A 57,263-nucleotide genomic window follows, 5' to 3' on the forward strand; every position below is an offset into this window, starting at 1 on the left:
GGTCGCTCCCCGCGTGGGCGGCTGTGGGTGTTTCCCCGAGGGGCCCCGCCCGCCCCCCCCCGGGCCCCCCCCACTGCGTTGGCTGATCGTGCTTACTGGGCGGCGAGAACCTTGCCCATGCCGCGCTCGACAGCGGAGACCAGACGCGGCCGCAGGTCCGCGGCGGCCACGATGTCGTGCACGGAGCCGACCTCGCGGGCGCGTTCGATGTTGTGGATGCCCTCGAACTCCGCGGCCACCTCGCCGAGCTTGGCGTTGCGGACGGCGACCCGCTCGGCGGCGAGCTCGACGCGCAGCGTGGCGCGCTCGGCGTCGTCGTCGCTGGCGGCGAGCCGGGCCTCGAGGTCGCGCACCGCCGGGTCGGCGTCGGTGCGGGCGTTGACCTCGCGGGTGAACACGACGGCCGCGGCAGGGGCGCCACCGAGCACCGAGGCGAACGAGCCCTCGACCGCGAGCACCTCCATGTTCTCGTTCAGGGCGCCGGAGAACACCACGAACGCGCCGCCGTGGTAGCGCGAGATCACGACGAACACGATCGGGCCGTCGAAGTTGACGATCGCGCGGCCGATCTCGGCGCCGTATTCGAGCTGCAGGTTCCTCAGCGACTCCGGGGAGCCGTCGAATCCGGACAGGTTCGCCAGCACCACGACCGGACGGTTTCCGGACGCCGCGTTGATCGCGCGAGCCGTCTTCTTCGACGAACGCGGGAACAGCGTGCCCGAGGTCCACTGGTCCGGGCCGTCGGTCGGGAACCAGCCCTTGCGGGCGATGGCCCGGGACTCGATGCCGACGACGGTGACGGCGTTGCCGCCGAGGTGCGCGTCGAACACCACCGACGTGTCGGCGTCGGCCATGTCGGCCCAGCGTTCGAGCACGGCGTGGTCCTGGTCGACCACGGCGTGCATCACCGTGCGGATGTCGAACGGCTTCTTGCGGTCCGGGTTCGTCTCGGCGGAGAAGATCTCACCGACCGTGGTGAACTCGCTCGACGGGTGCACGTGCGGGAACGAGCGCACGTCACGGTCGATCGGGTCCGACGACTCCGCCTTGCGCGGGAAACGTTCCCCGACAGCGAGGTACGCGTGCTCATAGTGCGCGAACAGGACGCCGATCGCGGCGGTCAGGTCCGGTGCCCAGTACTGCGCCTGGCCGTTCGGGCCCATCACTCGGTCGTAGCCGCCGATACCGAAGTTGTCCTCCGCCGAGACGCCACCGGAGTAGTCCAGGGACTGCTTGCCGGTGAGCACCATCGCCGACTCCGGGGTCATCACCAGGATGCCCTTGGTGTGCATCAGCATCGTGGCCTCGGCGTTCCAGTACGGCTGGGCGCCGACGTTGATGCCCGCGACGATGACGTTGATCTCGCCGCCGTTCTGGGTGAACGTGATGATCCGGCGCAGGCCGCGCGAGACCCAGTCCATGTTCTCGGTGCCGGACTCCATGGAGATGGTGGCGCCGGAGGAGAGCGCGAACCATTCCACCGGGGCGCCGAGCGACTCCGCGAGGTCGATGGCCGCGACGATGCGCGAGCACTCCGCCTCGGCGACGGTGCCGAGAGCCTTCGTCGGGTCGCCGAACAATGCGACCCGGGTCATGCCCTCGGGGTAGCGCTCGGTGGGCGTGGTGACCAGGCCGACGATGACACCGGCCTTGTTGCGGCCGTAGGGGCGGTCGACGGGCACCAGCGCGCCGGTGTCGTCGAGGTCGTACTCGACGAAGCTGCCGCCCGCGCTCAGCGCGGGGATCAGCTCGTACGGGTAGACGGTGCCGCGTGCCCGCGACCGCTGCACCTTCTGGGTGTACTCGTCGAGCGGCTTGAGCGGCTGGGTCGGCGGTTCGGTGACCGCGACCTGCAGGCCTGCGCCGGAGCGGTACGAGAACCGGATGGCGACCTGGCGCGGCTTCGCCGTCGGCGATTCCTGCATGCGGCAGATCAGGGTGATCTGCTCGATGCCCGCGCCGACGGTGAGCGGTGCGACGTGGCTGGCGATCGCGGACAACCGGTCGGCGGCGACGTCGAGCCGCGGCCACACGTAGAGCACGACGCGGTTGTTGTCGAGACGCTTGCGACCGCGCTCGGCCTGGGCGCTGCGGATGCCGGCGAGGCAGGACGCGAGGGCCCGCTCGATCGCCGGGGCGGCCTCGATCTCGCCGGCCTCGTCGAACTGCAGCGTGAGGTCGCGCACCTGAGCCATCGCGATCAGGCGCTGGTCGGCCGGGTTGTCCTTGGCCGCAAGGTGATACACGTAGGTGTCGGCCGGGGCGGGCAGGCGTGTGCCGTTGAAGTTCTTCAGGCGCCACATGTCCAGGCGCTGCGCGGTCAACGGGTGCATACCGCGGATGATGCGGTCCTCGTCCAGCCCGCCGGACTCGGCGGGACGGAAGGTGGCCTGACGCTGAGTCGTCATCGCGCCGGGCACGGTGACGGTCACGGTGACGCGTCGCCACGGCACGGAAGTGTTGTGCGACAACAGCTCCGACCGCAGCGACTCGGCGAGTGCGTCGTCGTCGGCGGGCGCGTCCGGCCACGTGACGTACAGGTCGGCGACCAGGTTCACGGGCGACGGGCCGGCGACCGCGTCCACGACGCGGAGCGCCTCGGTCAGCTGCCCCTGGTCCGCGGCGACCGACACCAGGCGCAGCTGCTCACCGGAGAGTTCGAAAGTGCCGGTGACGCAGGGCAGTCCGTGGCCGTCGATGGCCTTGACGTCGGAGAGTCCGCGGATCTTGTAGTACTGCCGGGTGACCACCTCGAGCAGGTCGGCGGGAGCGGACCACGGCTCGGCGAGAAGGCCGACGAGCGGCTCCGGGGTGTCGACCATCGCGTCGATGCGGGCGGCGCGATCGGTGGCGCCGGGCTGCTCCGCCAGGTACTGCAGGCTGCCGCGGACGCCGTCGTAGATCTGCTCGCGCGACTTGCGGACCACCGGCTCGTCGAAGATGCGGAAGTGCAGGCCGCGGGCCATGTCGCCGATCAGCGGGTAGCGCAGCTGGGTGGCGACGATCAGCCGGTTGAGGACCTCCTCGAACTCGCCGGCGAGCTCCTCGCCGATCGGGCACTCCCGCTGCCAGTGCGCGAGCAGGCCTGCGACGGTCGGGACCTGCGCCTCGAGCCGCTGCAGGGCGACGAACAGCCGGTGCACGGCCTCCTCGAGCTCCGGGGTGCGATCCAGCTCGGTCACGTCGTAGTGGCGCAGCGAGCGGGACAGCTTGGCGCGGAACGACTCCGGCAGGCCCTCCAGCTCGACGTCGAGCGAACGCAGGAAGGAATGGAAGTGCTCGCGGGGGGAGTGCACCCGCTCGTCGTTGTCGTCGCCGCCGGCGGGCCGGTTGCGCGACAGCTCGCACAGGTCGGCGAACGTGGTCAGCAGCGCCAGTTCCGCGCGAGCCAGGGTGGGGTCGGATTCGGGCAGCCGGTCGCGCAGGGTCGTGTACTCGGTGCGCAGTGCGGTGGCGCGGGTGTCGTCGACGTCGAATCCGGTGATCATCGCGGTCAGCGCGTCGAGCCGGGCGAGTGCCTCGGTCAGGTCGTCGCGGTCGCTGGTCTCGGGGGCCGTGAACTCGACCCGCGGGGCCTGGGTGGTGACGGTCTCCTCGGCCACCGGGTCCACCCGCAGCAGTGCGGCGCCGGCGTCGACTTGCGCATTGACGATGGCGAGGACTTCCCGGACGGTGCCCGCGTTCTGCGCGCGGATCGCGGTCTCCATCTTCATCGCCTCGAGCACCACGAGGGTGTCGCCGGCCTCGACCTCGTCGCCGACCGCGACGGGCAGCGCCACGACGACGGCGGGGGAGGGTGCGCGGACGACGCCGGCCTCGTCCTGGCTGATCTGGTGGCTGACCCCGTCGACCTCGACGAGGTGGTGGGCGGGGCCGGTGACGGAGACGACATGGTGGCGCCGTCCGCCGACGACGATCCGGCGCTCGTACTCGCTGAGCCGGTCCACGTCGACTTCGACCTCGCCGCTGTCGCCGTCGATGCGGTAGCGGTGCGGGCCGATCTGGCCGACCTCGAACTGGTACGCCTGCCCCTGGTAGCTCAGCTCGACGCCGCGCCCGACGGTGTTCTTGGTGCGGGGCCGTCCGCCGCGGGCGGCGGCGAGGAACGCGCTGCGCTCGTGCGCCTCCTCGGTCTCGTAGACCTCGATCGCGGTGGCGAGCAGGGCGACGGCCGCGGCGGGGGTGGGGCCGTTCGCGGTCCCGGCGCCGGTCCGGTCGAGCCATCCGGTGTCGGCGGAGGCGGTGATGACCTCCTCGCGGTCGAGCAGGTCGAGCAGGAACGACTTGGTGGTGGTGCCGCCGTCGAGGACGACGGTGGTCTCCCGCAGCGCGGTGCGCAGCCGGGCGAGGGCCTCGGAGCGGTCCCGGCCCCAGGCGATGACCTTCGCGACCATCGAGTCGTAGTCGGGCGGGATGACGTCGCCCTGGGCGATGCCGGTGTCGACGCGCAGGCCGGAGCCGAGCGGGAACTTCAGCAGCTGGACGGTGCCGGGGGCGGGCGCGAACCCGTTGTCGGCGTCCTCGGCGTTGAGGCGGGCCTCGACGGCGTGACCGAACTCGGTCGGGCACTCGCCGACCAGCGGCTCGCCGCTCGCGACGTGGATCTGCAGCTTGACCAGGTCGAGTCCGGTGGTGAACTCGGTGATCGGGTGCTCGACCTGCAGGCGGGTGTTGACTTCGAGGAAGGTGAACACCTGCTGCGACGGCTGGTAGAGGTACTCGACGGTGGCGGCGCCGCAGTACCCGGCGGCCTTGACCAGTTCCGCGGACACCTTCCGCAGCTGCGCGGACTGCTCGGCCGTCAGCAGCGGGGAAGCGGACTCCTCGATGACCTTCTGGTTCTTGCGCTGGATCGAGCAGTCGCGCACGCCGGGCGCCCACACGTTGCCGTGCGCGTCGGCGATGACCTGGACCTCGACGTGGCGGGCCTCGGTGACGAGGCGCTCGATGAACACGACGGGGTCGCCGAAGGAGCGCTCGGCCTCGCCCTGGGTGCGCTCGAGGGCGAGTTCGAGCTCGTCCTCGGAGTAGACCTTGCGGATGCCTCGGCCGCCGCCGCCGGAGCGCGCCTTGATGATGAGCGGGTAGCCGATGGCCTGGGCGTGCCTGCGGGCGTCGGCGCGGGTCTCGACGGGTCCGCCGGACCACGGGGCGACGGGGACACCGACCTTCTCGGCGAGCAGTTTCGCCTCGACCTTGTCGCCGAGCAGCCGCATCGCCTCGGCGGAGGGGCCGATGAAGGTGATGCCGAGGCGGGCGCAGACGTCGGCGAAGGCCGGGTCCTCGGCGACGAAGCCCCAGCCGACCCAGACGGCGTCGGCGCGCGCCTCGATCAGGGCGCGCTCGAGTTCGGCGTGGTCGAGGTAGGGCGTGGCCGCGGTGGTCGAGGGGCGCAGTGTGACGCCCTCGTCGGCCTGCCTGACGAACATGGCGCGGCGCTCGGCCTCGGTGTGCAGGGCGATGACGGTGAGGGGCTGGTCGCGTTCGGCGTTGAGTTCCCGGACGGCGCGGATCAGGCGGACCGCCGCCTCGCCCCGGTTGACGACTGCAATTCGTCTGAACATCTGGTTGGCCACCGTTCCTCGTACCTCGTTGTTCACAGTTGTCGTCCACACGTGTGCGCGGGCACCCGGTACGGACAGGCCGTGGCGCGTCGAGCCACTCGGGGCTGAGCGCGGGCCGCTCGACTGTCCGTGACAGGACGGACGGCCGCTTGATCACCGGAACACCGAGCGGTCGGAGGGTCGTCGCGAGGCGACTGTCGACCGGAGAATTCCGGTCTTCCTCCGGTGCGTTGATCGGCGCTACCGGTATGCCAGCATCCATTATTTCGGCGGCTCTGTCATGTCGTTACAGAGTCGCCCAACGTCGTTTTGCCGCAACGCGATTCGTGTAGGAATCGATCCTTTGTATCGTGTCGGCAGGCTACTTTCGAGTAGCTTTACGCGTACTGGTCAGTAGGCATTTGCCGGCCGATCGGATCCCGCTCCGTGGACTTGCTGTGACCGCGCGTAGCGAGGTGTGGCGAACGGCGTCGCGTCCGTGCAGGTGAGCGACGCGACCGGCCGGCGAGGCGGAATGGCCGGTCCGGACATTCGGGGCATCGGCCCGCGTGACGATCGATGCCTGGACGTTTGCCCAGGTGGTGACGCAACTCTCGATGGGGTAGAACATCTACATCCCGATTCGGTCGTGACCATTCTCACATCCGTTTGTGACCAAAGGTGACGCACATCACCCTTGCTCGATCCCGCGATCCGGTGCCCCGAGACTTGATAGGTCAGAACATGCTGCTTCCGATGTCGCCCACCGACTCGATGTTCCTGCTAGCCGAATCCCGCGAACACCCGATGCACGTCGGGGGGCTCGTGCTCCTCGAGCCTCCCGAGGGCGGTGATGCCGGGGACGTGCGCGCGATGCTCGACGCCGCCCTCGAACGCAACCTGGTCGCCCCGCGGCTGCGGCGCCGCCCCCGGCGCTCGGTGACCACTCTCGGGCAGTGGGGGTGGGAGACCGACGACGACCTCGACCTCGCGCACCACGTGCAACACGACGCGCTGCCGCGTCCGGGTGGCATGCGGGAGCTGATGGATCTGGTGTCTCGCCTGCATGCCGGCCTGCTGGACCGCAGTCGTCCGCTGTGGGAGATGCACCTGATCGAGGGGCTCGCCGACGGCAGGTTCGCCGTGTACATGAAGATCCACCACGCCCTGGCCGACGGTGTGTCCGCGATGCGCATGCTGCGACGGGCGCTCAGCGAGGATCCCGAGGCTCGGGAGATGTCCGCGCCGTGGGAGCCGGGTGCGCCGCGCCTCGGATCGGCAGAACCCGCGTCGACCGGCGGCGTGTCGGGCATCGCCGGTGCCGCGGTCCGGGCGGCGCGGGACGCGGTCGGGGAAGTGGCAGGACTGGTGCCTGCATTGGCCGACACGGTCGACCGCGCGCTGCACGGTCGCGGTGGCGCGTTGTCGTTGGCCGCGCCGTCGTCGCTGCTCAACGTGCCGATCGGGGGTGCGCGCCGCTTCGCGGCGGGCTCGTGGCAGCTCGAACGCCTCCGGCTGGTGGCCAAGTGCGCCGACGCGACGATCAACGACGTGGTGCTCGCCATGTGCTCGGGTGCGCTGCGCACGTTCCTCGCGGGGGTGGATGCCCTGCCCCTCGAGCCGCTGCTGGCGATGGTCCCGGTCTCGCTGCGCGATGAGCGGCGGACCGGCGGCGAGGGGAACGAAATCGGCCTGCTGACCTGCAATCTCGGCACGAACCTGTCCGACGCCGGCGACCGGCTCGACGCCGTGCGCACCTCGATGCGCGAGGGCAAGGAGACGATGCGGGCCCGGAGCGCCACCCAGATCCGTGCGATGAGTGCGCTGGGGGTTGCACCGCTGGCGATGGGGATCGTGCTCGGGCGGGGCCTTCCGATCCGGTCGGCGAACGTGATGATCTCCAACGTGCCGGGCCCGCGTGCGCCGCTGTACTGGAACGGGGCGCGGATGACCGCGCTCTTTCCGCTGTCCATCCCGGTGGACGGCCAGGCGCTGAACATCACCTGCACGAGTACGGACGAGGAGATCGCGTTCGGTCTCACCAGCTGCCGGCGCAGCCTGCCGGAGTTGGCGCCGATGCTCGGCCATCTCGACGACGAGCTCGCCTCGCTCGAGCGAGTGGTGGGTCTGTGAATCAGAAAGGGATTGCTGCACAGATGAATTCATCCGAGGTCGGCGCGGCCGACGAGCGAGTGGCGGGCCCGGGGATGCGGGCGGCGACACCTCTCGCGCACCGCTCGGCCATGAGCACCGCCGAGATCAAGGCCAGGATCGAGGCGATGTTCGAGGACCGCCCGCGCCGGTAGAGGCCGCCGGGTGCGCGTCCGGGAGTTCGCCACCCGTGGCGCCTCCACTAGGCTGATTCCCCGTGCTGTCCGTAGTTCCGCGCCCGGTGACCGTCCGGGCGCCGTCGAAGGTGAACCTCCACCTGGGAGTCGGTGACCTGCGCGAGGACGGCTATCACGAGCTGACCTCGGTGTTCCAGGCGCTGTCGCTCAGTGACGACGTCGTGCTCGCCGACGCCGACGGGCTGTCGGTGCAGGTGCGGGGCGAGGACGCCGCGTCGGTGCCGACCGATCGGACGAACCTCGTGTGGCGGGCGGCGGAACTGCTCGCCGAGCGTGCGGGCCGGGCCGCGGACGTCGCGATCACCATCGTCAAGGGTGTGCCGGTGGCCGGCGGCATGGCGGGCGGCAGTGCCGACGCGGCGGCCACCCTCGTCGGACTCAACGAGCTGTGGCGGCTCGGCCTCGGCCGCGACGAGCTGTTCACGCTCGGCGCGGAGCTCGGCAGCGACGTCCCGTTCACTCTGCACGGTATGACCGCGCTCGGGACCGGACGTGGGGAGAAGTTGCTTCCGGTCCTGTCCCGCAACAGCTTTCACTGGGTTCTCGCGCTCGCAAAGGGTGGACTGAGCACTCCGGCGGTGTTCCGTGAACTCGACCGTCTCCGCGCCGCGGGCAGCCCGCCGCGGATCGGCGGCGCGGAGGGCCTGATCCAGGCGCTCGCCTCGGGTGACGCCAATCAGCTCGCACCGCTGCTCGGCAACGACCTGCAGCCCGCCGCGCTCTCCCTCAAACCGGAACTGCGGCGCACCCTGCGTGCGGGGACCACGGCAGGGGCGTTGGCCGGCATCGTCTCGGGGTCCGGACCGACCTGTGCATTCCTGTGCGCCGACTCCGACTCGGCGGTCGCCGTCGGGGCGGAACTGGCCGGGGCGGGCGTGTGCCGCACCGTGCGGGTGGCCCACGGCCCGGTGCCGGGTGCGCACATTGTCGACGTCGAGAACGATCACCGGGGAACGGAACGCTGATGGCCAATCTGATCAACCTGGAGCAGGTGTCGAAGTCGTTCGGCATCAAGCCGCTGCTCGACTCCGTGTCCCTCGGCGTGCAGGAGGGCGAACGGATCGGTGTCGTCGGCCTCAACGGCGGCGGCAAGACCACGATGCTCGAGGTGCTCGCCGGCCTCGAGGAACCCGACTCCGGCCGGGTCAGCCGGGTCGGTGGCCTGCGCATGGCCGTGGTCACCCAGCGGGGTGTCCTCCCGGCCGGTGCCACCGTCGCCGACGTGGTGCTCGCCCCGCTCGGGCTGGCCGAGCACGAGTGGGCGGGTGATGCGCGGATCCGTTCCATCCTCGCCGGTATCGGCATCGACTCCGTCGGCCTCGACCGCGGCGTCGAGGGCCTCTCCGGCGGGGAGCGGCGGCGCGTCGCCCTGGCGGCGGCGCTGGTGCAGGACCTGGACCTGCTGGTCCTCGACGAGCCCACCAACCACCTCGACGTCGAGGGCGTGCAGTGGCTGGCCGAACACCTGCTGGGCCGGCGCAGCGCGCTGGTGGTCGTCACCCACGACCGCTGGTTCCTCGACACCGTCGCCACCCGCACCTGGGAGGTCGTCGGCGGCAAGGTCGAGAGCTACGACGGCGGCTACAACGACTGGATCTTCGCGCGCGCCGAGCGGGCCCGGCAGGCCGACGCCGCCGAGGAACGCAGGCAGAACCTGGCCCGCAAGGAGCTCGCGTGGCTGCGTCGCGGCCCGCAGGCCCGCACCTCGAAGCCCCGCTACCGGGTCGAGGCGGCGGAGGCCCTGATCGCGAACGTCCCACCGCCGCGGGACTCCGTCGCGCTGGCGTCGTTCGCCAAGCGGCGGCTCGGCCGCGTCGTCATCGAACTCGAGGACGTCCGCCTCGAGACGCCCGACGGCCGGGAACTCGTCCACGACCTGACCTGGCGGCTGGCGCCGGGGGAGCGGGTGGGTCTGGTCGGCGTGAACGGTTCGGGCAAGACGACGCTGCTGCGTACCCTCGCCGGCGAGCTCGAACCCGCCACGGGTCGGCGCATCCAGGGGCAGACCGTCAAGATCGGGTGGCTGCGCCAGGAACTCGACGACCTGCCGACGGACATGCGGGTGCTCGAGGCGGTCAAGGACGTCGCGGAGCGAATCGTGCTGGGGGACAAGGAGATGTCCGCCGGTCAGCTCGCCGAGCGGCTCGGCTTCACCCCGGCCCGCCAGCGCACCCCGGTCGGCGACCTGTCCGGCGGTGAGCGGCGTCGGCTGCAGCTGACCCGGGTGCTGATGAGCGAGCCGAACGTGCTGCTGCTCGACGAGCCGACCAACGACCTCGACATCGACACGCTGCAGCAGCTCGAGGACATCCTCGACGGCTGGGCGGGAACGCTGGTGGTGATCAGCCACGACCGCTACCTGGTCGAGCGGATCTGCGACAGCACCTGGGCGCTGTTCGGGGACGGCAAGCTGACGAACCTGCCGGGTGGGATCGAGGAATACCTGAGGCGTCGCGAGGCGGTCGCCGCTGCCGCCACGCCCGGCCCCGCCCCGGTGAGCGGGCCTGCGGCCGCGAGTGTCGGCGAGCCCGTCGCCGTCCGCGACGGTGCCGCGGACCGGGCCGCCCGCAAGGAGCTGAGCCGCATCGAACGGCAGGTCGCCAAGCTGTCCGATCGGGAGGCCGTCCTGCACGAGGCGCTCGCCGCCGCGGCCACCGATCCGCAGGAGCTGCAGAAGCTCGACGCGGAACTGCGGACGGTGGTGGCGGAGAAGGAGACCGCGGAGGAGCGCTGGATGGAGCTGGCCGCCGACCTCGAGTGATCGGTCTCGCGTGCCTGACACCGTGACGTGTTCACCGCCCGGCGGGGCGGGAAGGCGACTAGGCTGCCTGAAAGATCGGTCTTGTCGTTTCATGGTCCCTGTCATGGAAGGCTCGCGCGATGGATCTCGAGGCTCTCGCTGAGATAACGAAGCTCAAACATCGCTACACGCGCGCGCTGGACACCAAGGATTGGGCACTGTTCCGCGAGACCCTGCTGCCCGACGCGACCGCCACGTACGGCGAGCACCTCCGATTCGAGGACCGGGACGCGTTGTGCTCGTTCATGGAGATCACGCTCGGCCCGCACGTACTGTCCGAACACCTCTGCGGCCAACCGGAAATCGACATCACCGGGGACAGTGCGACCGGGACGTGGGTTCTCGCGGACACGGTCATCTTCCCCGAGGACGGAATGCTGTTGCGTGGTGCGGCTTTCTACCACGACCGATACGCACGCGACGACGGCGGCCAGTGGCGGATCGCGCACACCGGGTACGAGCGGACGTACGAGATCGTGGTGTCCTTGTCCGACCTGCCGAGCCTGCAGTTGATCTCGAACCGGTGGGCGATGGCGATCACCCCACAACCCGAGGCCGAGTCGTCCGCCTGATCCGCCGACTGCCCACCTGCCTCCATCCCCACCCGGTCGACGCGCCGGTGGGTGCACACTCGACGCCATGATCCGTGAGTTGGTTGCCCGCGCCGCCCTCAACCCGCTGCCGTCGTTGCGGTCCGTCCGCACCCGCGTCCGGCCGGGGCCGGACCGTGTCAGCGGCCGCACGGTCCTGATCACCGGCGCGTCCTCCGGGGTCGGGGAGGCGGCCGCGACGGCGTTCGCCGCGCTGGGGGCCGAGGTGATCCTGGTGGCCCGCGGCGCCGGCGACCTCGCCGTGGTTCGCGACCGGATCCGGGCCGACGGCGGGGTCGCACACAGCATCGCGTGTGACCTCACCGACCCGGACGCCGTCGCGGCACTGGTGGCGACCGTCGCCGCCGACCACGGACCGCTCGACGTGCTGATCAACAACGCCGGACGCTCCATCCGCCGCCCCGTCGTCGACACCGTGGACCGATTCCACGACTACGAGCGGACGATGGCGCTCAACTACTTCGGCCCGGTGCGGCTGACGCTGGCGGTGCTACCCGGAATGCTCGACCGCGGGTGCGGGCACATCGTCAATGTCGCGACGTGGGGTGTGCCCGGCGGGGTGATGCCGAAGTTCGCCGCCTACCACGCGTCGAAGGCGGCCATCGGGGCGTTCGGCCGCGATCTGGGCGCCGAGATCGCCGGGCGCGGTGTTGCGGTCACCACGGTGCACTTCCCGCTGATCCGCACCCCGATGATCACCCCGACCAGGGACTACGACGCGATGCCTGCCCTGACCCCTGAACGGGCGGCCGGCTGGCTGGTCGAGGCGGTCCGGACCCGCCCGGTGGAACTGCTGCCCGGCTACGCCGAACTGCTGCGCCACCTCGGTGCGGTGTCGCCCACGTTCGCGGACTCCCTCGTCCGCCGCGCCGGGATCTGAGCGTCGGTCAGGGCGCGGACCGGGCGACCCCCGCGCGGCGCTGGACCCGCAGCCACACCGCGAACCCCCACAGCACGAAGGCGCCGTACACGAGGTAGAGGAGCGCGGACGGGTAGTACCCGGCCACGAACAGCTGCGGCACCCCGACGGCGTCGACGGCGATCCAGATCAGCCAGAACTCGGTCCACCCGCGCGCCATGCCGTAGGTGGCGAGCAGCGACCCGGTGAAGATCCACGCCTCCGGCCAAGGCCCGTAGGACCCGATGCGTTCGAAGATCTGCGCGAAGACGACGGTGCCGCAGATCATCGCCGCGACCAGAAGAAACCGGTCGCGGCGCGGCGCCCAGTGCGGCAGCACCGCCTCGCCGGACGCATGCCGGGACCGCAACCACTGGGTCCAGCCGTACACGCTGACGGAGATGAACATCAGCTGCCGTCCGGCCTGTCCGTACAGGTTCAGCTCCTGCGGGGTGTGGAACAGCGCACCCATGAACACCGTGAACAGCAGTGCATTTCCCGCGATGCCGACGGGCCACGCCCACACCACGCGCTTCATGCCGCCGATCGCGGACGCGATCCCGAACCCGTTGCCGATGATCTCGCGCCACAGGATGGTGGCGTCCCCGATGTGCAGTTCGGCGTCGAACAGGGCCTGCAGCGGGCTCATACGTGCAGCTCTCCCGGATCCCGGGGGTCAGTCGGCGGTCGCGACGAGCGGTTCCAGGGTCAGCTCCGGGTGCTCCTTCTGGATGTACTGCAGTCGCCACTTGTCGCTGACGAGGGCCAGCATCACACCGTCGGAGCGGGTGAAGACCTCGACGCCGCGCTGGCGGCCGAGCTCGGTGGCGGACTCGGAGTCGGTGCGCCGCGCGAGCTGGTACGGCAGGCCCTCCATCCGCGCCTCGACGTTGAACTCGGCCTTCATCCGGGCCGCGACGACCTCGAACTGCATCGGGCCGACCGCCGCCATCACCGGCGACGCATCGCCGCGGATGTCGTTGCGCAGGATCTGCACGACGCCCTCGGAGTCGAGCTGTTCGACCGCGCGCCGGAACTGCTTGTACTTGCTCGCGCTCTCCGCGCGCAGCACCGAGAAGTGTTCGGGTGCGAACGACGGGATCGGCGGGAACTCGACCTTCTTGTCGGAGAACAGGGTGTGGCCGGGCGCCAGGGCGGTCGCGTTGACGAGGCCGACGACGTCACCGGGGTAGGCGCTGTCCACGGTCGAGCGTTCCCGGCCGAACACGGTCTGCGCGTACTTCGTCGCGAACGGCTTCCCGGTCTGTGCGTGCGTGACGACCATGCCGCGTTCGAAGACCCCGGAGACGACGCGCATGAACGCCAGCCGGTCGCGGTGTGCGGTGTCCATTCCGGCCTGCACCTTGAACACGACCGCGCTGAACGGGTCGGTCACCGCGCGCGCGGCGCCTGCCACGTCGTCGCGCGCACCCGGCGGCGGCGCGAGCGCGACCAGGGTGTCGAGGATCTGCCGGACGCCGAAGTTCAGCATCGCGGACGCGAAGATCACCGGAGACGTCTGTCCGGCGAGGAACATCTCCTGGTCGTGGTCCTGGCCGGACGCCGAGAGCAGTTCGCTCTCCTCGACCGCCGTCTCCCAGGCGTCCCCGTCTCGTTCTGCGGCCCCGTCGGCGTCGAGGATCTCCTCGGGCGCGATCTTCGCGCCGCCGGCCGTACGGGTGAAGCGGACGTATTCGCGGGGGGCGCCGTCCTCGCCGCGGCGCAGCAGGCCACGGAAGTCACCGGCGATGCCCACCGGCCAGTACAGCGGCGTCGGGGTCAGGCCGATCCGCTCCTGGATCTCGTCGAGCAGTTCCAGCGGCGACTGGCCGGGCCGGTCCCACTTGTTGATGACCGTCACCACCGGGATGCCGCGGTGGCGGCACACCTGGAACAGCTTCAGGGTCTGCGGCTCGAGGCCCTTCGCCGCGTCGATCAGCATGACCGCGGCGTCGACGGCGGTGAGGACCCGGTAGGTGTCCTCGGAGAAGTCGGAGTGACCGGGGGTGTCGACGAGGTTTACGACGTTCGGTTCCTCGTCCGGATCGGTCTCCGGGGACTTGTAGTTGAACTGCAGCGCGGTGGAGCTGACGGAGATGCCACGGGCCTTCTCCATCTCCATCCAGTCGGACACCGTCGACTTGCGGCCGGCCTTGCCGTGCACGGCGCCGGCCTCCGCGATCATCTTCGCGTGCAGCGCGAGCGCCTCGGTGAGCGTCGACTTGCCCGCGTCGGGGTGGGAGATGACGGCGAAGGTGCGCCGTCTCCCGGCCTCCCCGGCGAGTGCCCGGACCGACTTGTCGGCGGTGCCGACCTCGGGGACGTCGGCGGTGCCGACTTCGGGGTCGGTGGCGGCGGTCGTCGATGCGGGATCGGTGGTCACCGGGGAGTTTCCTTTGCTGACGGACTTCGGTCTGCTCACCAGGCGTGGGAGCAGTGGCGATACGCCGGTAGTCCAGATTACCCGCCGCGGGATCGCCCGATTCGACACGCTCCTCCGAACCGCGGGCGCATGCTTTGCGTGTAACACCACGACAGGTGTGGCGCGTAACACAACGGCGGCAATCGAGGGATATTACGTATAGCGGCCCGGTGAGGAGAACGCGATGAGCAGATTCACCGACGAGATGTACGAGGCGTCCGCGACCAGCATTCGAGGGGTGGTCACCGGCGAACCTGGGGTGCCGCTGCGGCAGACCTGGGACCAGATCCACGACATCGCCCGCCGCATCGCGGGCGGACTCGCCGCCGTCGGGGTCGGTCCCGGTGACTCGGTCGGAGTGCTGGCGGGGTTGCCCGTCGACGTCGCGCCGACGTGCCAGGCCGTCTGGATGCGCCGTGCCGCGCTGACGATGCTGCACCAGCCGACCCCGCGGACCGACCTCGAGGCGTGGGCCCGCGACACCGAGGTCGTGGTGGCGATGATCGGCGCGCACGCCGTGGTGCTCGGGGAGCCGTTCGGAGCCGCTGCTCCTCTGCTCGCGGCGCGTGGCATCACCGTCGTGACGGTCGACGAGTTGCGAGGTGGCTCCGCGGTGGATCCGCTGGACGCCCTCGAATCCGATATTGCCTTGCAGCAGTTGACTTCCGGCTCCACCGGGTCGCCGAAGGCCGTGCGGATCACGCACGCGAATTTCTACTCCAACGCCAACGCGATGCTCAACCGGCTCAAGATCGATGTCACCACCGACGTGATGATCAGTTGGCTACCGCTGTTCCACGACATGGGGATGGTCGGGTTCCTGACGCTGCCCATGCAGATGGGCGCCGAGATCGTCTGCGTCACTCCACTCGACTTCCTGCACAACCCGCTGCTGTGGGCAGAGTTGATGGACAAGTATCGCGGAACTGTCACCGCCGCACCGAATTTCGCGTACTCGCTGCTGGCCCGTCGGCTCGAGCAGGCGCCGGACGGGGCATACGACCTGTCGACGATGCGGTGCCTGATCAACGGTGCCGAACCCATCGACGCCGACACGATGCTCGCACTCGCGGCGGCGGGAAAGCGGTTCGGCCTCGACCAGGCGGCCCTCGCGCCGACCTACGGGATGGCGGAGGTGACGCTTGCGGTGTCGTTGCCCTCACCCGGCCGGGGGCTGGTTCTCGATCTGGTCGATCCGGACCTGCTCGAGGCGATGCAGCATGCCGTGCCGTCCACCAAGCACAATGCGCGCAAGATGGTCACCCTCGGCAAGATGGTGCCCGACCTCGAGGGACGCGTGGTCGACGAGGAACGCCGGGAACTCAGCGCCCGCAACGTCGGGGTCATCGAGGTCCGCGGCAAGCCCGTCACGCCCGGCTACCTCACCGTCGACGGACCTCGTCCCGCGCAGGACGAGGACGGCTGGCTCGACACCGGCGACGTCGGTTACTTCACCGAGGACGGGCTCGTGGTGGTGTGCGGCAGGGTCAAGGACGTCATCATCATGGGCGGCCGCAACATCTACCCGACCGACATCGAACGGGCCGCGCTCACGGTCCGGGGCGTCCGGCCCGGCAACGCGGTCGCGGTCCGGCTCGAGGCCGGGCAGAAACGAGAGTCGTTCGCTGTCGCTGTCGAGACCAACGCGATCGACGACCCAGCCGAGGTGCACCGCATCGAACACGCCGTGGCGCACGCGGTGTTCACAGAGGTCGGGGTGCGGCCGCGCACGGTCGCGGTCCTCGGCCCCGGCAGCATCCCGAAGACCTCGTCCGGAAAGCTGCGCCGCACCCACTCGGCGGCGCTGCTGCGCTGACACCGCGCGGGTGTGGGGTGCGCCCTCCGCCGGCCAACCCCACACCCGGCAGCGGGATCAGCGCACGTCCCGCAGTTCCCGTCGCAGGATCTTGCCGGTGACCGTCTTCGGCAGTTCGCCGACGAACTCCACCTGGCGCGGATACTTGTAGGCGGCCATCTGTTCCTTGCAGTACGCGATGATCTCGTCCGGTTCCACCGACGCGCCGGGCTGGAGGGAGACGTAGGCCTTGACCGTTTCGCCGCGGTAGTCGTCCGGCACACCGACGACGGCGGCCTCCCGGACAGCGGGATGTGCGTAGAGCACGTCCTCGACCTCCCGCGGCCACACCTTGTACCCCGAGGCGTTGATCATGTCCTTCTTGCGATCGACGACGTAGAACCACCCGTCGGCGTCCATGAATCCGACGTCGCCGGTCTTCAGTTCGCCGTTCGGGATCGACTCGGCGGTCTTGTCGGGCTTGTTCCAGTACCCCTTCACCACCTGGGGTCCGGAGGTGACGAACTCGCCGACCTCGCCGACCGGGACGTCCTCGCCGTCCTCACCGACGACCCGCACGACCGTGTTGAACACGGGGACGCCGACCGACAGGGCGCCCGAGGTCGGGTCGACGGGGGCGCGGACACCGAGCGGGACGCCGTGGGAGGGCGACGATGTCTCGGTGAGGCCGTAGATGTTGTGGATGTAGGCGCCGAACGCCTTCTCGAGCCGGTCCGCCATGGCGGGCGCGATCGGGGCGCCGCCCGAGTAGAGCACGCGCAGACTCTGGAAGTCCGCGGGTGTGGCACCGGGGGCGGTGGACAGTGCGTTGTACGCGGTGATCGCCGCGACGGTGAACGCCGGCTTCCATTCGCGGATCGCGTCGAGTGCCACCTTCGGGGTGAACCGGTGCGTGAGCGTCAGCGGTGCCCGCGCCGACATCGCGACCATGATGTGCCCGACGAGCCCGGTGATGTGGAACAGCGGGGCGATGCCGAGTACCCCCTCGCCGGGGGCGAGCCCGGTCCAGTCCCGGTAGGTCTGCGCGTTGAACGCCAGGTTTCCGTGGGTGTTCATGGCGCCCTTGGGTTCTCCGGTCGTCCCCGAGGTGTAGGTGAGCACGGCGACGTCGTCGGACGTCAGTGCTGGTGCGGGCGGTGGGGTGCCGTCGTACGACGCGACGGTCTCGACGAGGTCGCCGGTGCCCTCGCTGCGATGCCGTTCGGCCGAATCGAACAGGCGCGGATCGTTCCGTGTCTGGAAGTCGAGCGCGGACGTCGTGTACACCGTCCGCACCGAAGTCTTCCCGGTCTCGAGCACCGTTGCGGCGACGTCGCGGTACAGGTCGTCGAGGGTGAGGAGAGCCGTTGCCCCGGAATCGATCAGCATGTACGTCAGTTCCCGCTGGCGGTTCATCGGGTTGATCGCGACCGCGACGCCGCCCGCCTTCCAGGCCGCGACGAGGCCGATCGCATAGGAGGGGTTGTTCTGCACGTACACCGCGAGTCGCTCCCCCGCGGCGAACCCGTCCGCGACCAGTGCTGCGGCGAGCGCGTTCGCGGCCCGGTCGACGTCGGCGAAGGTCAGCGTCGCGTCGAAGTAGTGCAGGAAGGGCCGATCGGGGTCCGACGCCACCGCCGCGTCGAAGACCTCGAGCGCGGTGGCGTGCTCGGCCTCGATGTCGGAGGGGATGCCCTCCGGATACCGGGCCAGCCACGGCCGGTCGGTGTAGGTCACTTGATCACCACCGGGTTCACCGGGGCACCGCTGGCGCGGTGGATCTTCAACGGTGCTGCGACGTAGAAGAACTCGTAGACACCGTCAGCGGCGCAGTCCTCGGCGAGCTTCTCCAGGTCGCAGATCTCGGTGAACGCGATTCCCAGGTTGCGCATGAGTGCGTTGTGCAGCACGAGGGCGACGCCGTTGTGCGGGTCGGTGGTGATTTCGTTGGCGATCGTGTCGGTGACGAGGTTCGGGATCTCCTTGTCCTGGAACCACTGCACCAGCTCGGGGGAGTAGACCAGGCCGGGCTCGCAGAAATCGCCGTAGAAGGCATCCGCATCCTGGAAGAACAGCTCGAGGTGATTGGTGCGGATCAGTATGATGTCGCGCGGCTTGATCTCGATTCCCTGTGCGGCGGCACATTTTTCGAGGTCGGTGTGGTCGAATGTCTCCCCCGCGCCCAGATGCTCCACACCCCGGAAGCGGGCCATGTCCAGCAGTACCGCACGGCCGGCGACACCGCGCTGGGCGATCGGCTCGACGCTGGCCTTGTCCAGGCCGCCGACGGTGGTGCGGGCGTCGTACCCGTTGTAGATCCGGCCGTCGTACCAGACATGACCGAGTGCGTCGTACTGTGTGCTGCCCTGCAGGAATGCGTTGATCTTGTCGTCGGCGTAGTGCAACCCGCCGGGGAACTCGGGGCCCTCGCCGCCCTCGTCCCAGTCGGACTCGTCGAGGATCATCTCCCGGGTCGCCGGGCTGCGGCCGGGCCACACCGGGTCGCCGTTGGGATCCCCGATGAGGCGCTGGAGGGTGAACAGGGCGCCCTTCCGGATGAGGCCGACGCCGCTCAGAACCTGTTCGGCGGTCAGGTAGTTCAGGCTGCCGACCTCGTCGTCGGCGCCCCATTTGCCCCAGTTGGACGGGGAGTCGGCGAGAAGTTCGGTGAGATCGGGCGTGGTGGACATCGGCACCTCTTCAGTGAGTCGATCCTGCGGAACTGAACTATCCGATCGATCGTTCGAACGGTTCAGTGAGATCAGGATCACACCGAATCGAGCCGCCGTCAAGGGGGTGGCGGAACGCGAAAATGATTGGCGGTCAGCGGATCTCGATGTTCAGCGAGGCTGAACCTGCATCATCGCCAGCGCGTGACCGGCGTAGTCGCGGGCGACCTCGGCCGGGGTCATCGGTCCGGTGGGGGAGTACCAGTAGGTCAGTGCCATGCACAGGGTCGTCACGGCCCGGGCCGTGCCGCGCGGGTCGGGTGTCGTGAAGGTCCCGTCGGCGGTGGCGGCGACCGCCGCGGCGTCGAGCCGTGCCTGCAGGCGTCGGCGCGCGTCCGCGACGGTGCCGCGGACGGGCTCCTCGAGGCTCCGCATCTCGGTGGCGGTGATGAAGGCCAGGTCCCGGCGGACCGCATGGCACAGGGCGAGCGCTTCGACCATGAGGGCGAACTTCTCGGCCGGGGCCCGCCCCTCGGCATCGGCGGCCGCGACACGCCACTCGATGTCCTCCATCGTCCGCGTCACCAACGTCGCAAGAAGGTGCTGCTTGCTGCGGTGATAGTGGTAGATGCCGGCCACGCTGCTGTCTGCGGCGGTCGCCACCAGGCGCATCGTGGCGCCGTGGTAGCCGAGGTCCGTGAACACCTCGACGGCCGCCCGGAGCGCCGGGTCGAGGTCGAGTGCGGAGAAGCGTCGCCAGTCCGTGTCGCCGGGAGTCGCCGGTCCTCCGATCGGTGCCCGGTCCGGGGGTGGGCTGAGTAGGCGGGCGGAGGGGACGCCGAGGTGTCTGGCGATCTCGTGCAGGCGGTCGATCGTCAGCGCCACCTTCCCGTTCTCGATCGCGCTCATGGTCCCGACGCTCACGCCGACCGCCGAGGCGAGGGCGCGCAGGGTCATGCCGGACTGCTGTCGGGCCCGACGCACGGCGGGCCCGGTCGAGTTCTGTTCGGCCATGCTGAACACGGTAGCGTGGGTCCGATCGCGCCGGGACCGGCGGCCGGACGGACGAGTGACGGAGTTTGGGGGTCGGGTGAGCGCATACGACGACCGGCCGTGGCTCGCACACTACGGTGATCGGCCGTCGCATCTGCGCGTCGAATACGGTACCGCGATGGACATGTTCGACGCGGCGGTCGCGGCGGCCTCGGACGATCCGGCCGTGCAGTACTTCGATGGCACGATCTCATGGGCTGAACTGGATCGGGCGTCGGATGCGCTCGCCGCGCTGCTCGCGGCGCGCGGGTTCCGGCCCGGGGACCGGTGTGCGCTGTACGTGCAGAACGACCCGGCGTTCGTGATCGGATTGGTCGCCGCCTGGAAGGTCGGGGGTGTTCCGGTCGCAATCAGCCCGATGAGCAAGGCCGGCGAACTCGAGTGGTTCCTGCGCCGTTACCGGCCCACGGCATTGCTGGCGCTCGACGACCTGCACGTCGAGGTGGTCCGCCCGGTCCTGGCAACCGATCCCGACCTCGCGGTCCCCGTCGTGGTCACGGTGTCCGGGCTGGACGGCCAGTCCCGCACCGACCCGCGAGTGTTCGCGGGCGTCGAGCGGCTCCGGCCACCCGACACGATCGACCTCGCCGCGCTGATCGCCGGGCACGACGGCGCGGTCGTGCAGCGGCGTCCGGTCGGACCCGGCGATGTGGCCGTGTTGCTGGGCACTTCGGGAACGACGGGGTTCCCGAAGGGCGCGCGGATCAGCCACGCGAACCTGACGTTCAGCACCCAGATGTACCGCGCCTGGACGGGAGTGGGTCCGGGGGAACCGATCCTGGCGCTGGCACCGGTGTTCCACGTGACCGGCCTCGTCGGTGCCGTCACGCTCGCGATGCTGCTGAGATCGCCTGTCGTGCTGACCCATCGCATTCATCCGGGGGTGATCGCCGACGCGATCCGGGAACATCGCCCCGTATTCGCGGTCGCGGCGATCACCGCCTACATCGCGCTCGCCGACGAATCCGACATCACCGCGGCCGAGATGACGTCACTCCGGCTGCGCTATTCGGGCGGCGCGCCGGTCGATCCCGTCGTCGCGGACCGGCTCGAGGCCGCGCTCGGTGGCTACATCCGCAACGTGTACGGACAGACCGAGACGACGTCGCCGACGCACATCGTGCCGCCCGAGTCGCGTGCACCCGTCGATCCGGAGACCGGGGTGCTGTCGGTCGGGGTGCCGGTGTCGAACACCATGGTCCGGGTTGTCGACGACGACGGTCGCGATCTCCCCGTCGGTGAGATCGGCGAGCTGGTCACGAGCGGTCCGCAGGTGATCGGTTCGTACTGGGACGACCCGGAGGCGACCGCGGCGGCGCTGACCGGTGGCGAGTTGCGTACCGGCGACATCGGGTTCATGGACGCCGACGGCTGGTTCTACGTCGTCGACCGCAGCAAGGACGTCATCAACGCCGCCGGATACAAGATCTGGCCGCACGAGGTCGAGTTGGTGCTCGCGGGGCATCCCGACGTTGCGGAGGCCGCGGTCGTCGGTATCCCCGACGACTACCGGGGCGAGTCGGCCAAGGCCTTCGTCGTGACGCGCCCCGGGAGCACGGTCACCGAGGGCGACCTCGTCGACTATTGCCGGGAGCGGTTGGCGGCCTACAAGTACCCGCGCGAAGTGGAGCTGGTCGGAGCCCTGCCCCGGTCGGCGACGGGGAAGCTGTTGCGGCGCAAGCTGCGTGGATGAGCACACCTGCAACGGTGCCCGCGTAGGTGATTGGAGCTGCGAGAAGGGCTGTGGGAGCGCTCGTCGCCCGCCCTCGAGCACTCGGCGGGCGCAGCGGGCGAGGTGCGGTGTGGCTCGGATTCGTGCCGAGGAACGTGACGAGCCGAGCGATCACGAGGTGGCGCAGGCGTCGCTGACGGGAACCTCGGCGGACCAGCGGTTGGACGCGATGTCGCGCGCCCGGACGTAGGCGTCGGTGTTTCCGTCGCAGTCGTCGAGCACCGAGGACTCGTAGCTGAATGCGCCGGCGACGAATCCGGGCAGGGTCTGGGTCGTCGTGGTGAACGTGGAGGCCGTGCCGTCGGACCGCCGGACGGCGAGGTCGACCGGGCTCTTTACGGTGAAATGGTCGCCGTTGATCCTCACCCGGGCGACGCCGTCACCCACCGGGGCACAGACGCCGTCGCCGCACACGATGGACTGTCGATAGGTGGTCAGCCAGATCGCGGGGACGTCGGGTCCCTGGTTCTGGGCGGTCGCGGCCGGTGCGACCGCGAACTGGGGCAGCGCGAGGACCGCCCCGATTGCGAGAGGCGCGAAGAGTTTCATGACGTGTCCCTTCCTCGTGGGTGGTGTCCCTGGCCTCGGGAGTTGTCCCGAGTCGTGGGGCGAAGGAACTTCATCGTCCGGCCCACCGAGGAGCGGCACACGCGTAGTCGGCTACGCGATCAGGTGTCAGTGCAGCTGGTTCTGCGCCGCCTCCAGTCCGACGCGCAGCAGCAGTTCGACGGCGTCGGCGGCCTCCTCGCGGACGAGGTCCAGTTCCTTGCGCTCCACCGACGAGAACGGCTTGAGCACGTAGTCGGCGGGGTCCATGCGGCCGGGCGGGCGTCCGATGCCGACGCGGGTGCGCAGGTAGTCCTTGGTGCCGAGGGCCTGCGAGATGGACCGCAGGCCGTTGTGGCCGCCTTCTCCGCCCCCGAGTTTCAGGCGCAGGGTGCCGAAATCGAGGTCGAGTTCGTCGTGCACGACGACGATGTTGCCGGGGTCGACGGAGAAGAAGCGGGCGAGCGCGGCGACCGGCTTACCGGACAGGTTCATGTACGACCGGGGCTTCGCGAGGATCACCTGACGGCCCGCGATGCGGACGGTGACGGCGTCGGCGCCGGACTTCTTGTGGACGCCGAAGCGGGACCGCTCCCGGTCCGCCAGGGTCTCGACGACCATGAATCCGATGTTGTGCCGGGTCTTCTCGTACTGGGGTCCGGGGTTGCCCAGCCCGACGACGAGTGCGGTGTCGTTCGGCTCGCTCAACGCTCAAGTTCCTGTCCTGATGAAACGCGACGACGCGCCGCCCGGAGTGGGCGACGCGTCGTCGACGTCAACTGATGTGTTCCGAGGTTGGGAGACTAAGCCTCCGACTCGCCCTCGGCAGCGGCCTCGGCGGGAGCCGCGGCGCCCTCCTCGCCTGCACCCTCGCCCTCGAGGGACTCGGCGGACGGGGCCTCGACGATGTTGACGAGCAGCAGCTCGGCGTCGTCCTGCAGGGCCGCACCGGCGGGCAGCTCGACGCCGCCGGCCAGGATCTGGGTGCCGGCCTCGGCGCCCTCGATGGAGATCTCGATCTGCTCGGGGATGTGCAGGGCCTCGGCCTCGAGCTTGATGGTGGTGACGTCCTGGGTGACCAGGGCGCCGGAAGCGGCCTCACCGGTGAGGACGACGGGAACCTCGACGGTGACCTTCTCGCCCTTCTTCACGACGAGCAGGTCGGCGTGCTCGATGTGGCGGCGGATCGGGTGCACGACGACCGACTTGGTCAGCGCGAGCTGCTCGGTGCCCTCGATGTCCAGGGTGACGACGGCGTTGGTGCCGTGCGCGCGCAGGATGGCGGCGAACTCACGGGCGTTCACGCTCAGGTGCTGCGGCTCGGTGCCGTGGCCGTACAGCACGGCGGGAACGTTGCCGTCGCGGCGGGCACGGCGGGCAGCACCCTTGCCGAACTCGGTGCGGACGGCGGCCTTGAGGTTGTTGACGTCGGTCGACATGGGGAATGGCTCCTACGGATCACATCAGAATTTGCTTGGGGTGCCGGCTCGACGGGGGCAGACGGACGCGCACGGCCCCGGAGCACTGCTCGAAGGAGTAGCCATGGCCGCGTCGATCACGGTGAGCCTGCGCATGCGGGTTCACCCTCGCCGAGACAACGCAGGACAGCATACCCGACGAGGGGAATGCCCGCTATCCACCGGTGAGCGCACGGATGCCGGGACTGGTGGACTGCAGGACGAATGCGCAGTCCGCGAGGCGTTCCGCGTCCCCGAGGACCAGTCGCAACTGCACGGAGTCTGCGAGCCGGTACGGACGGCCGTCGACCACGGATCCGAGTGCGCGGCGCAGTCGGGAGATCTCCGCTCGCACCGCGACCGCGTGGTCCGGGTCGCCGTAGATGCCGGAGCTCAGTTCGGTGACGGACAGACCCCGAGGGCCGCTGTGGTGCAGCAGCAGCAGGATCTCCGCGTGACGTCGCGGCAGAGGGGCGCGCCAGGTGGACTCGGAGCCGGTCACGACCACGACCGGCGGTCCGGACAGGTCGAGTTCCATCGCGATGCGGGTGCCGGGGCCGTCCGGTCGCACCAGCCAGCCGTCGCCGATGCGTTCGGGGGTACACACGCCCAGGCCGGGGACGGTCAGGGTGCGGTCGGTCCGGGGTGCGGCGATCCGTTTGGTGGCCGCGACTCCGGAGGATTGCGCGACCCAGCCGTGCTCGTCGACGAGGAGGACGGGCCCGGACGTCGACGCCAGCAGTGGCGCGGCCACCGAACGCAGGCGTTCCAGGTTCGACTGGTGGTGCCGCCACAGTTGTGCTTCCGCCAGTCGCACGGCGGTCTCGACGAGGGCGGTGACGGCGGGGTGCAGCGTCAGTGCGGGACCGCTGACGTCGACGACACCGAGCAGTTCGCCTGTGCGAGGGTCGTGGATCGGGGCGGCGGTGCAGTACCAGGGATGCTGGGACTGCTCGAAGTGTTCCCCTGAGAACAGTTGCACCGGAGCGGCTTCCGTCAGTGCAGTGCCGATCGCGTTGGTGCCGACGGTGGTCTCGGTCCAGTCGGCGCCCTCCCGGAACCCGAGTGAGTCGGCGCGACTGCGCACCTTCGCCGAACCCGAGCGCCAGAGGATGACGCCGTCGGCGTCGGCCACGACCATGAGCATGTGCGATACCTCGGCGACCGTGGAGATCACCTGGTCCAGATCGGCGATCACCTCTGCCAACGCGGAGCGCCTACGGCGCCCTTCGATCTCGTCGAGGGGGAGTAGCGAGCGGGTGTTGGCGCCGTCCGGGGCGAGTCCGGAGCCGAGAACCCGACTCCACGACCGCTGCACCACCGCGCGTGGTTGCAGCGCGGAGCGGCCCCCGCCGATCACCGCCTCGTGCATGCGGACCAGGTCACGGGCGTACCGGGACAGGTCCGTACCCGGCTCGATCGCCCCGTAACCCGTGGCACTGAAATTGCCCACGACCTCCACTTTCGTTGCTGGTCCCGCGAGCATAGGCCGTGCTGTGGCGGGTGTCACAGTCCCCGGCCGTGTGATGCAACGCGCTGCAACGCTTGTTGCCCGGCCCGGGACGCGGTGTGCTCTGCATCACACGGCAAACGGAAGGGATTGCGCCATGACTCAGACACTCGAACCGGTCACGAGCGAAGCGGCGGGGAGCGTGGTGGCGACTCGATACGGCACCGGTACCCCCCAGCAGCGGGTCGACGCCTGGCTGGCGGCGTTCGAGTCCGCGCTCGCGGCCCGCGATGTCGATGCCGCGGCCGGTCTCTTCGCCACCGACAGCTTCTGGCGTGACCTGGTCTCGTTCACGTGGAACATCACGACGGTCGAGGGCCGGGACGGCGTCACGGACATGCTCCGCGATCGCCTCGACGACACCGACCCGTCCGGTTTCCACACGATCGAGGTGCCGACCGAGGCGGACGGTGTGGTGACCGCGTGGATCGCGTTCGAGACCGCAACCGGGCGCGGCGAGGGCCACCTGCGACTCGGCGACGAGGGGGCGTGGACGCTGCTGACCACGCTTCAGGAGCTCAAGGGCCACGAGGAGGGGCTGGGCGTGCGCCGGCCGAAGGGTGCCGAGCACGGCGCCGACCGGGACCGGGTGACCTGGTCCGAGCGACGGGAGATCGAGGAACGCGAGCTCGGGTACACGACCCAGCCGTACGTGGTGATCGTCGGCGGTGGTCAGGGCGGCATCGCTCTCGGCGCCCGCATGCGTCAGCTCGGGGTGCCGACCCTGGTGCTGGACAAGCACGACCGTCCCGGCGACCAGTGGCGGGGGCGCTACAAGTCGCTGTGCCTGCACGACCCGGTCTGGTACGACCACCTTCCGTACCTGCCGTTCCCCGCCAACTGGCCGGTGTTCGCGCCGAAGGACAAGATCGGCGACTGGCTCGAGATGTACACGAAGGTGATGGAGGTGCCGTACTGGTCCAAGACCAGCTGCACGTCCGCGTCCTACGACGAGAAGCTCGGGGTGTGGACGGTCGAGGTGGAGCGGGACGGTGAGCCGATCACGTTGCGGCCCAGGCAGCTGGTGCTGGCGACCGGCATGTCCGGCAAGGCAAACGTGCCGTCCTTCCCCGGCATGGAGAAGTTCACGGGCGACCAGCACCACTCCAGCGCGCATCCCGGCCCGGACGCCTACGCGGGCAAGAAGGCCGTGGTGATCGGCGCCAACAACTCCGCCCACGACATCTGCGGCGCACTGTGGGAGCACGGCGCGGATGTGACGATGGTGCAGCGGTCCTCGACGCACATCGTCAAGTCCGATTCGCTGATGGAACTCGGGCTCGGCGACCTCTACTCCGAGAGGGCCCTGGCTGCCGGAATGACCACGCACAAGGCGGATCTGACGTTCGCGTCGATGCCGTACCGGATCATGCACGAGTTCCAGATCCCCGTCTACGACGCGATCCGGCAGCGGGACAAGGACTTCTACGACCGTCTCGAGTCGGTCGGCTTCGAACACGACTGGGGGGACGACGGGTCCGGCCTGTTCATGAAGTACCTGCGCCGCGGGTCGGGCTACTACATCGACGTCGGCGCCGCCGAGCTGGTCGCGAACGGCGACATCAAGCTCGCACACGGCAACGTTCGTGAACTCACCGAGACGTCCGTGATCCTCGAGGACGGTACCGAACTCGAAGCGGACGTGGTGGTCTACGCGACCGGCTACGGATCGATGAACGGCTGGGCCGCCGACCTGATGGGCCAGGAGATCGCCGACAGGGTCGGCAAGTGCTGGGGCCTCGGGTCGGACACCACCAAGGATCCGGGGCCGTGGGAGGGCGAGCAGCGCAACATGTGGAAGCCCACCCAGCAGGAGGCGCTCTGGTTCCACGGCGGCAACCTGCACCAGTCCCGGCACTACTCGCTGTACCTGGCCCTCCAGCTCAAGGCCCGCTACGAGGGGATCCCGACCCCGGTCTACGGGATGCAGGAAGTCCACCACCTGAGCTGACCCGCTTTCCGCGTCGAGCCCGGGGCACGGGCGCGGATCGAAACATACCGACGAGCCGTCACGGGGTGATCCACACCCCGTGACGGCTCGCGTCGCCCACCCCGAGAGTCTCCCTCAACCACCGAGCCTCCTCCCGGGTTGCGTGCTCGAGCCGCATGCGCCGGGCCCGCACCGGCACCATCCGCAGCTCCCGCAGTTCCCGCGTGTCCGCGGCGAAGACCGGCAGGTACAGCAGCCGCAGATCGTCCCGGAACCGCTCGTACCCGCCGATGCCCTCATAGTCGTTGATCAGGTCACCGCAGCCGTACAGCACCGGGCGCCCGTGATGAATCTCGACCGGCCGCGGGTGGTGCGACGAGTGGCCGTACACGACGTCGACACCGCCGTCGACGAGTCGGTGCGCGAACCGAACCTGGTCGCCGGGAACGTCGTATCCCCAGTTCGATCCCCAGTGAACCGAGACAACCACGAGGTCGGCGGGGCCACGGATCGCGTCGATCCGGTCGAGCACATGGGCAGCGGTCGCGTCCGACAGGTTCGGCAGCATTGCCACCCCGGGACGCCCCGGAGCGGCCGCGGACCGGCGGGAGATTCCGCTGGACGCCGATCCCGTCGACCACACCAGGACCCGACCCGAACCAACAGGGATCGTCGCCGGCGCCCACGCGCGGCGGTCGTCGCGGCCGGCGCCTGCGGGCCGCAGACCCGCGGACTCCAGCACGTCCACGGTCTCGAGCAGTCCGCGCCTGCCGAAGTCGAGGACGTGATTGTTCGCCAACGCGCACACGTCGATCCTCGCGATGTCGAGCACCCCGATGTTCTCCGGGTGCATCCGATAGTGAATGCCCTTGCCCGGCGCGTAGTTCCGCGACGTGGTGACCGATGTCTCGAGGTTGACGATCCGTGCGTCCGGCTCGGCGCCGTCGAGCACGGACAGCGCGACACCCCATGGGTGGTCGAATCCGACCGGGTGTGGGATCGGACCGTTCCTCCGTTCGGCCAGTGCGACGTAGTCTCGGGCGTCCCGCACCAGTCCTTCGCGCAGCTGTGGGTTGCCCGGATGCGGCAGGATCTGATCGACACCCCGTCCGGTCATCACGTCCCCGGCGAGGAACAGAGTCACCGTGCTCGGCACACCTCAACGCTAGCGTCCGGAGCACGGGACGGAGAGTGTGGATCGTGGCCGGTCACAGTCCCGCGACCGCCGCGACCAGGCGCTCGAGGTCGTCGAAGGTGTTGAAGTAGTGCGGGGACGCGCGCAGCACGCCCTCGAGCCCCCGGCGGGTCATGTCGACGAACGTCGAACCGCGGCCGCTCACCGTGACGGTGATCTTCCTGTCCGCCAGCGCTTCTCGTGCGCTGTTGGGGTCGAGGTCGTCGACGGTGAACGAGACGATGCCGGTGCGGTGACCGCCGAGGTCGCGAACGGTGACCCCGGGCAGTGCCGCGAGCTCGGTGCGGGCGAACTCCGCTCTCGCCGACACCGCGGCCTCGACCTCGTCGACCCCGAGGTCGAGGAGGTAGCGGACCGCGGCACCGAGACCGAGGCGGCCCGCGACCGAGCATTCCCAGAACTCGAATCGGGAGGCGTCCGGCGCGAGCCGGTACCCGGATTCCTCCGCCCACTGTGCGCCGTGCAGGTCGAGGGTTGCAGGTTCCATCGTCCGGGCCAGTTCGGGGCGCAGGTAGAGGAAGCCGGTGCCGCGGGGAGCTCGCAACCACTTGCGCCCGGTGGCGGACAGGGCGTCGACGCCCAGGTCGTGGACGTCGATCGGCACCTGCCCGACCGACTGGCAGGCGTCGAGCAGCACCAGCGCGCCGACCCCGTGTGCGAGGTCGACCACCTCCCGTACGGGGTTGAGCAGCCCGCCGTTGGTCGGGGCGTGCACCAGTGAGACGATCCGCACCCGTTCGTCGAGCATCCGGTGGAGGGCGTCGAGGTCGATCTCGCCGGCAGGCGTGGACGGCACCACTTCGACGATCGCCCCGGTCGACCGGGCGCGTTGCAGCGCGGCGATGGCGTTGCTCGCGTACTCGACCTCGGTGATCAGGATCCGGTCACCGGCCGACAGGGGGACCGCGTAGAAGAAGTCGGCCCAGGCGCGGGTGGCGCTCTCGACCAGCGCCAGGTCGGTGGGCTGGGCGCCGAGAAGTTGCGCCAGCGCGACCTTGACCTCGGCCAGGTCGTCGGCGCGTTCCGCCGCCGCGAGGTAGCCGCCGATCTCGGCCTCCCGGCGCAGGTGGGCAATCACCTCGTCCAGGACCGGTGCGGGTGGCAGCGACGATCCGGCACTGTCGAGGAAGACGCGATCCACGCAGCCGGGTGTGTCGGCTCGGACACGGTCCTGATCGAGCATCGGGTCCTCCCGCGGTGGTCGACGGCTGGCGTCGACGCTACCCGGGCGTCGGCTTCCGCACGGGTGACACGGACGGCGGAACCGGTCTACCCTCGGTCACGTTCTGTGATCCGTACATGCCGCACGAGTGCCGTCCGAGGATCGGAGCACGGCGATGACCATGGCCACACACACGGGATCGGCCCGGCTCACCACCAGGGCCGCGGCGGAGGCGTACGTCGGTGGGGTCTGTTTCAAACTCGGCCCGCCCGCGCTGATCGGCGCCGAACTGGAATGGCTGACCTTCGCCCGCGACGGCGGGCGCCCGAGCCTCTCGGATTTCACGGACGCACTCGGATCACACGCGCCGACCACGATCGACCCCACCTCGCCGGCCGACCCGCTGCCCGGTGGCAGTCGCGTCACCCTCGAGCCCGGCGGACAGATCGAACTCTCCAGTCCGCCATTGACCACGGTCGACGACCTGTGCAGCGGGCTCGGATCGGACACCGAGCACCTGCGCCTACTGCTCGCCCGCGCCGGGATCACCACGTGCGATGCGGCCGCGGACGTCGACCGCCCGGCCGAGCGGATCCTCCCCGCACCGAGATATGCGGCGATGCAGAGGCGTTTCGACCGGATCGGTCCGTTCGGGCGGTTGATGATGTGCAACACCACCGCCACCCAGGTCAGTGTCGATGCCGGCACCGACACCGGCGAGGTCGCGGCCCGCTGGACGGCGTTGTACGCGGTCGGTCCGGCGCTGCTGGCAGCGTTTGCGTGTTCGCCCCGGCTGCGGGGCATCCCGGCCGGGACGTGGTCTTCGCAGCGGATGCGGTCGTGGCTCGAACTCGATCGCGGACGTACCGATCCGCCGCCGCTGGCCGATCCGATCGACGATTACGCGCGCTGGGCGTTGGATGCACCACTGCTGTGCGTCCGCGGCGGGTCCGAGGACCGGCCGGACGACTGGTCGGTCGCAGGGGACGCGAGTTTCGCGGATTGGCTTTCCGGCGAACTTGATTCGGAGATCGGTCGGCGACCCGGCCGGGACGACCTGGACTACCACCTGACCACCCTCTTCCCGCCCGTCCGCGCCGCGGGTCACCTGGAGGTCCGGTATCTCGACGCGCAGCCGGGCGGGTCGTGGCGGGTTCCGATCGCGGCGATCGGCGCGCTGCTCGGCGACCCGGCGACGATCGCGGAGGCGACCGCGCTGGCAGCGGGCACCGCGGGACGCTGGCGCGACGCCGCCGAATGTGGCCTGCGGGACTACGAATTACGTGCCGCCGCAGCAGATCTGCTCGACCTCGCGGCGTCCGGATCCGCATGCTACGCCGACGACCTCGGCCTCGCCTCCCGGCGATGTCGTCGGGGCCGCACCGTCGCCGAGGACACGGACCGATGAGCGAGGCGACCCGCGAGATCCTCGCGGCGCACCTGACCCGGGCGCGTGACCGCAGTCGCGCGTTGACCGACTCGGTCGACGACTTCGATCTGGTCGCGCAGCACTCGCCGCTGATGTCACCACTGGTGTGGGACCTGGCACACATCGGCAACCAGGAGGAGTTGTGGCTGGTGCGCGACGTCGGTGGACGCGAGCCGGTGCGCAACGACATCGACGACCTGTACGACGCGTTCCGGCATACACGATCCACGAGACCTGCTCTGCCGCTGTTGAATCCGAGTGAGGCGCGGCGGTATGTGGCGCAGGTGCGGGAGAAGTCCTGGGAGGTCCTGGATCGCTCGACGCTGCGGGGCAGGCGACTCGAACAGGACGGGTTCGCGTTCGCGATGATCGCCCAGCACGAGCAGCAGCACGACGAGACGATGCTCGCCACCCACCAGTTGCGCAGCGGTCCGCCGGTGCTGACCGCGCCCGTCGCGCCGGGACGGGCCGTGGCGCTCCCGGAGGAGGTGGTGGTGCCCGGCGGCGGGTTCGAGATGGGCACGTCGACCGACCCGTGGGCGCTGGACAACGAGCGTCCCGCACACCGGGTGACGACGGCGTCCTTCGCGATCGACACCGCGCCGGTGACCAACGGCCGGTACCTGGAGTTCGTCGCGGACGGTGGCTACGAACGACCCGAGCTGTGGAGCGAGCGCGGCTGGTCGCACCGGCAGTCGGCGGGGCTGGAGGCGCCGCAGTTCTGGGAGCAGGACTCGTCCGGCACGTGGTGGCGTCGGGCGTTCGGGGTGATGACTCCGCTGAACCCGCTGCAACCGGTGGTGCACGTGTGCTTCTTCGAGGCGCAGGCGTTCGCGCGGTGGGCGGGCCGGCGCCTGCCCACCGAGGTGGAATGGGAGCGGGCGGCCCGGTGGGATCCGGCGACGCAGCAGTCGCGGCGGTTTCCGTGGGGCGATTCGGAACCCGCCGAGGCGAACGCGAATCTGGGGCAGCGGCACCTCGAACCGGCCGAGGTCGGCGCCTACCCGGCCGGGGCGTCTCCGCTCGGCGTCCATCAGCTGATCGGCGACGTGTGGGAGTGGACGAGCTCGGATTTTCTTCCGTACCCGGGGTTTTCGGCCTTCCCGTACCGGGAGTACTCGGAGGTGTTCTTCGGCGGCGACTACAAGGTGCTGCGCGGAGGATCGTTCGGCACCGACCCGGTGGCGTGCCGGGGGACCTTCCGGAACTGGGATCACCCGATCCGCAGGCAGATCTTCGCCGGGTTCCGCTGCGCACGAGACGTCACCGCGGATGTGTAGGCACATCGCGTACCTGGGCCCACGGCGGTCCGTCGGCGATGTTCTCACCGCGGGGTCGCACAGCCTCGTGACGCAGTCGTGGGCGCCGACCGACATGCGCGGCGGCGGCACGATCAACGCCGATGGATTCGGTGTCGCGTGGTGGCCGGAGGGTGGCCCGGGCGCGACCGCGTATCGAAACGCGAGGCCGATCTGGTCGGACCCCGCGGTCGTCGGTGTCCTGACCCAGGTCGCGTCGTCGGGCGTGATGGGAGCCGTCAGGTCTGCGACGGAGGGTATGCCCATCGTCGCCGAGGCGTGTGCGCCGTTCACCCACGAGCGGTGGGCGTTCAGCCACAACGGAAGAATCGATGACTGGCCGGATTCGGTTGCTGCCCTTGCCGAGTGGCTCCCCGCGGTGGAGCTGCTCAGGATGCCCGCGCTGACGGACTCGGCATTGCTGTGGACGCTGGTGCGCCGGCGACTCGCCGTGTCGGCGCCGGCCGACGCGCTGCGTGAGGTGGTCGCGGAGGTGCTGGAGGCGGCACCGCGGTCGCGGCTGAACCTGTTGCTCAGCGACGGCGTCGGGGTGTGGGCGACCGCGGTCGATCATGCGCTGTCGGTCCGGGTGGAGGAAGCGAGCGTGTTGGTGGCCTCGGAGCCGATCGACGACCACGACGGTTGGGTGACGGTGCCGGACCTGCACGCCGTGGAGGCCCGGCCCGGGCATCTGCGGATCACGGAACTGGCCACGGTGGGCAGGGAAGGGGAGAAACGGTCATGATCGAACCGACGATCGAGGTACACCTGTCGCCGGAACAGCTGGACGAGAACCTGCGAGTCGATGCCCGGATCGGGCTGACCTCGGTGCCGAAGTGGCTGCCGCCGAAATGGTTCTACGACGCCCGCGGCAGCCGGCTGTTCGAGCAGATCACCCGGCTGCCCGAGTACTACCCGACCCGGACCGAGCGGGAACTGCTGAGAGCCAGTGCCGGGCACATTGCCGAGGCGACGTCGGCCGAGATCCTGGTCGAATTGGGTTCCGGGTCGTCGGAGAAGACTCGGCTGCTGCTCGATGCCCTCGCTGCCCGGGGGACGCTGGAAAGGTACGTGCCGCAGGACGTGTCGGTGGCCGCACTGGATTCCTCGGTGCACGATCTGGCCCGGGAGTTTCCGTCGTTGACGGTGCACGGGATCGTCAGCGACTTCACCGACACCCTGCACAACCTTCCGCGCGGCGGGCGGCGGATGATCGCGTTTCTCGGTGGGACGCTGGGGAATCTGGTGCCTGACGACCGGGCGGAGTTCCTGGGGTCCGTCGCCGAGGTGCTCGAGGAGGGGGAGCAGTTGCTGCTCGGTGTCGGTCTGGTGACCGATCCTTCGGTCATGGTGCCGGCGTACGACGACGCGGCCGGGGTGACTGCGGAATTCAACCTGAACGTGCTGTCGGTGCTGAACGAGCGACTGGGAGCGAACTTCGACCTGTCGAGGTTCCGGCATGTGGCCCTGTGGGATTCACGCAACGAGTGGATCGAGATGCGGGTGGAGGCGGTCGAACCGGTCAAGGTTCGGATTCCGGCGCTCGACCTTCACGTGACCTTCGCGGAGGGGGAGCAGATGCGGACCGAGATCTCCGCGAAGTTCCGGGTCGAGGGCATCTGCAAGGAGCTCGACGCCGCGGGTTTCGGCAGCGATCGGGTGTGGACCGATTCCGGGGAGCGCTTCGCGCTCATCCTCGCCGACCGAGTGGGGTGAGACGCCGAAACCGGATCCGTCAACATTGAGGGGGGCGACGACGGATCCGGTTGGGCGTGAACAGAATCAAGCTACGGCCGACGAGTCGTCGGCCGGCCGGATCAGCTGAGGGCCGCGAGTCCTGCGACGGCGCCCACGAGGCCGAGGGCCGCACCGGCGCCGACAACGACGGTGCCGAGGCCGCTAACGACCGGCTGGATCAGCTTGATGGTGGCCAGGGTGTCGGCGTCGACAGATCCCATGTTGTTACTCCTGTGTTTCGAGGGGGTAGTGACGCAGGTCTCAGCGCCGAGATATTCGTACCACAAGGTAAACAACTTCATAACAATGCGTATCAATATCTGAGAAGGCCCAGGTTGGAGGTGTTGAGCCTGGGTAACGGTTAGATCTCGTTGCTTCAGGGCAGCGTGACCTGGGAGTTCGTGCCGTCGATGCCGGTGGTCGGTCCGCGCACGGAGCGACGCGAACCGACCACCGAGCCCGCCGAAATCGAGTCCCACTCACCGAGACTCGCTGGATATCGCGAGTACGGGATCGGGGACTTCGGGCGGCCCGGTCATCGCTCCGGGCCGGGAATGGTGCGGGTAAATCAGATGCGACCTCCAACGGCAACGTGCCACCATGGGCGTCCCCCAAGCCGAGCGTCCTCCCGAAGAACGCCGGCGTCCCCGCCAGGCCTCGGTAGCGGAAAGGAACCGGCAGATGCACGCCCGTCGCGGTAGTTACACGCCACTCTTGTGGTCACACGTGATTCGGCGACAGATGTACTCCGGGTCCCACTCGAGCCAGCCCCGAACCACCTGACGCGCCCGAACCCGCACGGTTCCCGGCGCCGCACCCCGACCCGAGAACAGTGACGAGAGTTCCGATGCGCACCCCACCGACCACCGTCGACACCAGTACCTGGCACCGAACCCGCGTCCTCGTGCTCAACGCCACCTACCAGGCCCTGTGCGAGGTTCCCGCCGAACGCGCCGTCACGCTCCTCGCCGTCGGTGCGGCCGAATCCGTTGCCGACCACGACCCGGCCGTCCCGATCCGTTCTCAGCACACCGTGATACCACTCCCCGCGACGATCCGGCTGCTCGAGTACGTATACGTACCGCATGTCCACACCGTCACCGACCACAGTCGTGCGACCTACGCGGGCGTGTTCCGGCGCGACCGGCACAGCTGCGCCTACTGCGCCAGCCCGGCGGCCACGACCATCGACCACGTGCTACCGCGCAGTCGCGGTGGTGCCAACAGCTGGTCGAACCTCGTCGCCTGCTGCCACCCGTGCAATCAGCGCAAGGCCGACCGGACTCCCGAAGAGGCCGGGATGTCCCTGCTGTGGGAACCCAAGGTGCCCAACCACATCGACAAGGCGCAGGACCGGATCTGGCGCCGCCTGGCCGCCGTCTGAGCCACATTCGGACACGAAAGGAGCAGCCGTGACAACGGCGCTGTCCCTCGACGACCCCACCCGGTGGCGCGATGCCGCCTGCCGCGACGATCCGAACCCCGAGAGCTGGTTCCCGTACCCCGCCGACGACTTCGTGCACGCCCGCACTGTCTGCGCCGGATGTCCGATCCGATTGCAGTGTGCTCACTTCGCCGTCGTCACCGCGCAGTCCGGGGTGTGGGGCGGAACCGAGTTCGATCGCGGCAGGCCGCGGCGTTGAATTCGCGGCCTGCCGCGGCGGTGAATTCGCGGCCTGCCGCGGCGGTGAATTCGCGGCCTGCCGCGGCGGTGAACTACAGGATCATCTGCATGTAGGTCATGTCCAGCCAGCGGCCGAACTTGACCCCCACCTCGGGCATGACGCCGACCACCGTGAAGCCGAATCGCTCGTGCAGGGCGATCGAGACGGTGTTGCCGGACTCGATGCTGGCGACCATGACGTGGATCCGGCCGGCGCGGGCGCGCGAGATCAGCTCGGTCATCAGCGCGGACGCGATCCCGCGCCGGTGATGGTCCGGATGCACGTACACGGAGTTCTCGACCGTGTGCCGGTAGCCGCTCTTGGCCCGCCACACCCCGTACGAGGCGTAGCCGGCGACCCGGCCCCCCGAGATCGCGACGATCACGGGGAACGCCTGCCTGCGCCGGTCCTCGAGCCAGGCCCGGCGGTCGGCGACGTCGACGGTCTCCTCGTCCCAGATGGCGGTGGTGTTGCGGACTGCCTCGTTGTGGATCTCCAGGATGCCGGGCAGGTCCTCGTCGCGGGCGTCGCGGATCTCGATGGTCACCGTTCCATCGTGCCCTAGCGTTGGGCGCTCAGTCGCGCCTTCTCCAGCGCGCCGAGGGTGCGCATGATGGTCGCCTTCTGCTTCTCCAGGTCGCTGCGCCGCGCCCGCGCCGCCAGGCCGGCCTGATCCGCCACCTGCGCCAGCTGGGCGTCGACCTGGGTCATCTGGTCCAACAGGGCCAGGGCCCGCGACTGGATCTCCTCGAGGTCCACGGCATCGGAGCGGACCGGAGCCGGCGGCGGAGTGGCCGCCGTGCGGGTGCTGCGGGCCGGGGAAGCCGAACCGCTCGCGGACGCGGAGCGGGGTGCGGCAGTGGGGGACTCGGCGACGACGGCCGCGGCGCGGGGACGCAGCGCCTTGCGGACCAGGGCCGGGTCGGGCGGCGTCGCGAGCTTGATCTGATTGAGCACCTGACGGGCGTCGCGGGCATTGACGCGCCACTCACGCTCTTCCTCGTCGTCCGACTGCAAGGTGCCACCGAGCGGACGCAGACCGTACATGCCGAGGAACCGGCGCGCGCCCTCGATGATCTCTTCCTTCTCGCGGCAGGTGCCGCACCGCGGCTCGTTGCGGTACATGTCGACCGCATCTTCGTCTCCGCACCAGACGCACGCTCCGGGAACCCAACGTCGGCCCGTCTGCATCTTCGTGGTTACGGCCGGAACATCGAGAGTCTGCGCGTCAATCACGACGCATGACAATAAAGCAGACCTTCGCGACCCTTCACACCGGCTCGGCACTGCACCTGGGGTTCTGCCTCCGGCCGTGATCAATCTCATGTTCGCTTGCGTTCCCCGTCCGGCCGTGAACAGGCAAACAGTTGTCGCGCAAGCGGTTTGCGTCACAGTCGTGCGTCGGCGGCGGCATCGGCCGTCGAGGGGTTTCAGCCGAGGACGTCGGCGAACCAGTCGACGAGCGGGCGCATCGCGTCCCAGGAGGAGCGGACTTCTTTCAGCGTGCGCTTGCTGTCGATCCAGCCGGGGGAGGTGAACAGCCGCCCCGCGGTCAGCGACTTGTGCCGAAGCAACTCGATCCGCGGATGATCCGCGGTGTAGCCACGCGGCGCGGTCTTGAGCGTCTCGCCGCCGATCTCGAACCCCGCCGCTTCGAGATCTCCGGTGATCTTCTCGAGCTGCCCGCCGCGCAGGTCGGCATCGACCGCGGACCGGTAGCGCGCGACCCGCTCCGGGGTGTGGGCCCAGTGCCCACCGGCGACGAACAGGCCCCGCGCGTCGATCTGTACATAGAACCCGGCGCCCGGGCACGCCTCCACGTAGCCGCCCTGATGCGTCTTGTAGGGCGACTTGTCCTTGGCGAACCGCACATCGCGGTAGGGGCGAAAGATCTTGCCGGACCCGAACTCCGGTTCGAGCGCCTCCAGCAGGGCCAGCATCGGTGCGCGCACCGACGCCTCGTAGACCGGCTTGTGGGCGGTCCAGAAGCTCTTGCTGTTGTCCGACTCGAGATCCTCGTAGAAGTCCAGCGCGGCGACTGGGAATCCGGCGAACGCAGTCATACCTGGAGTCTATTGGGGACGCCCCGGTCCGAGTCGGTCGCGTCCGGCGGGAGAACCTCGGGAGGACCGGTCACCGGCGGCTCGCAGGTCACGATTCCGGTCAGCGGGGCATCGACCGCTCGCAGTCTATCGACGGCCGCGACCAGGTCACGGCGGGTGGTGGTGCCGGTGGCCACCACGATCAGTACGCCGTCGGCATACTCGCTCAGTACCTCCGTGGCCGGCGTCGACAGCACCGGTTCCGCATCCACCACCAGGTGCCGGTAGCGGCCGCGCAGCTGCGCGACGAGGTCACGCATGCCGGTCCCGGCCAGCAGCTCGTGCATGTCCGGCTCCGACCCGGCGGGCAACAGGTCCGGAAGGCCGGCGGCCTCGACACGAATCGACTGGTCGATCGGAGTCGAGCCGGTCAGGACGTCGGACAGTCCCGGTCCGTCGCCCGGGCCGGAATCGGCCGTCCGGATGAGCAGGACGTCGTCGCCGTACCTGGCGAGGGCACGTCCCAGGCTCGTCGCCACGTCAGACGCCTCGCCGGCCTCTCCGGCCGCGCAGGTGATCAGCCACATCCGATCCTCGGCATGGGTGCCGGTGCGGCCGGGCACGGTGCGCAGTCGTGTCCGGAGCCGGAAGTATCCCTCGTCGTCCTCCCCGGTGGTGGGGTCTGGGGCGACAGTTCCGACAACCGGCAGGCCCGAGATCTCCGTGGCCCGGTCCGTGGTCCGGACGACCGGGTCGATGCGGCTTCGGACCCACACCGCGATGCCGCCGAGGACCAGGCCGGTGAGCAGTCCGAGCAGTGCGAACGCCCACGTCCCCGGCAGGCTCCGGTGTGGGTCGCTCGCCGTGGACACAACCGTGGTCTCGATGTGTTGAGCGTCGACTCCGGCGGGCGCTTCGAGTGCCTTGGTGTAGGACACGAACTCTCTGGCCACGGCATCGGCCCGTTGTCGTGCCTCCTCCGGCGAGTCGGCGGCCACCGCAACATCGATCACCGAGGTCCGCGGCGGGACGATCGTGGGGTTGATGTCGGCCGTGAACTCCTTTGCCGACATCGGCAACCCGAGCGCATCGACCACCCGCTGACCGACCACGTCACTGGTGAGCAATGCGACGTACGAGTTGACGCGGTCCCACACCAAAGCGGATTCGTCGTAGGTGGTTGCGGTGATGGAGGCATGGGACGACACCAGTAGCTGCGTGGTCGAGACGTACCGAGTCGGGGTCAGGAGAGACACGCCAACTCCGATCCCGACGCAGGCCACGACGACCGCACCGAACAACACCCAGTGACGTCGCACCTCACCGAAAAACTTTGCCGCAGTCACGTCGCACGCATCCTTTCCTGGATCTCCGCGTCGCCGGATGCGGACACACCGCGCTCGCGCTTCGAACACACGACAAGGCCTGCCGCCGGCCGGGGCGGCCGCAGCAGCGCGGACTCCTGCAGTTCCGCTTCGGTCGTGACCCCGTACCGAATGGTCAGGACGATTGCATCGCAATCCTCCAGGACGTCGCATGCGCGAGCGCCCGAACGAATCGGTGGGACGACGAGGATCACCCACTGATGGTCTGCCCGCAGGCGGTCGATCAGGTCACCCGGCTTCGAGACCTGGAGCGGAGCGGCGGATCGTCCGGCAGCCGACCCGGCGGTGAGTGTCGGTCCCCACGGGCCCTCCGACACCGCAGTGGACACGCTGGCGTCGCCGAGCAGGACCTCGGCGACCCCGGGACGGTCGCCGCCGCCGAGACGTCGCGTCAGTTCCGGGGAGTCGAGGTCGAGATCGACGAGGAGTGCGCTGCTCCTCCGCGTGTGTGCTGCTGCGGCGAGTTCGAGAGCCGTTGCTGCGGCGCATCTTCCGTGGCCGGAGTCGGTCACGGCGATGACGCCGTGATCGGGATCGCCGAGCAGGGAAACCAATCGTCGCCATGTCAGGCGGGCGTCCGCTGGTGCGGTGTGACCCGTCGGGAGCCCGACCGTGCCCAGCACTGGCAGCCCGGTCACGCGGGACGCGGCGCGCGGGTCCCGGAGGGACGGAGCGTGGATCGACCGCAGCACGGCCGCCGACGCACCCAGGAGGGCGCCGGCCAGCAGCGCGCCGATCAGAAGGTAGGACGGCGGCGGACCCCACACAGTCACCCGGGTGGGCTGCCCGGGGGGATCGACGACGACAAGCTCGGCGCGGGGCAGGATGGATCCGGGTACCGATTCGAGGGATTTCACGGTCGCCGCGAACTCGCCGGCGAATGCCGCCGCCGCCACGTTCGCGTCGCGGGCTGTAGAGGCCGCCACGGTGACATCGATCAGCACCGTTCCCGGCCGGGTGGTCGCAGTGACGCGGCTGGCGAATCGTTCGGGGCTCGTGTCGAGTCCGAGGTTTCGCACCACGTGTGCTGCGAGGTCCGGGCCGCGGGCAAGCTCGACGTAGGACTGGGCGCGGCTCCGGGCGTAGCTGTCGCCGCCATCCTCCACATGGCTGATCTCGCCGGGTGTCCGGACGAATACGGTGAACCCGGACCGGTACACCGGAGGGAACAGCAACAGGACGATGGCGGCGACGGCAAGCGCGCCCAGAGCGCCGGCCGCCACGAACCGCCATCGCTCGCGCAGTATGCCCGCATATGCGCGCACGGTCCCGGTCACGACGACGCTCCGATACCGCCGGCCCGGAAGGCAGCAATCAGAGCATCGGCGAGTTGCTGTTCCCCCGTGACATTCGGGTGCCGCCCGTCCGGTCCGAGCAGGACCGACGTGTCCTGACCGGCTGGAAACGAGGCTGCGATCGGGTCGAGGAACACCACACCCGCGGCGGCGGGGTCGGCTTCGAGCCGCGCCATGAACTCGTCGTCGAACCCCAGGTCGTCGGCCGGGTTCATGAGATAGCGGGGACGGAGGAAGACGAGGGTTGCGTCGGGCCAGGCGCGGCGGGCCTCGTCCAGCGCGTACGCCATTGCCTTGCCCACGTCCTCGGCAGGTGGGAAGAGGTCGTTTCGGCCGCCGTCGAGGACGACCACGTCGGGGTCGTACTCCACGGCGAGAGAAGGAATACGTTCCGGGATAGAGGTCGAGGATCCGGGCTCCCCGACCAGCGGAAACCGGTTCGCCGCACCACCGCTGATGTAGCCGGATCCGGGGATGGCCGACACGTCACACGTCCATCGCATCTGCACCGCGGCACGGCACGCGTACGACAGCTCGACGAAGTTGCTGCTCACGGTGTAGGAGTCGCCGATGAACAGGGCGGACACCGGCGCACCGCTCCGAGTGTGGGAGGTCGTGACCGAGTCGATGCCGGTCACGACCGTCTCCTTCGCGACGTCGTCCGGTGCGCCGTTCGGGGCGAGAACGATCACCGCGCCGACCACCGCGGGCAGGGCAACCGCGGCGAGCAGAAGGTCCCGTCGGCGGATCATCGGCCGACCTTCGATCGGATCCACGCCGCGATCCGGTCCGCCAGTGCGGCCTGCCCGTCATCGGAGGGCCAGCTGAGGTCGGCCTGCATCAGATCGGTGGTGATCAACGGCGGATTCGAAGCGTCCAGGTACGGTGCGCCGGCCGTCCGAGCGACCTCACCGACCGCATCGGACACCCTGGTCACCGCGTCCGGTGCGGGGGACTGGTACCACGGCGGACCAATGATCAACGCCCGTTCACCGCCGAGCGTGATCTTGTTGATCGCGTCGACGGCGCCGACACCGATCGACTCGGTCTCCGGGAGTCCGGCGTCCTCCAAACCCCCGAATATCACGATCACATCGGGTGCAGCGGCCCTCGCGCGGTCCACCTGATAGGTGAACGCCTGCCCGCCGGCGCCGTCGGCCACGTATCCGGTGCCGGGCAGCGCGAAATTCGACACCTCCCATCCGGTGTGTTCGGCCATCAGCGTCGGCCACACCACCCGGTTCTGGACGCCCGCCGAGTAGCTGTCGCCGACCACCGCGACCCGTAGTCTGTCCGGAACGGCCGATGCGCGGCCGTGCTCACTGACGAGCGCGGCCGTTACGAGGGCGCTGACCAGAACCAGTCCTGTCGCAGCGGCCGCCGCTGCGACGATTCTCGACCGGCGCGCCGTCACTGCCGCGCCCCGACCAGATCCGAGTATGTCGTCGACAACTGCGCCACGACACCGTCCATACCGAATTCGGCACCCGAGATCGACCGTCCGCGCTCGCCCATTTCCCAGGCACGGCGCTGGTCCGCGAGCAGTGCGCGTACCGCGGCGGCCATCGCCTCGACGGTGGGGGCGGCGACGATGCCACACCCGGCGCGGGTGATCGTCGCGGCCAGCCCGCAGTCGTCCGACACGACGACCGGGAGTCCGACCGACATGGCTTCGAGGACACCCATCGGGTACGGCTCGCGCACGGAAGGCAGGACGAACACACTCGCCGCCGCCATCCGTGCGAGAACCTCGGTCGAGTCGAGCGGCCCCTCCCACACGACCCGGCGCTCCTCACCGATGGCCGCGCGCACCGCGGGGCCCTCGCCCTGGTCGGGGCCGACCAGGGCGAACCGCGCCTGCACGCCCTCGTCCAGGAGCATCCGGGCCAGTCGCACGAAGGTGACCGGACCCTTGCGGGGGTGCAGGCGCGCCGCGAACAGCACCTCAGGGGTGGCCGTGTCGGGTGCGCGCTGCCGGGCGGTGTGGCCGTGCGGACAGGACGGAACGCCGTTGTGGAGGTGGGTGAGCCTCAGCCCATCGCCCCCCACCGCTACGAGCTGGTCCCGTTCGTCGGGTGTGAGGTAGAAGACCGCGCTGGCGTCCCGGAGGAGCTTGCGCGTCCACATCGAGTCCAGCGGCCGGGCGAGCGGATGGTCGCTCGGCTCGACCATGCCGTGCGTCTGCAGCGTGTAGGGGACCCGATGTCTCCGCGCCGCCGCGGCGATCGGGAGGACGACGAGATCGCGCCCGAAGTGGATGTGGATGACGTCGAATTCGGCACGGTGCCTGCGGAACCAACCGTAAAGACCGGGCGCAACGAGGCCGGCGAATCCGGTTCCGGGCACGATCGTCCGGGATCGGAAGAGCCGCACCGGTACGCCGGCCACCTCGGACGGAACCGTTCGGTAGCCACGCGTCGCAGCCGCGACGAGTGCCTCCGTGCCGGACCGTCGCAATCCCGCTGTCTGGTTGAGGGCGACCTTGGCCGGTCCGCCGTATGCGCCGTCGGGACTTACCAGGGTGACCACCTGCAGGATGCGCATGGCACTCAGCCCGGTGCGACGCTCGATTGCGGCGGCCGGACCAGGCTGTCCGGTGGAACGTCCGTCGACACCACCGCGGTCGCCCCGACCACCGAATTGGCGCCCACCGTCACTCCGCGCAGAACCACCGACCGAGCGCACAACCACGCACCGTCCTCGATCACGATCGGCGCGTTGTCGTACTCGAACACCGGTGACCGCCGGTCGTGACTTCCGGTGCACAGATAGGCGTGCGGAGAGATGCACACGTTCGAACCGATCACGATCCGATCGACGTCGTACAGGTCCACGCCGGTCCCGATCCACGAGTCGTTGCCGATCGAAAGTTTCCACGGCCATTGCACATTCACCCGGTGTTTGATCAAGACCCCGGTTCCGACGTGCGCGCCGAACGCGCGCAGCAGGATGCACCGCGTTCGATTCGGGCACCACACCTGGGTGAACAGCAGGGTCGAGGCCGCGACCCAGAGCACCTGCGAGAGGGGCCCTCGGCCCTTGTCGTAGGAACGTCCGCGCAGGGCAGCCAACGATCTCGTCGATCGCGCCTCGGTCATGCGCACCTCCCCGCCGCCGAGCAGCCGGTTCAGCAATCCACGGTACGAGATCCGGCCCCGGGTGTGTCAAGGAACGCTATCGTGTGAGGTCAGCCCCGCTCGGATCGCCCGTGACGCCGTGAAGGGGATGAGGCGATGGGTTACACCGGACACAAGACCCAGGCGGAACTGCCGCAGTCCCGCCGAACGAGCGCAGCGCAGGTGTCGGTGTTCGCGTTGGGCGCGACTTCGGCTGTGCCGATCGCGAACTTCACCGTAACGGGGCTGTCATTGATCTGCCTCGCGCTGGTGCCGGCGTTCCTGCTCATGACCCACCGCGGCGCCGACCTGGTGCCGCTGGTGTTGGCCGCGCTCGGGTGGCTCTCGTTCATCGCATCGGGCATCGTCAACCACGTCAGCCTACTGTGGCCGAATTCCATTGCACCCGCAGCTTTCTCGCTGTATTTGATTGGCCTGGCCGTGATCACCGGTCGCGCGGTGGACGCGATCGCCGGTGCGTTGGCCGGGATCGCCACGGGAACGGTGATCTTCTTCCTGGTCCGGGGCATCGAACTGACCCGGACCGGGAGCTTCCTCGACATGTGGAAGTACGGTATCGCCCAAGCCGTGACGATTCTGCTCTTGTTCGGAATCATCAAGTCCCGCAGAACGTCACGTCTGATCATTCCGGTCGTACTCGTTGTCCTCGGTTTGTGCAGTCTCGCGTTGAACTTCCGCGCCCATGCTCTGGTGTGTCTGCTCTCCGGAGCCATCCTCGGTACGCGGGCGATCCTGGGCTCCAGGGTCTCGCGCGGCTGGCAGTTCGCGGGGATCGCAGTCTTCGGGTTCGTCTTTGCATACGCGATGCCGTTCGCCGGCCGCCTCGGCTGGTTCGGTCCGGCACTGCAGCACAAGACCACCGAGCAACAGGCCACGGGGTTGCACCTACTCCTCGCGGGCCGAACCGAGTCGCCGATGCTGCTCACCGCCATCCTGGATCGACCGGTCTTGGGGTGGGGCAGCGCGCAGAGGCTCACTTCGGACGTGTACACCGCAGCCGAGCACCTGGCGGTCCGGATGGGGTTCTCGCCGACCTTTCCCTTCGACGAGTACTGGCGTCTACCGCCGCAGGAGTACTCGGCTCTGCATTCGGTCGTGCTCGGTTCCTGGGCCGAGGGCGGCATCCTCGCCGTCCTGCTCCCCGTGTGGTTGCTCGTCGCGTGCCTCGCGCTGGTGTGGAACTGCGAGCGCTACGGGCGATGGATGCCTCTCGTGGTCGTCGTCTCGGTACAGGGTGTCTGGGACCTGATCTACGAGCCGTGGAACTACAACAGCCTCCCGGTGTATGCGTGCATTGCCCTGTTCTTCCTGGCCGGGCACTTCTCCGGTCGCTCGCTCAGCCACCCTCCGCCATGACCCGGCCGCCGGATGGGCAGTGGTCACCGCAGGTCAGTGTCGTGATCCCGACGGTGGGCCGCGCGACGCTCGGACGCGCGGTGCGGTCGGTGCTGGACCAGACCTATCCCGTCGCCGAGATTCTCGTCGTCGCCGATGTGGCGGTGCCTCTGCCGTTGCCGCCGCTGTATGACGGGCGGATCATCGAAGTGCGGACGCGGCCGGGTTCCGGATCGGGCGTGCACCGGCAACGCGGCATCGACAGGGCGACGGGTTCGGTGATCGCACTGTTGGACGACGACGACGAGTGGCGCCCGGACAAGCTGCGGCGGCAGCTGGACGCCGTCGCACATCGCGCCGACGGTCTCTGGGTTGCGTCGTCCCGTGTGGTTGTCGAGGGGGCGGGCAAGTGCAGGATCTGGCCGCGCCACCCGATCCGAAGCCACCAGTCTGTCGCCGAATACCTCTTCCGCCGAAGCGATCTGACATCCGGCGGTGCCATGATCACGACATCGACGCTCTGCTTTCCCGTCGACCTCGCACGCAAGGTGCGGTGGGACGATGCCGGGGATCCACCGCACGACGAGCCGAGCTGGCTTCTCCGTGTGCGGGCGGCGCTGCCGGACGTGCCCATCGAACAACTGCCCCAGCCGCTGTGTACCTATCACTCGGGTGGTGAATCCCTCTCGCGCAGCGCGCGTGACCGCACCGACGAGTACGTGGACTGGGGGCGGCGCCACCTGCGCGATCAGCCTCCGCGAATCCGCGGCGACTACCTGTGCACGAGTCCGGTCAGTGCAGCCGTCTCGGCCCGATCGCTCGCCGGTCTGCAGCGTGCCGTCGTAGCCGCGTTTCGCGATGGTCGACCGGGGCCGTGGGCGCTCGCGTACGCAGGTCTCAACGCCGTCCGGATCGTGCTGCTCAAGGCGCGTCGCGCATGACGGTTGCGTCCGGGCACCTCGCACCCGCGGAGCATCGTGCCCTCGTTCGGGGTACTCTGTACCGGATTCTGGGCACGCCCGTGGTCGCGGTCCTGGGTCTGGCGAACACGGCGGTCGTCATCCGGCATACCGGCGAGGCGGTGTACGGGTTGGTGTCGCTCGTGGCCACGGTCACCCTCCTGTTCCCGTTCGCAGATCTGGGGATCGGTGCGGTGGTGCTGAGCGCGAGCGCACGACTGAGCGGCTCGGGCCGAGATCCCGCAGCCGACGTCATCCGCCGCGCATACCGCGTGCTGTTCTCGGTCGCGGCCGGGTTGGCTGTTCTCGCGTGCGTCGTGATGGCGATTGACGGGTGGGGTGCTCTCGTCGGCATGACGACCGGCCCTGACGATCGATGGGCGATCACCTGTGCTGCAGTGCTTTTCGCGTTGACGATTCCAGCGGGTCTCGGGGTGCGAATTCTGATCGGGATGGACCGGAACCAGCTGGCCACCCTGCTCATGATGAGCAACGCCGCGTTCACCCTGTGTGTGACGGTGGCGCTGTCCGCTTCGGGAGTCCAGGGCATCTGGTATGCGCTGTCGCCGCTCGCGGGCGTACTGATCGGGCACCTGCTCGGTACCGTGGCGGCGCTGCGGATGTCCGGTCTGGGCTGGTCCGCGTTCGCGCGCATCCGGGGGACCGGGACCCGGTTGCTCGAGGGCAGCCTGTGGCTGTTCCTCGTCGGGGTCGGGCTTCCGGTGGGACTGCAGACCGGACGGATCCTGCTCTCCCACCTGTCGACGGCGGACGAACTGTCGAGGTATGCGCTGGTTGCGCAGATGTACGGCGCCTGCTGGGCGGTGCTCTCGACAGCGGGGATGGCGTACTGGCCGGTGTTCGTCAAGCGGCGCGGCGCCAGGGGGGAGACGGTGCGGATGTGGTGGCGCGTGACCGCCGCCTTCGGTGCTGCCGCGGTCGTTGCTGCCGCCGGTCTCGCGGCGGTGGGTCCGTGGACGGCTTCGATCCTCTCGGGCGGGAGCATCGTCGTGACGACCGGCCTGGCATTGTCGTTCGGTGCTCTGCTTCTGGTGCAGGCATTGCACCTGCCCGCGAGTGTCCTGCTGACCCGGCCTCGGGAGGCGCGGTGGCAGGCGTGCTGCGTCGCGGCCATGGCCGCAATCAGCCTCGCCGTGGGCGGTGCGTTGGCCGGGCCCTGGGGTGCCGTCGGAGTGGTGTGCGCCGCGGCGCTCGGCGTCGGTGCGGCACAGGTTGTTCCGGATCTGCTGTGGGTGCCCACGCTGGTACGCCGGCGGCCCGCCGATCCACAGATCTAGGTCTGTCCGTCGCGGGGTAGTCGTTGCGCCAGCGGCGCCACGACCGTGTCCCCGGCCGCGACGTCGTGGACGACCGTGGCGTTCGCACCCACGGTGGCGCCGTCGTGCAGGATGACGGGACCCACCACCACGGCACCGGCGCCCACCCGGACCCGGTCCCCGATCGTCGGACGGCCCCGGGCATTGTGGCCGATCGTGACCTGCTGATTGATCCAGCAATGGCTACCGATCGATTCCGCGGTGACGATCGTCGCCACACCGTGTTGGATGAACAGCGCGGGGCCGATTCGGCCTGCGTCGAGGGTCAGTGTGCGCTCCGGACGGTACAGCCTGCGCAGTACCGCTCGGGCGCCCGCAGGGGCCGCGCGGAGCCGAAAATGGACGAGGCTGCGAAACTCCCCGAGAGCGCCGGCCAGATAGGCGAATCGTGAGTATTCGTCGAGCTCGGTGAGACCGGCGTCGTCGATGCACTCGATCCACCAGGCGACGTCCGCGCGCACCAACTCGGCGGCGCCGGCGCGCCCGATCGACCACCACAGCGGGGCGGCCCAGACGCGTGCCAGCCGGAGCAGGAACATCCGCCGCCCGCCAGAGCTCATCGCCCGATTCTAGGGTGGCGCGCGGGCCGTGTGCTGGAACAATGGCTCCATGGCGCTCGAGATGCTGGCGCGGGACACCCGCATCTACATCGCCGGCCACCGGGGACTGGTCGGGGCCGGGCTGTGGCGGCATTTCACCGAGGCCGGCTTCGTCAACCTGATCGGCCGCACGTCCGAGGAGCTGGACCTTCGCGACCTCCGCGCCACGATCGCATTCCTGGACGAAGTCCGGCCCGACGTGGTGATCGATGCCGCCGCGCGTGTGGGAGGTATCGCCGCCAACGACGCCCGGCCGGCGCAATTCCTGTCGGACAATCTTCGGATTCAGCTCAACCTGCTGGACGGCGCTGTCGCGGCCGGTGTGCCGCGGTTTCTGTTCCTCGGGTCGAGCTGCATCTATCCGAAGTTCGCCGAGCAGCCCATTCGTGAGGAGTCGCTGCTCACCGGCAGCCTCGAGGAGACCAACGAGGCATATGCGATCGCGAAGCTTGCCGGAATCGTCCAGGTCAAGGCGATCCGTGCCCAGTACGGACTGCCGTACATCTCGGTGATGCCGGCGAGCGTGTACGGGCCCGGTGACAATTTCGCGGTGCACGACAGCCACGTCCTGCCCGCGATGATCCGCCGCTTTCACGACGCGGCCCGCGGTGGGACACCATCGGTGACCTGTTGGGGCAGTGGGCAACCGCGACGCGAATTCCTGAACGTGGACGATCTGGCCTCTGCATGTCACTTCCTGCTCGCCACCTACGACGACTCACTCCCGCTCAATGTCGGTAGCGGGGTGGATCTGACGATCGCCGAGCTTGCGCAGCTGGTCGCCGAGGTTGTCGGCTTCGACGGCGAGATTGCCTGGGACCTGACCAAACCGGACGGCACACCGCGCAAGCTCCTCGATGTGAGCCGACTGACCGATCTCGGGTGGCGGGCGAGGATCCCGCTGGGTGACGGTGTGAAGTCGATGTACGAGTGGTTCCTCGACCATCGGGACGACTATCGGAGGTGACGCATCTCGGTGCCGCGCGGCCACCCCGGTATCACCGGGTGGTCTATGTGGGCGGCACCTCCGGATTCCAGGGCGCGGATGTCGGCTTCGACCATGATCTTCACCAGTTCGGGCATGAGAACCTGAGGCTTCCATCCGAGGGTCGCGTGCGCCTTGGCGGCGTCGCCGATGACGGTGTCGACCTCGGCCGGTCGCCGGTATCGATCGTCGAACCGCACGTATCGCTCCCAGTCGAGACCGACGAGATCGAAGGCCACAGTGAGGAACTCCCGCACCGAGTAGCCGGTTCCGGTGGCCAGAACATACTCGTCGGGTGCGTCCGCCTGCAGCATCCGCCACATCCCGTCGACGTACTCGGGGGCGTATCCCCAGTCCCGCACCGCATCGATGTTGCCCAGATACACATGTTCATCCAGACCGGCCCGGATCCGGGCGACCGCGCGGGTGATCTTCCGGCTCACGAATGTCTCTCCGCGACGGGGTGATTCGTGATTGAACAGGATTCCGTTGACGGTGAACATCCCGTAGGCCTCCCGGTAGTTCCGGGTCGACCAGTACGAGAACAGCTTGGCCGTGCCATAGGGGGACCGGGGATGAAGCGCGGTGTTCTCGTTCTGGGGAGGCGGTGAGGATCCGAACATCTCGGAACTCGACGCCTGGTAGAAGCGGCAGTTCAGACCCACGTGCCGGATCGCCTCGAGCAGGCGAACGGTGCCGAGTGCGGTCGATTCCGACGTCAGTTCGGGTTCGTCGAAGCTGACCCGGACGTGCGACTGCGCACCGAGGTTGTACACCTCGTCGGGGGAGATCTCGGCCAACAGTGTGACCAGGCGCGATCCATCCAGGAGGTCGCCGTAGTGGAGGTGCAGTCGGGTGTTGGGAGTGTGCGGGTCGACGTACAGGTGCTCGATCCGGCCGGTGTTGAAGGTCGATGCGCGGCGGATGATTCCGTGCACTTCGTAGTCCTTTGCAAGGAGGAACTCGGCAAGGTAGGAGCCATCCTGGCCGGTGATCCCGGTGATGAGGGCGCGTCTGGTCATCGGGGTGCCTCCTCCTGCGTCCGAACCCGCCGGGAGGTGGCGAGTTCCCCGACCCACCGTTCGTATCGATCCAGTGCCGCGACCGTGGACAGTCGCTCCGTCACGTAGCGGCGGCCGGCCGCTCCCAATCGGTCTGCCAGGCTGCGGTCCCTCCCCAGCCGAACCGCCTCCCGCAGAAGTAGTTCCGGCCGTCCGGCGGGTACGCAGACGCCGGCGCCGGACTCGTCGATCTCGCCAGCGGTGAATCCGCCGGGATCGGTGGCGGCGAGGACCGGACGGCCGGCGGCGAAATACGAAGTCAGTTTGCTCGGTACGGCCATCTGCGCGACACCCGGAAGTTCGTTGACGAGTAGGACGTCCGCGGCACCGAGTGCGGAGGGGAAGTCGTCCTCGGGAACAGGGGACAGGAATTCGAGGTTGGGCAGTCCGGCGCCCGCCACCTCCAGTCGGGGCCGCTGGTGGCCATCGCCGAGGAGGACGAACCGAACCCGAGGCGGGTCCGGGCCGGCAAGGCGGGCGGCGGCGATCACGTTCTCCAGGCCTTGCTTCGCGCCCATGTTGCCGGCGTGCACGACGACGGTGTCGTCGGGGGACCAGCCCCGCGCCGCGCGAAATGCGGCGGCCGCGCCGGGGTCGGGGCGCTTGACATGGGTCCAGTTTCGGATGACGCGGATCCGGCCGGGATCGACACCGAGTCGGTCCACCAGATCGGCGCAGAACCCGGGGTGGATGACGGCGACACCGTCCGCGGACCGGGCGGCAGCGGACTCGACAGCCCGTACGGCCCGCACCGCATGCCCCGACAGCATCCCGGTCTCTACCACACCGCGGCTGTATTGGTCGTGCACGACGATGCCGAGGGCCGGCCGATTGGGTGTCAGGTGAACACGGGCCGCGGCCAGCGCGGTGGCGAGCAATGGCGGACTCACACATACGACGACGTCCGGCCGACCCCACCGGGCGGACAGCAGTTGCATCCCGAAGGCGAGCTCCATCGAGGCTCGTCCGATTCCGGAATGGCGGCGCGGTACCGGATGCCGAAACCGGCGCACGTGCACCCCGTCGTGATACTCGTGCGTGCGGAACCCGTGGTAGCCGTCGGCGACCCGCCACTGCGGGTAGTGCGGATACCCGGTCAGTACCTCGACTTCGTGGCCGCGGGCAGTGAGGCCGGCAGCCAGGCCGGTCGTGTATGGGGCGATTCCGGTCGACTCGGGTTCGTAGTTGATCCCGAGTAAGGCAACGCGGAGCCGGCGACCGGACACAGAATCGAGGGTAGTCGGCACTAGCCGGTGTACGGGCACAGAATCGCCCGTTTCGCAAGAGCACGCGCGTCGTACGAGGCGGCGCACACGATCTCCGAGCATTGACCGGGAAACGAGACACGGGGCATGCTTGGCGAGATGCGTCGCGAGAGCGACCGGATGGTTTCAGGCCGCCCGCGCCACTTCGGGAGGTGGGTCCGTGACGACCATTTTTACCAATCCACAGATGGACGATGACACCCGGCGAGGGCGCCTCTACGGGGGTGATGTGTTTGCCTACCCTGCGGGTCCGGGCCCTGCAGCCCTCGCCGAGCATGCCCGTGCGCTGATCGTCGCCGCATTCGGGGAACTGGATCCGGAAACAGCGCAGTATCGGATGCCTGTCGAGGAGTTTTCCGCGTTGCTCGCGGACCTCAAACCGAGGTTCATTCACCACCCGACGTCGAAGACCCTGATCCGGACCATGCTCGACGAGTTCGGATGCGATCTCGACAGGACCTATTTCGATGTTCCTCGGCTGCGCACCTCTACCGCGGATGACTACCTGACATCGGGGATTTCCTATGCCTTTCATCCGCATCGGGACACGTGGTATTCCGCACCCTTCTGCCAGATCAACTGGTGGATCCCCATCTATCCGGTGGTTCCCGAAAACGTGATGGCGTTCCATCCGCGGTACTGGACGACGGGAGTGCGCAACGGTTCTCGCCGATACGACTATTACGAGTGGAACCGATCGAGCCGGTCCACCGCAGCCGAGCACATCCACTCCGATACCCGGGACCAGCCCAGACCCGAGGAGCCGATCGAGCTCGATCCCCAGGTCCGAGTGGTCACCGAGCCGGGCGGCGTGATGTTGTTCTCCGGAAACCAACTGCACTCGACAGTGCCGAACGGCTCGGGAAGGACGAGGTTCAGCATCGACTTCAGGACTGTGAATCTCGACGACGTGATCGCGTGTCGGGAGGCGCCGAACCTCGACTCCGAATGCACTGGCACGTCCCTACGGGACTTCCTGCGGGCGCGGGACCTCGACCGTATCGCCGAAGACGTGGCGATCGAGTACGAGTCGACTGCTCGACCACCCCAGTGGACTGGTGAGAGCTGAAGCGAATCAGGCACCGGCACAAGGCTCAGGGATGTTGCCGGTACCACGCGACGGTTCGCGCAAGTCCCTCGTCCAGTGGCGTCGTCGGCGACCAGCCGAAAGTCTCGAAGGCTGGGCGCGGATCGGCGATCCGGCCGAACTCCAATGGTCGATCGGGCAGCGCACCGAACTCGGGTTCTGCCCGACGATCGGTATCGTCGCCGTCGGCGACCATGGCAGCGATGCGTTCGACGACCCGCCGGACACTGGTAGTCACTCCTGTGCCGATATCAAAGGTGCGTCCGAGGATTCGTTCGTCGGCAGCCTTGGCGGCGGCCACGAATGCGGCCGCGACATCGTCGACATACACCCAGTCGACTTCGCGGGAACCGCGGCTCAACTGCGGGGACTCGCCTGCCAGCAGTGTTCTGATGACATAAGGCACTAGCATCGTCTCATCGGTCTGGCCGGGACCGTAGACCATGAACGGACGCAGCGTGACGACAGGCAGACCGTATAGCGAGCGGAACATGTCGGCGTATGTCGCGGCCGACGACTTGGCAGCGGCGTAGGGCGAACTTGGCACGGACGGCGGATCGGTGACGTCCATCGACCCGGTCAGCATCACAAGGGGGGTGCCCAGGTTGCAGGCGGTGGTGAGGACATTGACGGTGGATATGAGGTTGTCACGCAGCGTCGTTGCGACGAGTTCCAGTGATCGGTTGCCCGAGACGTGACTCGCAAGATGGATGACGATCTCGGGTCGTAACGACCGCAGGATGTCCGTTGTCGCGTCCGGATCGGTCAGATCGGCGTAATACCGGCGTACCCCGTCGCCGTGTGGGGGTCTAGACCGGAGGACACCATGCACGTCGGCGCCCGATGCGGTGAACGCACGGGTGACCGAGCGGCCGATGAATCCGGCGGATCCGGTGACCAGCACACGGAGGCCCCGCAGGTCGCGGGCTCCGTGCGCCGGCATCGGACATCCCTCCAGGTGGCCTCTACGCGACGCCGTTGAACAGCGAGGTCACCGAGCCGTTCTCGAAGACCTCCTTGATGGTGCGCGCGAGCAGCGGGGCGATGGACAGCACCGTCAGGGTGGGGAAGCGCTTCTCCTCCGGGATCGGCAGCGTGTTGGTCGCGATGACCTCCTTGGCGCCGCAGGTGGCGAGGCGCTCGGCGGCGGGATCGGAGAACACGCCGTGCGTGGTGGCGATGACGACGTCACCGGCGCCGGCGTCCTTGAGGACCTTCACCGCACCGGCGATCGTGCCGCCGGTGTCGATCATGTCGTCGATCAGCACGCAGGTACGGCCCTTGACGTCACCGACGACGCGGTTCGACTTGACCTGGTTCGGGACCAGCGGGTCGCGGGTCTTGTGCACGAATGCCAGCGGCGCGCCGTCGAGGGCGTCGGCCCACTTCTCGGCGACCTTGACGCGACCGGCGTCGGGGGAGACCACGCAGACGTTGTCGGTGCCGTAGTTCTCGCGCACGTACTGGGCGAGCTGGCCGAGGGCGTGCATGTGGTCGACCGGTCCGTCGAAGAAGCCCTGGATCTGGTCGGTGTGCAGGTCGACGGTGATGATCCGGTCCGCACCTGCGGTCTTGAGCAGGTCCGCGATCAGGCGGGCCGAGATCGGCTCACGGCCGCGGTGCTTCTTGTCCTGGCGGGCGTACGGGTAGAACGGCAGGATCGCGGTGATGCGCTTGGCGGAGCCCCGCTTGAGCGCGTCGATCATGATCAGCTGCTCCATCACCCACTGGTTCAGCGGCGCCGGGTGGCTCTGCAGCACGAACGCGTCGGAGCCGCGCACCGACTCCTCGAACCGGACGAAGATCTCACCGTTGGCGAAGTCGGTGGCGGTCTGCGGGGTGACCTGGATGTCCAGCTCCTTGGCGACCTGTTCTGCCAGTTCCGGGTGTGCGCGACCGGAGAAGAGCATCAGGTTCTTCTGGTTGTCGATCCAATTCGCGGTCACTACTCTTCGCCGTCCTTGCTCGTGTTCTCGTTGTGCTGCTGCTGTGCGGAAGCGGCCGCCTCGGCGGCCGCCGTGCCGGGACGATTGCGCTCGACCCAGCCTTCAATATTGCGCTGCTTGCCTCCGGAGACGGCCAGCGCCCCCGGCGGCACGTCCTCGCGCAGGACGGTGCCCGCCCCGGTGTACGCGCCGTCGCCCACTCGGACCGGGGCGACGAACATCGTGTCCGACCCGGTCCGCACGTGCGACCCCACCACGGTACGGGTCTTGTTGACGCCGTCGTAATTGACGAAGACGCTCGACGCCCCGATGTTGCTGTGCGAGCCGATGCTCGCGTCGCCGACGTACGTGAGGTGCGGCACCTTCGTGTGATCGCCGATGTCGGAGTTCTTGACCTCGACGAATGCGCCCAGTTTGCCGGACTCTCCGAGCACGGTGCCCGGGCGCAGGTAGGTGAACGGGCCGACCGTGGCACCCGCGCCGATCACCGCGTCGTCGCCGTGCGTTCGTACCACCGACGCGCGGGCTCCGACCTTCACGTCGGTGAGGGTGCAGTCGGGACCGACCACCGCGTCCTCACCGATCCACGTGCGACCGTGCAGTTGGACGCCGGGCCGGATCGTCGCGTCCCGTTCGATGGTCACCTCGACGTCGATCCAGGTGGTCGCCGGATCGACGATGGTCACCCCGGCCCGCATGTGGGCCTCGAGGATCCGCCGGTTCATGTCCCGCGCGAGCGCGGACAGCTGCACCCGGTCGTTGGCGCCGGCCACCTTGCCCGAGTCGGCCAGCTGCGCGGCGTACACGTCCCGGCCCGACTGCCGGGCGATCTTCACCACGTCGGTGAGATAGAACTCGTGCTGTGCGTTGCTCGAATCCAGCCGCGACACGGCGTCCCTGAGCACCTGGGCGTCGAAGGCGTACACACCGGAGTTGACCTCGGTGATCGCGACCTGTTCCGGCGTGGCGTCCGCGTGTTCGACGATCTCCGACACCTCCCCGTTGGCGTCCCGCACGATCCGGCCGTATCCGTTGGCGTCTGTGGGGACGAAGGTCAGGACCGTCGCACCCGCCTGCGTCGGCTCCGCGAGATGCTCGTCGAGCAGCCCTCGGAGGGTGTGGCCGTCGAGCAGCGGCACATCGGCCGAGGTGACGACGACCGTCCCGGTGAAGTCCTCCGCCAACGCGGACAGGCCGCACTCGACGGCGTGGCCGGTGCCGTTCTGCTCCTCCTGGACGGTGGTGACGATCTCGCGGCCCAGTTCCGCGGCCACCTCCGCGACCGCGGCGCCGACCGCGTCCCGCTCGTGTCCGACGACGACCACCAGGTGTGCCGGGTCCAGCTCCGCTGCCGCGTGCAGCGAGTGCGCGAGCATCGAGCGGCCGGAGAGGGTGTGCAAGACCTTCGGGGTCTTCGACCGCATCCGTGTCCCCGCACCCGCGGCAAGGACGATCACGGCGGTCTCGATCGGCATGAAGCTCCCTCGGAATCGACAGTGTTCTGCATCTGCAGGGTCGTGCACCTGCAGTTTTGTGGCCCTGCGTCGTTGTCTTCTTCGTGAATGCGCGCGCATGCGTCAACTCCGCAAGCCTCGCTCCGCCGCCAGGACTCGAACCTGAACTATCTGAACCAAAATCAGAGGTGCTGCCATTACACTACGGCGGATTGCCTGCGGATTCGCAGAACATCCAGGGATCGAAACCCCGGCTTCGGCGGTCCGCTGTGCGCCCTAGATCCTCGCATGACGACTGGCGTCCTTGCCAACCGCCTCGCCGGAAATTCTTCCGAGGGCGCCTCGGCCGGTTCGGCGAGACCTGCCGATACGCTGACGGCATGTCGCGACCACCGCAGGCCCCCGCCGGCAAGCAGGCTCCCGCCGACAAACCGCCCCGGACCCGGATGACCGGAACGCAGCGCCGCGAGCAGCTGATCGAGATCGGGCGCAGCGTGTTCGCCGAGCGCGGTTACGACGCCACCTCGATCGAGGAGATCTCCGCTCGCGCCAATGTGTCCAAGCCGGTCGTCTACGAGCACTTCGGCGGCAAGGAAGGCCTCTACGCTGTGGTCGTCGATCGCGAGATGTCCGTGCTCTTGGAGATGGTGACCAGTTCCCTGGAACAGAACCGGTCCCGGGTCAGGGTCGAGCGTGCGGCGCTGGCACTGCTCACGTACGTCGAGGAACGGACCGAAGGCTTCCGCATCCTGGTCCGCGACTCACCCGTCTCCGCCGAGGAGGGGACCTATTCGAGCCTGCTCAACGAGGCGGTCTCTCGGGTCGGGCACATCCTGGCGGGCGACTTCTCGCGGCGCGGCTTCGATCCCGAGCTGGCACAGCTGTACGCGCAGGCGCTGGTGGGGATGGTCGCGACGACCGCGACGTGGTGGCTCGACGAGCGCACCCCGTCCAAAGAGGTCGTGGCCGCGCACCTGGTGAACCTCTGCTGGAACGGACTGACGAACCTGGAAGCGGATCCGCAACTCGGCGAGTGAGAGGGTCTGCCGCCGAGTTCGTCCGACCCGCCCGAATACAACTTCTGGTTCGAATGTACGAGTGCTGACCAGTTGCGTGTTACGTTTCGTACACACTTGACGTGGAGCGTGGTGCTTCACGCGGCGTTCACCACGAGGGCGGTCATGGTCAGGCAGGTACGCGCCGAGGCGACCAGGAACGCCGTCCTGTCGGCGGCCGCGGAGATCTTCGCCCGCGACGGCTACGCGGCGGCGAACCTCAGCGACATCATCACCAAGTCCGGGGTCACCAAGGGCTCACTGTACTTCCATTTCGCGTCCAAGGAAGACCTCGCACGCGGGGTGATCGACGAGGGCACGCGCAAGGTCGAGGCCGCAGGCGCGCCGCTGACGGACCTGCGCGACCCGGCCCTCGAAGTCATGATCGGGCTGTCCTACCTGGTGACCGACGTCGCGGCAGCCGATCCGGTCGTCGCCGCGATGTTCCGCCTCCACCACGAGATCGGCGACCACCGGGGGACCGGCGACAATGTCGTCGCCACCTGGCAGCAGTACCAGGTC

General features: G+C 69.0%; 50 protein-coding genes and 1 tRNA gene (1 of these 51 running past the window's edge). 22 read left to right on the forward strand and 29 right to left on the reverse strand.

Features of this window, described 5'->3' with window-relative positions; genetic code table 11:
* Positions 1-92 precede the first annotated feature (92 nt).
* Positions 93-5,564: an ATP-binding protein gene (locus ACWDU4_RS11620; RefSeq protein WP_450114054.1), complete on the reverse strand. Its 5,472-nt coding sequence runs from the start codon at positions 5,562-5,564 to the stop codon at positions 93-95.
* A gap of 723 nt (positions 5,565-6,287) precedes the next feature.
* Between ACWDU4_RS11620 and ACWDU4_RS11625 the strand changes: the two genes are divergently transcribed.
* From ACWDU4_RS11625 to ACWDU4_RS11650, 6 genes are all read left to right on the forward strand, one after another.
* Entirely contained in the window at positions 6,288-7,676 is a 1,389-nt protein-coding gene (locus ACWDU4_RS11625; RefSeq protein ID WP_450114055.1) for a WS/DGAT/MGAT family O-acyltransferase, read from the forward strand.
* A 23-nt stretch (positions 7,677-7,699) separates the two neighbouring features.
* Positions 7,700-7,849 (forward strand): hypothetical protein, encoded by a 150-nt coding sequence (locus ACWDU4_RS11630; protein ID WP_450114056.1) that lies wholly within the window; start codon positions 7,700-7,702, stop codon positions 7,847-7,849.
* A 62-nt stretch (positions 7,850-7,911) separates the two neighbouring features.
* Positions 7,912-8,856, forward strand: a complete 945-nt coding sequence (locus tag ACWDU4_RS11635; protein WP_450114057.1) for a 4-(cytidine 5'-diphospho)-2-C-methyl-D-erythritol kinase — start codon at positions 7,912-7,914, stop codon at positions 8,854-8,856.
* Positions 8,856-10,652 carry an ABC-F family ATP-binding cassette domain-containing protein gene (locus tag ACWDU4_RS11640; protein WP_450114058.1) on the forward strand — a complete coding sequence of 599 codons (1,797 nt, stop codon included), beginning with the start codon at positions 8,856-8,858 and terminating at the stop codon, positions 10,650-10,652. Before ACWDU4_RS11635 ends, ACWDU4_RS11640 begins: the two co-directional genes overlap by 1 nt.
* Positions 10,653-10,771: 119 nt before the next feature.
* Complete coding sequence (locus ACWDU4_RS11645; RefSeq protein ID WP_450114059.1) at positions 10,772-11,263, forward strand: nuclear transport factor 2 family protein; 492 nt, start codon at positions 10,772-10,774, stop codon at positions 11,261-11,263.
* Positions 11,264-11,330: 67 nt separating this feature from the next.
* Positions 11,331-12,182, forward strand: a complete 852-nt coding sequence (locus tag ACWDU4_RS11650; RefSeq protein ID WP_450114060.1) for an SDR family oxidoreductase — start codon at positions 11,331-11,333, stop codon at positions 12,180-12,182.
* A gap of 7 nt (positions 12,183-12,189) precedes the next feature.
* Here the strand turns inward: ACWDU4_RS11650 and pnuC are convergent, their stop codons facing one another.
* Together pnuC and ACWDU4_RS11660 are read right to left on the reverse strand one after the other, a co-directional pair.
* Complete coding sequence (gene pnuC, locus ACWDU4_RS11655; protein ID WP_450114061.1) at positions 12,190-12,849, reverse strand: nicotinamide riboside transporter PnuC; 660 nt, start codon at positions 12,847-12,849, stop codon at positions 12,190-12,192.
* Between the two features lie 27 nt (positions 12,850-12,876).
* Positions 12,877-14,583 carry a peptide chain release factor 3 gene (locus tag ACWDU4_RS11660; protein ID WP_450114062.1) on the reverse strand — a complete coding sequence of 569 codons (1,707 nt, stop codon included), beginning with the start codon at positions 14,581-14,583 and terminating at the stop codon, positions 12,877-12,879.
* Between the two features lie 223 nt (positions 14,584-14,806).
* On the opposite strand from ACWDU4_RS11660, the gene ACWDU4_RS11665 reads away from it, so the two are divergent.
* Positions 14,807-16,438, forward strand: a complete 1,632-nt coding sequence (locus ACWDU4_RS11665) for a fatty acyl-AMP ligase (RefSeq protein WP_450114063.1) — start codon at positions 14,807-14,809, stop codon at positions 16,436-16,438.
* Between the two features lie 57 nt (positions 16,439-16,495).
* On the opposite strand, the gene ACWDU4_RS11670 is transcribed toward ACWDU4_RS11665, so the two are convergent.
* The 3 genes from ACWDU4_RS11670 to ACWDU4_RS11680 form a co-directional block, all read right to left on the reverse strand.
* Complete coding sequence (locus ACWDU4_RS11670) at positions 16,496-18,154, reverse strand: AMP-binding protein (protein WP_450114064.1); 1,659 nt, start codon at positions 18,152-18,154, stop codon at positions 16,496-16,498.
* Positions 18,151-19,107: a cyclase family protein gene (locus ACWDU4_RS11675; protein WP_450114065.1), complete on the reverse strand. Its 957-nt coding sequence runs from the start codon at positions 19,105-19,107 to the stop codon at positions 18,151-18,153. The genes ACWDU4_RS11670 and ACWDU4_RS11675 overlap by 4 nt, the downstream gene beginning before the upstream one ends.
* 150 nt (positions 19,108-19,257) lie before the next feature.
* Entirely contained in the window at positions 19,258-20,100 is an 843-nt protein-coding gene (locus ACWDU4_RS11680; RefSeq protein WP_450114066.1) for a TetR family transcriptional regulator, read from the reverse strand.
* A 76-nt stretch (positions 20,101-20,176) separates the two neighbouring features.
* Here ACWDU4_RS11680 and ACWDU4_RS11685 point away from each other — a divergent pair, with 76 nt between their 5' ends.
* The gene (locus tag ACWDU4_RS11685) at positions 20,177-21,832 is read left to right on the forward strand and encodes a class I adenylate-forming enzyme family protein (protein ID WP_450114067.1); all 1,656 of its coding nucleotides are present in this window, start codon (positions 20,177-20,179) and stop codon (positions 21,830-21,832) included.
* Positions 21,833-21,982: 150 nt separating this feature from the next.
* Here ACWDU4_RS11685 and ACWDU4_RS11690 read toward each other — a convergent pair whose 3' ends face one another.
* From ACWDU4_RS11690 to ACWDU4_RS11705, 4 genes are all read right to left on the reverse strand, one after another.
* Positions 21,983-22,420: a hypothetical protein gene (locus ACWDU4_RS11690; protein ID WP_450114068.1), complete on the reverse strand. Its 438-nt coding sequence runs from the start codon at positions 22,418-22,420 to the stop codon at positions 21,983-21,985.
* Positions 22,421-22,546: 126 nt separating this feature from the next.
* A complete protein-coding gene (gene pth, locus ACWDU4_RS11695; protein ID WP_450114069.1) occupies positions 22,547-23,125 on the reverse strand; it encodes an aminoacyl-tRNA hydrolase in 579 nt (192 codons plus the stop codon).
* A 95-nt stretch (positions 23,126-23,220) separates the two neighbouring features.
* Positions 23,221-23,856, reverse strand: coding sequence for a 50S ribosomal protein L25/general stress protein Ctc (locus ACWDU4_RS11700; RefSeq protein ID WP_450114070.1), 636 nt, complete (start codon positions 23,854-23,856; stop codon positions 23,221-23,223).
* A 193-nt stretch (positions 23,857-24,049) separates the two neighbouring features.
* Positions 24,050-25,327, reverse strand: a complete 1,278-nt coding sequence (locus ACWDU4_RS11705) for a GAF domain-containing protein (protein WP_450114071.1) — start codon at positions 25,325-25,327, stop codon at positions 24,050-24,052.
* A gap of 154 nt (positions 25,328-25,481) precedes the next feature.
* Between ACWDU4_RS11705 and ACWDU4_RS11710 the strand changes: the two genes are divergently transcribed.
* Complete coding sequence (locus ACWDU4_RS11710) at positions 25,482-27,335, forward strand: NAD(P)-binding domain-containing protein (protein ID WP_450114072.1); 1,854 nt, start codon at positions 25,482-25,484, stop codon at positions 27,333-27,335.
* 58 nt (positions 27,336-27,393) lie between these two features.
* On the opposite strand, the gene ACWDU4_RS11715 is transcribed toward ACWDU4_RS11710, so the two are convergent.
* The gene (locus tag ACWDU4_RS11715; RefSeq protein WP_450114073.1) at positions 27,394-28,470 is read right to left on the reverse strand and encodes a CapA family protein; all 1,077 of its coding nucleotides are present in this window, start codon (positions 28,468-28,470) and stop codon (positions 27,394-27,396) included.
* 52 nt (positions 28,471-28,522) lie between these two features.
* Positions 28,523-29,692: an aminotransferase class V-fold PLP-dependent enzyme gene (locus ACWDU4_RS11720; RefSeq protein ID WP_450114074.1), complete on the reverse strand. Its 1,170-nt coding sequence runs from the start codon at positions 29,690-29,692 to the stop codon at positions 28,523-28,525.
* Between the two features lie 160 nt (positions 29,693-29,852).
* On the opposite strand from ACWDU4_RS11720, the gene egtA reads away from it, so the two are divergent.
* From egtA to egtD, 4 genes are read left to right on the forward strand one after another with little or no spacing between them, the layout of a single operon-like run.
* Positions 29,853-31,079 (forward strand): ergothioneine biosynthesis glutamate--cysteine ligase EgtA, encoded by a 1,227-nt coding sequence (egtA, locus tag ACWDU4_RS11725; RefSeq protein ID WP_450114160.1) that lies wholly within the window; start codon positions 29,853-29,855, stop codon positions 31,077-31,079.
* Entirely contained in the window at positions 31,076-32,380 is a 1,305-nt protein-coding gene (egtB, locus tag ACWDU4_RS11730; protein WP_450114075.1) for an ergothioneine biosynthesis protein EgtB, read from the forward strand. The genes egtA and egtB overlap by 4 nt, the downstream gene beginning before the upstream one ends.
* Positions 32,373-33,143 carry an ergothioneine biosynthesis protein EgtC gene (gene egtC, locus ACWDU4_RS11735; RefSeq protein ID WP_450114076.1) on the forward strand — a complete coding sequence of 257 codons (771 nt, stop codon included), beginning with the start codon at positions 32,373-32,375 and terminating at the stop codon, positions 33,141-33,143. The genes egtB and egtC overlap by 8 nt, the downstream gene beginning before the upstream one ends.
* Positions 33,140-34,114, forward strand: a complete 975-nt coding sequence (gene egtD, locus ACWDU4_RS11740; RefSeq protein ID WP_450114077.1) for an L-histidine N(alpha)-methyltransferase — start codon at positions 33,140-33,142, stop codon at positions 34,112-34,114. Before egtC ends, egtD begins: the two co-directional genes overlap by 4 nt.
* Positions 34,115-34,215: 101 nt before the next feature.
* On the opposite strand, the gene ACWDU4_RS11745 is transcribed toward egtD, so the two are convergent.
* Complete coding sequence (locus ACWDU4_RS11745) at positions 34,216-34,356, reverse strand: hypothetical protein (RefSeq protein WP_450114078.1); 141 nt, start codon at positions 34,354-34,356, stop codon at positions 34,216-34,218.
* 626 nt (positions 34,357-34,982) lie between these two features.
* Between ACWDU4_RS11745 and ACWDU4_RS11750 the strand changes: the two genes are divergently transcribed.
* Positions 34,983-35,519, forward strand: a complete 537-nt coding sequence (locus ACWDU4_RS11750; RefSeq protein WP_450114079.1) for an HNH endonuclease — start codon at positions 34,983-34,985, stop codon at positions 35,517-35,519.
* Between the two features lie 28 nt (positions 35,520-35,547).
* Entirely contained in the window at positions 35,548-35,778 is a 231-nt protein-coding gene (locus ACWDU4_RS11755) for a WhiB family transcriptional regulator (protein WP_450114080.1), read from the forward strand.
* A 73-nt stretch (positions 35,779-35,851) separates the two neighbouring features.
* Here ACWDU4_RS11755 and ACWDU4_RS11760 read toward each other — a convergent pair whose 3' ends face one another.
* From ACWDU4_RS11760 to ACWDU4_RS11800, 9 genes are all read right to left on the reverse strand, one after another.
* The gene (locus ACWDU4_RS11760; protein WP_450114161.1) at positions 35,852-36,340 is read right to left on the reverse strand and encodes an N-acetyltransferase family protein; all 489 of its coding nucleotides are present in this window, start codon (positions 36,338-36,340) and stop codon (positions 35,852-35,854) included.
* A 20-nt stretch (positions 36,341-36,360) separates the two neighbouring features.
* Positions 36,361-37,035: a hypothetical protein gene (locus tag ACWDU4_RS11765; RefSeq protein WP_450114081.1), complete on the reverse strand. Its 675-nt coding sequence runs from the start codon at positions 37,033-37,035 to the stop codon at positions 36,361-36,363.
* Between the two features lie 194 nt (positions 37,036-37,229).
* A complete protein-coding gene (locus tag ACWDU4_RS11770; protein WP_450114082.1) occupies positions 37,230-37,862 on the reverse strand; it encodes a DUF2461 domain-containing protein in 633 nt (210 codons plus the stop codon).
* On the reverse strand, positions 37,859-39,256 hold the full coding sequence (locus ACWDU4_RS11775; protein WP_450114083.1) for a Wzz/FepE/Etk N-terminal domain-containing protein: 1,398 nt from the start codon (positions 39,254-39,256) through the stop codon (positions 37,859-37,861). Before ACWDU4_RS11775 ends, ACWDU4_RS11770 begins: the two co-directional genes overlap by 4 nt.
* Positions 39,184-40,503 carry a hypothetical protein gene (locus ACWDU4_RS11780; RefSeq protein ID WP_450114084.1) on the reverse strand — a complete coding sequence of 440 codons (1,320 nt, stop codon included), beginning with the start codon at positions 40,501-40,503 and terminating at the stop codon, positions 39,184-39,186. Before ACWDU4_RS11780 ends, ACWDU4_RS11775 begins: the two co-directional genes overlap by 73 nt.
* The gene (locus ACWDU4_RS11785) at positions 40,500-41,273 is read right to left on the reverse strand and encodes an SGNH/GDSL hydrolase family protein (RefSeq protein ID WP_450114085.1); all 774 of its coding nucleotides are present in this window, start codon (positions 41,271-41,273) and stop codon (positions 40,500-40,502) included. Before ACWDU4_RS11785 ends, ACWDU4_RS11780 begins: the two co-directional genes overlap by 4 nt.
* The gene (locus tag ACWDU4_RS11790; RefSeq protein WP_450114086.1) at positions 41,270-41,935 is read right to left on the reverse strand and encodes an SGNH/GDSL hydrolase family protein; all 666 of its coding nucleotides are present in this window, start codon (positions 41,933-41,935) and stop codon (positions 41,270-41,272) included. Before ACWDU4_RS11790 ends, ACWDU4_RS11785 begins: the two co-directional genes overlap by 4 nt.
* Positions 41,932-43,065: a glycosyltransferase gene (locus ACWDU4_RS11795; protein WP_450114087.1), complete on the reverse strand. Its 1,134-nt coding sequence runs from the start codon at positions 43,063-43,065 to the stop codon at positions 41,932-41,934. The genes ACWDU4_RS11790 and ACWDU4_RS11795 overlap by 4 nt, the downstream gene beginning before the upstream one ends.
* 5 nt (positions 43,066-43,070) lie before the next feature.
* Entirely contained in the window at positions 43,071-43,619 is a 549-nt protein-coding gene (locus tag ACWDU4_RS11800; protein ID WP_450114088.1) for a colanic acid biosynthesis acetyltransferase, read from the reverse strand.
* A 135-nt stretch (positions 43,620-43,754) separates the two neighbouring features.
* Here ACWDU4_RS11800 and ACWDU4_RS11805 point away from each other — a divergent pair, with 135 nt between their 5' ends.
* From ACWDU4_RS11805 to ACWDU4_RS11815, 3 genes are read left to right on the forward strand one after another with little or no spacing between them, the layout of a single operon-like run.
* A complete protein-coding gene (locus ACWDU4_RS11805) occupies positions 43,755-45,014 on the forward strand; it encodes a hypothetical protein (RefSeq protein ID WP_450114089.1) in 1,260 nt (419 codons plus the stop codon).
* Positions 45,011-45,934 (forward strand): glycosyltransferase family 2 protein, encoded by a 924-nt coding sequence (locus ACWDU4_RS11810; RefSeq protein ID WP_450114090.1) that lies wholly within the window; start codon positions 45,011-45,013, stop codon positions 45,932-45,934. The genes ACWDU4_RS11805 and ACWDU4_RS11810 overlap by 4 nt, the downstream gene beginning before the upstream one ends.
* The gene (locus ACWDU4_RS11815; RefSeq protein ID WP_450114091.1) at positions 45,931-47,250 is read left to right on the forward strand and encodes a lipopolysaccharide biosynthesis protein; all 1,320 of its coding nucleotides are present in this window, start codon (positions 45,931-45,933) and stop codon (positions 47,248-47,250) included. Before ACWDU4_RS11810 ends, ACWDU4_RS11815 begins: the two co-directional genes overlap by 4 nt.
* On the opposite strand, the gene ACWDU4_RS11820 is transcribed toward ACWDU4_RS11815, so the two are convergent.
* Complete coding sequence (locus ACWDU4_RS11820) at positions 47,247-47,849, reverse strand: serine acetyltransferase (RefSeq protein ID WP_450114092.1); 603 nt, start codon at positions 47,847-47,849, stop codon at positions 47,247-47,249. The genes ACWDU4_RS11815 and ACWDU4_RS11820 overlap by 4 nt on opposite strands.
* Positions 47,850-47,898: 49 nt before the next feature.
* Between ACWDU4_RS11820 and ACWDU4_RS11825 the strand changes: the two genes are divergently transcribed.
* Positions 47,899-48,855 carry a GDP-L-fucose synthase family protein gene (locus ACWDU4_RS11825; RefSeq protein ID WP_450114093.1) on the forward strand — a complete coding sequence of 319 codons (957 nt, stop codon included), beginning with the start codon at positions 47,899-47,901 and terminating at the stop codon, positions 48,853-48,855.
* On the opposite strand, the gene gmd is transcribed toward ACWDU4_RS11825, so the two are convergent.
* A complete protein-coding gene (gmd, locus tag ACWDU4_RS11830) occupies positions 48,843-49,895 on the reverse strand; it encodes a GDP-mannose 4,6-dehydratase (protein WP_450114094.1) in 1,053 nt (350 codons plus the stop codon). The two genes, ACWDU4_RS11825 and gmd, sit on opposite strands and share 13 nt — an antisense overlap.
* The gene (locus ACWDU4_RS11835; RefSeq protein ID WP_450114095.1) at positions 49,892-51,160 is read right to left on the reverse strand and encodes a glycosyltransferase family 4 protein; all 1,269 of its coding nucleotides are present in this window, start codon (positions 51,158-51,160) and stop codon (positions 49,892-49,894) included. Before ACWDU4_RS11835 ends, gmd begins: the two co-directional genes overlap by 4 nt.
* A gap of 199 nt (positions 51,161-51,359) precedes the next feature.
* Between ACWDU4_RS11835 and ACWDU4_RS11840 the strand changes: the two genes are divergently transcribed.
* Positions 51,360-52,268 carry a hypothetical protein gene (locus ACWDU4_RS11840; protein WP_450114096.1) on the forward strand — a complete coding sequence of 303 codons (909 nt, stop codon included), beginning with the start codon at positions 51,360-51,362 and terminating at the stop codon, positions 52,266-52,268.
* A 25-nt stretch (positions 52,269-52,293) separates the two neighbouring features.
* On the opposite strand, the gene ACWDU4_RS11845 is transcribed toward ACWDU4_RS11840, so the two are convergent.
* The 4 genes from ACWDU4_RS11845 to ACWDU4_RS11860 form a co-directional block, all read right to left on the reverse strand.
* Positions 52,294-53,229, reverse strand: a complete 936-nt coding sequence (locus ACWDU4_RS11845) for an NAD-dependent epimerase/dehydratase family protein (RefSeq protein WP_450114097.1) — start codon at positions 53,227-53,229, stop codon at positions 52,294-52,296.
* Positions 53,230-53,251: 22 nt separating this feature from the next.
* Complete coding sequence (locus ACWDU4_RS11850) at positions 53,252-54,232, reverse strand: ribose-phosphate diphosphokinase (RefSeq protein WP_450114098.1); 981 nt, start codon at positions 54,230-54,232, stop codon at positions 53,252-53,254.
* Positions 54,232-55,707, reverse strand: a complete 1,476-nt coding sequence (glmU, locus tag ACWDU4_RS11855; RefSeq protein WP_450114099.1) for a bifunctional UDP-N-acetylglucosamine diphosphorylase/glucosamine-1-phosphate N-acetyltransferase GlmU — start codon at positions 55,705-55,707, stop codon at positions 54,232-54,234. The genes ACWDU4_RS11850 and glmU overlap by 1 nt, the downstream gene beginning before the upstream one ends.
* A 120-nt stretch (positions 55,708-55,827) precedes the next feature.
* Positions 55,828-55,898 (reverse strand) — tRNA-Gln (locus ACWDU4_RS11860).
* Between the two features lie 234 nt (positions 55,899-56,132).
* Between ACWDU4_RS11860 and ACWDU4_RS11865 the strand changes: the two genes are divergently transcribed.
* Together ACWDU4_RS11865 and ACWDU4_RS11870 are read left to right on the forward strand one after the other, a co-directional pair.
* A complete protein-coding gene (locus tag ACWDU4_RS11865; RefSeq protein ID WP_450114162.1) occupies positions 56,133-56,723 on the forward strand; it encodes a TetR/AcrR family transcriptional regulator in 591 nt (196 codons plus the stop codon).
* 144 nt (positions 56,724-56,867) lie between these two features.
* Positions 56,868-57,263 carry the 5' portion of a ScbR family autoregulator-binding transcription factor gene (locus ACWDU4_RS11870; protein ID WP_450114100.1) on the forward strand. The gene runs 240 nt beyond the window's last position, so only the first 396 of its 636 coding nucleotides appear in the window; the start codon lies at positions 56,868-56,870; its stop codon lies beyond the right edge, outside the window.

It is taken from the genome of Rhodococcus sp. NPDC003348 (assembly GCF_053589375.1).

Bases quoted from the DNA above. Each gene is read 5' to 3' on its own strand.
- ACWDU4_RS11620 (WP_450114054.1), bottom strand. From the start codon at position 5,564: ATGTTCAGACGAATTGCAGTCGTCAACCGGGGCGAGGCGGCGGTCCGC.
- ACWDU4_RS11625 (WP_450114055.1), top strand. From the start codon at position 6,288: ATGCTGCTTCCGATGTCGCCCACCGACTCGATGTTCCTGCTAGCCGAA.
- ACWDU4_RS11630 (WP_450114056.1), top strand. From the start codon at position 7,700: ATGAATTCATCCGAGGTCGGCGCGGCCGACGAGCGAGTGGCGGGCCCG.
- ACWDU4_RS11640 (WP_450114058.1), top strand. From the start codon at position 8,856: ATGGCCAATCTGATCAACCTGGAGCAGGTGTCGAAGTCGTTCGGCATC.
- ACWDU4_RS11645 (WP_450114059.1), top strand. From the start codon at position 10,772: ATGGATCTCGAGGCTCTCGCTGAGATAACGAAGCTCAAACATCGCTAC.
- ACWDU4_RS11650 (WP_450114060.1), top strand. From the start codon at position 11,331: ATGATCCGTGAGTTGGTTGCCCGCGCCGCCCTCAACCCGCTGCCGTCG.
- pnuC (WP_450114061.1), bottom strand. From the start codon at position 12,849: ATGAGCCCGCTGCAGGCCCTGTTCGACGCCGAACTGCACATCGGGGAC.
- ACWDU4_RS11665 (WP_450114063.1), top strand. From the start codon at position 14,807: ATGAGCAGATTCACCGACGAGATGTACGAGGCGTCCGCGACCAGCATT.
- ACWDU4_RS11675 (WP_450114065.1), bottom strand. From the start codon at position 19,107: ATGTCCACCACGCCCGATCTCACCGAACTTCTCGCCGACTCCCCGTCC.
- ACWDU4_RS11680 (WP_450114066.1), bottom strand. From the start codon at position 20,100: ATGGCCGAACAGAACTCGACCGGGCCCGCCGTGCGTCGGGCCCGACAG.
- ACWDU4_RS11690 (WP_450114068.1), bottom strand. From the start codon at position 22,420: ATGAAACTCTTCGCGCCTCTCGCAATCGGGGCGGTCCTCGCGCTGCCC.
- ACWDU4_RS11700 (WP_450114070.1), bottom strand. From the start codon at position 23,856: ATGTCGACCGACGTCAACAACCTCAAGGCCGCCGTCCGCACCGAGTTC.
- ACWDU4_RS11710 (WP_450114072.1), top strand. From the start codon at position 25,482: ATGACTCAGACACTCGAACCGGTCACGAGCGAAGCGGCGGGGAGCGTG.
- ACWDU4_RS11720 (WP_450114074.1), bottom strand. From the start codon at position 29,692: ATGCTCGATCAGGACCGTGTCCGAGCCGACACACCCGGCTGCGTGGAT.
- egtA (WP_450114160.1), top strand. From the start codon at position 29,853: ATGGCCACACACACGGGATCGGCCCGGCTCACCACCAGGGCCGCGGCG.
- egtB (WP_450114075.1), top strand. From the start codon at position 31,076: ATGAGCGAGGCGACCCGCGAGATCCTCGCGGCGCACCTGACCCGGGCG.
- egtC (WP_450114076.1), top strand. From the start codon at position 32,373: ATGTGTAGGCACATCGCGTACCTGGGCCCACGGCGGTCCGTCGGCGAT.
- egtD (WP_450114077.1), top strand. From the start codon at position 33,140: ATGATCGAACCGACGATCGAGGTACACCTGTCGCCGGAACAGCTGGAC.
- ACWDU4_RS11745 (WP_450114078.1), bottom strand. From the start codon at position 34,356: ATGGGATCTGTCGACGCCGACACCCTGGCCACCATCAAGCTGATCCAG.
- ACWDU4_RS11750 (WP_450114079.1), top strand. From the start codon at position 34,983: ATGCGCACCCCACCGACCACCGTCGACACCAGTACCTGGCACCGAACC.
- ACWDU4_RS11770 (WP_450114082.1), bottom strand. From the start codon at position 37,862: ATGACTGCGTTCGCCGGATTCCCAGTCGCCGCGCTGGACTTCTACGAG.
- ACWDU4_RS11785 (WP_450114085.1), bottom strand. From the start codon at position 41,273: ATGATCCGCCGACGGGACCTTCTGCTCGCCGCGGTTGCCCTGCCCGCG.
- ACWDU4_RS11795 (WP_450114087.1), bottom strand. From the start codon at position 43,065: ATGCGCATCCTGCAGGTGGTCACCCTGGTAAGTCCCGACGGCGCATAC.
- ACWDU4_RS11800 (WP_450114088.1), bottom strand. From the start codon at position 43,619: ATGACCGAGGCGCGATCGACGAGATCGTTGGCTGCCCTGCGCGGACGT.
- ACWDU4_RS11805 (WP_450114089.1), top strand. From the start codon at position 43,755: ATGGGTTACACCGGACACAAGACCCAGGCGGAACTGCCGCAGTCCCGC.
- ACWDU4_RS11810 (WP_450114090.1), top strand. From the start codon at position 45,011: ATGACCCGGCCGCCGGATGGGCAGTGGTCACCGCAGGTCAGTGTCGTG.
- ACWDU4_RS11815 (WP_450114091.1), top strand. From the start codon at position 45,931: ATGACGGTTGCGTCCGGGCACCTCGCACCCGCGGAGCATCGTGCCCTC.
- ACWDU4_RS11820 (WP_450114092.1), bottom strand. From the start codon at position 47,849: ATGAGCTCTGGCGGGCGGCGGATGTTCCTGCTCCGGCTGGCACGCGTC.
- ACWDU4_RS11825 (WP_450114093.1), top strand. From the start codon at position 47,899: ATGGCGCTCGAGATGCTGGCGCGGGACACCCGCATCTACATCGCCGGC.
- gmd (WP_450114094.1), bottom strand. From the start codon at position 49,895: ATGACCAGACGCGCCCTCATCACCGGGATCACCGGCCAGGATGGCTCC.
- ACWDU4_RS11845 (WP_450114097.1), bottom strand. From the start codon at position 53,229: ATGCCGGCGCACGGAGCCCGCGACCTGCGGGGCCTCCGTGTGCTGGTC.
- glmU (WP_450114099.1), bottom strand. From the start codon at position 55,707: ATGCCGATCGAGACCGCCGTGATCGTCCTTGCCGCGGGTGCGGGGACA.
- ACWDU4_RS11865 (WP_450114162.1), top strand. From the start codon at position 56,133: ATGACCGGAACGCAGCGCCGCGAGCAGCTGATCGAGATCGGGCGCAGC.